The organism is Arthrobacter sp. TJ-263 (genome assembly GCF_058269155.1).
In genome coordinates, this window is sequence record NZ_JBZCNE010000002.1 from 722,862 (window position 1) to 778,154 (window position 55,293).

Sequence of the window (55,293 nt, forward strand, 5' to 3'; positions counted from 1 at the left end):
CGCGTGCTGCGCAGCGCCTGGTCCATGGACTCCTTCGTACCCACGCACTCGAGGACGGAGTCGGCGAGGACACCCCCGAGGAGCTCGCGCACCTTCTCGACACCCTCGTCGCCGCGCTCGGCGACGATGTCCGTGGCGCCGAACTCGCGGGCGAGCTCCTGCCGGTCGGCGTGGCGGGACATGGCGATGATGCGCTCGGCCCCCAGCCGCTTCGCGGCGAGCACCCCGCACAGTCCCACGGCGCCGTCACCCACGACGACGACGGTGCTGCCCGGGCCGACGTTCGCGGACACGGCGGCGTGGTGGCCGGTGGACATCACATCGGAGAGGGTCAGCAGGCTCGCCGTCAGGGCGGCGTCGGGTTCGGTCACGCCGTCCACCTTCCGCAGGGTGCCGTCGGCCTGCGGGACGCGCACGGCTTCGCCCTGCGCGCCCTGCACGAAGTCTCCGTGCTCGTCCGTACTGCCCCAGCCCACGAGGTGGTCGCATGCCACGGTCACGCCGTTGAGGCACTGCGGGCACGCGCCGCAGCTGTCCACGAACGGCGCGATCACGAAGTCACCCACCGCGATGTCGCGGACGTCGTCGCCCACGGACTCCACGACGCCGACGAACTCGTGGCCGATCGCCTTGGGTTCCTTGGTGGGCCGGACGCCCCGGTACGGCCAGAGGTCGGAGCCGCAGACGCAGGCCGCCGTCACCCGCACGACGGCGTCCGTCGGACGGATGATGCTCGGGTAGTCCCGGTCCTCGACCCTGATGTCGCCGGGCCCGTGGATGATGGTCGCACGCATGGTGATCTCCTAGAAGCTTGCTTGACGCAATCGATTGTCCCCTTCCGTCACCTTACAAGCCGCGCGCCGGAGGCTCTACCGCCGCCGGCCGTCCACCGTCTCCTTGAACTGGTGCTCCAGTTCCTCCAGGGTCTTCCCGCGGGTCTCGGGGACGTGGCGGCGGGCGAAGACGATCGCGGCGACGCCGAGGACCACGAACACCAAGAAGGTGTTCGAGATCCCGACGGCGTCCATGAGGATCGGGAAGCTGAGGCTGACCGCGAAGTTGACCATCCACAGGACGAAGACCGCCGCACCCATGCCGAGGCCCCGTAGCCGCATCGGGAAGATCTCGGCCAGCATCAGCCAGGTCACCGGGGAGATCGCGCCCTGCTGGAAGGCCAGGAAGGTGACGGTGAGGGCCAGGACCAGGAAGCCCCGGGCCGTACCCTCGGGCACGAGGAGGGAGACGAGGCCGATGGCGAGGAGGGCCGACGTCGTCCCGATCTGCCCGACGAGCAGCATGGGGCGGCGCCCCACCCGGCCGAGCAGCCAGATGCCGATGAAGGTCGCGGCGACCGAGATGACCCCGTTCGCGATGTTCGCGGTGAGCGCGGCCTGCGTGCCGAACCCGGCGACGTCGAGGATCCGCGTCCCGTAGTACATGATCGAGTTCACGCCGGTGATCTGCTGGATGACGGCGAGACCGAGGCCGACGACGACGATGCGGCGGAGCCAGGGCTCGCGCAGGTCGCCGACGCTCGCGCGGTCCTGCCTACGGTCCTCGATGGCCAGCGCCTTCAGTGCGGCGAACTCGCCCTGCGCGGCGGCCGGCGGGCGAAGGGTCTCGAGGACCCGCAGGGCGGACCCGAACGCGCCCCGGGCCGCTAGCCAGCGGGGGCTCTCCGGGACGAAGTGCAGGCCGATCCAGAGGCCGATGGCGGGGAGCGTCCCCAGGACGAGCATCCACCGCCAGATGCCGTGGCTGTCACCGAAGACGCCTCCCAGGAACGCGCTGCTGCTGAACGCCAGGAGCTGGCCCGTCACGATCATGAGTTCGTTGCGGGTCACCACCTGCCCGCGCCGGGCGGCCGGGGAGAGTTCGGCGAGGAAGATCGGGACGAGTACCGAGGCCCCGCCGACCGCCAGCCCGAGGATGAGCCGTGAGGTGACCATGACTGTGACATCGGGGGCGAGGGCGGAGCCCAGCGTCCCCCCGAGGAAGACGGCCGCGAGCACCATGAGCATCCGGCGGCGTCCGTAGGCGTCGGCGAGCCGGCCTCCGAGGAGGGCGCCGAACGCGGCCCCGAAGACGAGCGAGCTCGCGACGAGGCCTTCGGCGAAGGCGCCGAGACGGAGATCGTCGACCATGAACGGCAGCGCACCGTTGATGACGCCGGTGTCGAACCCGAACAGCAGCCCGCCGAGGGTCGCCACCCACGTGGCGCGCCGGACGTGTGCGCGCTGCCGACGCCCGTCGGCCGCAGTGGCGGCCGTGCTGTTGCTGGCCAGCTCGCTCATGCCGTCACCTCCTGCTGGTGATCGTCTTCCGGTTCCCGCTCCGGAGTCTCCGGTCCCTCCGACGCAAAAGCCTCCCCCGCTCGGGTGCGGGGGAGGCTTCTGGGATCACGGGGATCAGAGTGTCGCGTAGACCTCGCGGAGGAGCTTGGCGGTCTCGGACGGCGTCTTGCCGACCTTGACGCCGGCGGCCTCGAGGGCTTCCTTCTTGGCCTGCGCGGTCCCGGCCGACCCGGAGACGATCGCGCCGGCGTGGCCCATGGTCTTGCCTTCGGGGGCGGTGAAGCCCGCGACGTAGCCGACGACGGGCTTGGTGACGTTCGCCTTGATGAAGTCGGCGGCACGCTCTTCGGCGTCTCCGCCGATCTCACCGATCATCACGATGGCCTTGGTCTCAGGATCCGCTTCGAAGGCCGCGAGGGCGTCGATGTGCGTGGTCCCGATGACGGGGTCGCCACCGATGCCGATGGCCGTCGAGAAGCCGAGGTCGCGGAGCTCGAACATCATCTGGTAGGTCAGCGTGCCGGACTTCGAGACGAGGCCCACGCCACCCTTGCCCGTGATGTTCGCGGGCGTGATGCCCACGAGGGACTCTCCGGGCGTGATGATGCCCGGGCAGTTGGGGCCGATGATGCGGGTGATCTGCTGACCGTCCGCGTCGACCTTCGACTGGGCGAGCGCCCAGAACTCGGCGGAGTCCTGCACCGGGACACCCTCGGTGATGACCACGACGAGCCCGATGCCGGCCTCGATGGCCTCGACGACTGCATCCTTCGTGAAGGCCGGCGGGACGAAGACGATCGACACGTCGGCGCCGGTCTCCTTCTTCGCCTCCTCGACCGTGCCGTACACCGGGAGGGTGACGTCGCCGTGGGTCACCGTGGTGCCGGCCTTGCGGGCGTTGACGCCACCGACGACCTGCGTCCCGGCCTTCAGCATGAGGGCGGTGTGCTTGGTGCCCTCGCCGCCGGTGATGCCCTGGACGATGACCTTGGAGTCCTTGTTGAGGTAGATAGACATACGGGTGTTCCCTTACTTTCCGTTGGCCAGCGCGGCAGCCTTGTCGGCGCCTTCGTCCATGGTGTCGGCGAGCGTGACCAGCGGGTGGTTGGCATCGGCGAGGATGCGTCGGCCCTCCTCGACGTTGTTGCCGTCCAGGCGCACCACGAGGGGCTTGTTGGCCTCGTCGCCGAGCATCTCGAGGGCCTTGACGATGCCGTTCGCGACGGCGTCGCACGAGGTGATGCCGCCGAAGACGTTCACGAAGACGCTCTTGACCTGGGCATCGTTGAGGATGACGTCGAGACCGGCGGCCATGACCTCGGCCGAGGCTCCGCCGCCGATGTCGAGGAAGTTGGCGGGCTGCACGCCGCCGTGGGCCTCGCCGGCGTAGGCGACGACGTCGAGGGTCGACATGACGAGCCCGGCGCCGTTGCCGATGATGCCGACCTCGCCGTCGAGCTTGACGTAGTTGAGGTCGTGTTCCTTGGCCTTCGCCTCGAGCGGATCGGTGGAGTCCGTGTCCTCGAGCGCGGCGTGGTCCGCGTGGCGGAACCCTGCGTTCTCGTCGATCGTGACCTTGCCGTCGAGCGCGAGGATGTCACCGTTGCCGGTCTTCACGAGCGGGTTGACCTCGACGAGCGTGGCGTCCTCCTTCACGAAGACGTCCCACAGCTTGAGGATGGTGTGGACGACGCCGTCGCGCAGCTCGGGGGCGAAGCCCGCGGCGTCCACGATCTCCTCGGCCTTGGCCTGGTCGATGCCGGTCCCGGCGTCGACGGCGATGCGCGCGAGGGCATCGGGGCGCTCGACGGCGAGCTGCTCGATCTCCACGCCGCCCTCCACCGAGCACATGGCCAGGTAGTTCCGGTTGGAGCGGTCGAGCAGCACGGAGAAGTAGTACTCCTCGGCGATGTCCGCGCCCTGGGCGATCATCACCCTGTGGACCGTGTGTCCCTTGATGTCCATCCCGAGGATGTCCGAAGCGTAGGTGAAGGCTTCATCGGGGGTCTTGGCGACCTTGACGCCGCCGGCTTTGCCGCGACCGCCCACCTTGACCTGGGCCTTGACGACCACGACACCGCCGATCTTCTCGGCTGCTGCCTTTGCTTCTTCCGGGGTCTGCGCCACGATGCCGGCAAGCACGGGAACCCCGTGTGCCTCGAAGAGATCGCGCGCCTGATATTCAAACAGGTCCACTTAGCTAGTGTCCTTCTACGTCGAAGTAGGTTTACAAGAGGGAACTTTAGCCCCTCGGGCCCGAGGCCTTCCCCAGACTATCGGTTTAGTGAGGAAGGGCACACTTCTATCTCCTGTAGAAATTTGCGCCGGCGCCTCGGGAACTGCTAACGGGTCCCGACGGCGGTCGGAGAAGGTCAGGCCACCTTGGTGAGCGGCGCGTAGCGCAGGAGCAGCCGCTTCTCGCCGACGTCGAACCGGACCTTGGCCACGGTCTTGTCGCCCGCTCCCTCGACGGACAGCACCGTGCCGTTGCCGAAACTCGTGTGGTTGACGTGGTCGCCGACCGCGACGGACACGACCTCCTTCTGGGGCTGCACGCGCCCGACGCTCCTGGACGGCGCCGGGGTGCCGCCGGAGAACCCGCCGCCGCTCGCGCCCCAGTAGGACCCGCTGAACCGCGGGCCGCCTGCACTGCCGCCGCCGGAGGTCCAGGCCGGCTTCGCCGCGCCCTCGCGCTTCCAGTGGATGAGCTCCTCGGGGATCTCGCTGACGAACTGGCTCGCCGGGTTGTACTGGCTCTGGCCCCACATGCTGCGCACCTCGGAGCGCGTGATGTACAGCCGCTGCCGGGCGCGGGTCAGGCCCACGTAGGCGAGGCGCCGCTCCTCGGCGAGTTCCTTCGGATCGGTCGCGGAGCGCTGGTGCGGGAAGATGCCCTGCTCCATGCCGGTGAGGAACACCACGGGGAACTCGAGACCCTTGGCGGTGTGCAGTGTCATGAGGGTGACCACGCCCTGGCGTCGGGCCTCCTCCACGGCGCGCTGCACGTCCGCGGCCGAGCCCTCCGGGGCATCGGGGATCTGGTCGGCGTCGGCCACGAGGGCCACCTGCTCGAGGAAATCGCCCAGCGTGCCCTCGGGGTTGTCCCGTTCGAACTCGCGGACGACGGCGACGAGCTCGGCCAGGTTCTCCACCCGGGACTCGTCCTGGGGGTCGTTGCTGGTGCGCAGCTGCTCCAGGTAGCCGGTCTGCTCCAGGACGGCCTCGAGGGCCGCCGAGGCGCCCGAACCGCTCGCGACCTCGGCGAGGTCGTCGATGAGCTTCACGAAACCGGTCACCGCGTTGACGGAGCGCGTCGCCATGCCCGGCGCGTGGTCGGCCCGCCGCAGGGCCTCCATGAAGCTGATCCGCTCGCGTTCGCCCAGGGACGCGACGGCGTATTCGGCGCGGTCGCCGATGCCGCGCTTGGGTTCGTTGAGGATGCGGCGCAGGTTGACGACGTCGTCCTGGTTCACGAGGACACGCAGGTACGCCAGTGCGTCCTTGATCTCCTTGCGCTCGTAGAAGCGGGTTCCGCCGACCACCTTGTAGGGCAGGCCGACGCGCAGCAGGATCTCCTCGACGGACCGTGACTGGGCGTTGGTGCGGTAGAAGATCGCGACGTCACCGGGCCGGATGCCGTCCTCGTCCTGGAGGCGGTCGATCTCCTCGGCGATGAAGCGGGCCTCCTCGTGCTCGTTCTCGCCCACGTAGCCGACGATCTTCTCGCCGCTGCCCTCGGCCGTCCACAGCCGCTTCTCCGGCCGGTCGGGGTTCCGGGAGATGACCGCGTTCGCGGCGGTGAGGATGTTCTGGGTGGAGCGGTAGTTCTGCTCGAGCAGGATGGTGCGGGCGCTCGGGTAGTCGTTCTCGAACTCGACGATGTTCCGCACGTCGGCGCCGCGGAACGCGTAGATGGACTGGTCGGAATCTCCCACGACGGTCAGCTCCGCCGGGTCCTCGGTGGATTCGCCCGGCACGCCGACGATCTCCCGGACCAGGGCGTACTGGGCGTGGTTGGTGTCCTGGTACTCGTCAACGAGGACGTGGCGGAAGCGCCGACGGTAGTAGTCGGCCACGCCGGGGAAGGCCCGGAACATGTAGACGGTCTGGGCGATCAGGTCGTCGAAGTCCATGGCGTTGGCCTGGCGCATGCGCTGGGCGTAGCCCGTGTAGACCTCGGCGACGGCCTGCTCGAAGGGATCCGACAGGCCGGCGGTCGAGGCGAACGTCTCCTCGTCGATGAGCTCGTTCTTGAGCGCGCTGATCTTGTGCTGGATGGCCTTCGGCGCGAACTTCTTGGGGTCGAGGTCCAGCCCCTTGGCCACGAGCGTGATGAGGCGCAGCGTGTCCGCGGAGTCGTAGATGGAGAAGTTCGAGTTGAGGCCGACGGAGGCGGCCTCGCGGCGGAGGATCCGCACGCAGGAGGAGTGGAACGTGGAGATCCACATCCGCTTCGCGACGTCGCCGATCAGGCCCTCGATGCGTTCCCGCATCTCGGCGGCCGCCTTGTTCGTGAAGGTGATGGCGAGGACCTGCCCAGGGTGCGAGCGGCCGGTGGCCAGCAGGTAGGCGATCCGGTGGCTGAGCACGCGGGTCTTGCCCGAACCGGCGCCGGCGACGATCAGCAGCGGCGCTCCCCCGTGCTTCACGGCTTCCTCCTGCTGGGGGTTCAGCCCGAGCAGGAGCTCCCGGGCACGGTGCTCGTCCACGCCGGCGCGGGAGGGGACGTGCTCCGTGGCCGGGTCGGCCGCCTCGGCGGACGCTGCTGTCGCCGCGTCCCGGGCACGCTTCTTCTCGGCGGGCGTGGGCGGGGAGACGTAGGGATCGAAGAGCATGTCCATGGTGCCTCAAGTCTAGGCCGTGCCCCCGACACCCACGGAGTACCGTCCCGGGCACAGGACTGCCCCCGCCGGAGGACCGGCGGGGGCAGGGTCGTAGGGGTGGAGTACTACTTCTCGGCCTGCAGTTCGTCCGTCTCGATCCCGAGGATCGCCAGCTTGCCGCTCTTGCGGTCCGCGAGGTACGCACGCATCTCCCGCTTGATGACGGGGAGCAGGAAGTACACGCCGAGCAGGTTGACGAAACCGCAGACGAACAGCGCCGCGTCGGCGAAGCCGATGACCTGGCTGAAGGTCAGCACGGTCCCGGCGACGGTGAAGAACAGGAAGATGACCTTGTAGATGATCTCCGTGGTCTTGCCGCGCCCGAACAGGTACTGCCATGACTTGAGCCCGTAGTAGGACCACGTGATGAGCGTGGAGTAGGCGAAGAGCGACACCGCGATGGCGAGGACCACGGGGAACCAGGGGAACACGGTGGCGAAGGCGTCCGACGTGAGGATGACGCCGTCCGGCGTTCCTTCGCCCGCCTGCACCTGATCGATTCCGGCCTGGAGGCTCGGTGCGCCCGCGATGATGATCGCCAGCGCCGTCATCGTGCAGATGAGCACCGTGTCGACGAGCGGTTCGAAGAGTGCGACGAAGCCCTCGCTGACCGGGCGGCGGGTCTTCACTGCCGAGTGCGCGATCGCGGCGGAGCCGAGCCCTGCCTCGTTGGAGAACGCTGCACGGGTGAACCCGACGATCATGACGCCGAGGATACCGCCGGCGATTCCCTGGGGATTGAACGCGCCCGCGAAGATCGACGCGATGGCAGCGGGAACCTGTCCGAGGTTGACGAGGATGACGAGGAGGCAGGACACCACGTAGACGAGCCCCATCGCCGGCACGAGCCGGCTGGTGGTGGCTCCGATGGACTTGATGCCGCCGAGGATCACCACGGCGACGAGGCCTGCGAGCACGAGGCCGAAGATGAGCGCGGCTCCGGGGCTGCCGAGGAGTCCGTCGGCGCCGCCCGTGACGTTCTGGACCTGGGCGAAGGTCTGGTTCGCCTGGAACATGTTGCCGCCGGCCACGCCGAAGATCAGGATGGCCACCGCGAAGATACCGGTCAGGATCTTCGCCGGGATACTTCCGAACTTGCTGAACGCTATGGGCAGATACCGGAAGGGCCCACCACTGACGCTCCCGTCCTCGTGGACCTCGCGGTACTTGACGCCGAGCGTGCACTCGGCGAATTTCGTCGCCATGCCCAGGAGTCCGGCAAGAACCATCCAGAAGGTCGCACCGGGGCCACCGAGTGCCATGGCCGCGCCGACGCCGGCAATGTTTCCCAGCCCGACCGTCCCCGACAACGCCGACGTCAGCGCCTGGAAGTGCGGCACCTCCCCGGGGTCGTCCTTCGACGAGTATCGGCCGCGGACCACTTCGTACCCGACCTTCAGCCCCCGGAACTGGATGAAGCCGAAGTACACCGTGAAGATCACGCCCGCCGCGATGAGCCACAGCACGACGAACGGGAAGCTCACGTCACCGATGGTGATGGGGAAGAACACGATCGTCGAGAAAACCTCGGTGACGGGTTCGAACACCGCGTTGATGGCGGCGTCGATGCTCGCGAGCCAGCCCACCTCCTCGGTCACAGTGGTCATGGGTAGCGCTGTTGTGAAGGACATCCTTATAGGAAAGCGTTCTTCGCGCGTGAGCGCAATCACAGGCTCGGTCCGGCGGGAAAAAGCCACGGGTTGGCAACGCCCTTCACGTGGTGTTCCGGGGATGATCTGCGGAGGCGGATCGTCGCCCATACTTCAGTCATGGCAAGAACCAGGGCTCAGATCGCACGCAAGCATTCCACCGGCGCCTCTGCCGCGCCCGAGGTGCCACGGGCGGACCGGCAACGCTCCAACGGCAGCCTGGTCCTCATCGCCGCCGCCGTGGCCTCCCTCTTCCTCTTCTGGTACTTCCACCTGCTCACGCTCGGGCAGATGACGCAGCTCTCGGGAGGGCTGGCGATGCCCGACATGATGATCGGCGGCTACGACGCCGGGTACGTGGAACGGCTGCGGGGGTCCATGGACGACGACGCCCGCGGCCAGCTGAGCTACCTCCACCGGACGGCCGGCACCCTGTTCCCGCTGATCTTCGCGTTCGCCTGGCTCCTGCTGGTCCAGCTCAACGTCGGACGCCGCTGGCTGCGCTGGCTGCTGTGGTCCCCCGTGATCCTGTTCGTCGTCGTCGACCTGTGGGAGAACATCGCGATCGACGCGGTGCTCGCGGAGGCGAGTCCCGGCGCCGTGGCGCCGGCCTCGACGCTGACGGTGATGCGATGGGTGCTGCTGGGGCTGAGCCTCGTGGCGGGTGCCGCCTCCGTGTTCCTGCCGCGGACACTCCGCGCGGCGGGCGGCAGGGGCGCAGAACCCGGAACGAAGAGCAGGTAAGCTGGGACCGCCGGATCGGGTACACCAGCCGATCCGCGCCTCTGTAGCTCAGTAGGATAGAGCGTCCCTCTCCTAAAGGGAAGGTCGTCGGTTCGATTCCGGCCAGGGGCACCACAGCGGGACGCACGACGGGGAAGGGCCGTGGAGTCCGCCCGCCGCGCTCCGAGCAGGGAAGGTGGACGTCATGCTTCGTGGCTGAGGCCCCCACGATCACCGTCACCGCCCTGTGCCTGCTCGATGACGACGGCCGCCTGCTGCTCGTCCGGAAGCGCGGGACCACCCTGTTCATGCAGCCCGGCGGCAAACCGGAACCTGGCGAGACGCCGGAGGAGACCGGCGCACGCGAACTGTCCGAGGAATTGGGCCTGAGCGTCAGGCCCCGGGACCTCCGCCTGTTCGGCACCTGGCAAGGGCCGGCCGCGAACGAGGCGGACACCCGGCTGGTCGCCACCGTCTTCCTCTGCCCCCTGACGGCCGAACCGCTCCCGGCGGCCGAGATCGAGGAGATCTCCTGGCTCGACCTCCGCGACGCGGCCGGACGCCCCGACCTCGCTCCCCTGCTGACCGACTACGTCGTCCCCCGACTCCTCGGGGATCGCGGGCCGCGTCGGCGTCAGGGCGTGTGCTGACCCGGCGCCCCTCCCCGGGACGGCACCTGCTGTCGGAGGAGCGTCAACGGAGTCCTGCCCCGCACACCCCGAGCTCCTGCAGGATGTCCTCGACGAGCTGCTCGGGCGTGCGGCTCGCGTCGAGGACGAGGAAGGTCGGGAAGACGCTCAACTGCCGGTACGCGGCATCGAGACCGGTCAGATGCTCGAGGGTCTCGATGTCCAGGGCACGGCGGGCGATCCGGGCATGCGCGAGGTCCGCGGGGACGTCGAGATAGACGACCAGCCCCGGGGTGGGCAGGACCGCGAGGAGGAAGGGGAGCAGCCTGCCAGCCGGCAGTCCCCGGAGGTGCCGGAGCGCGAGCTGGCAGTACAGGTATCGGTCCATGACGACGACCCCGGAACGGGAACCGGCCCGAGCGTGGGCGAGCAGGACGTTGACGCAGCGGATCGACGTCTCCACGGCATCCAGCACGGCCACCGGCGGGCTGATGTTCCGGCGGCTGCACCAGCCGGTGATGCTGCGTCGGCCGGACCGGTTCATGGTGAAGATCGCAGGGCGGTCGGATGCCCTCAGCCGCTCCGCGAGCAGCAGGCCCGCGGTGCTCTTGCCTGCCCCGTCGATGCCGGCGAGAACGATGATCATCGCTCAGTCTAGGCACCCCCGGGGCGGGCAGATGCGTCGGAGCCAGGGGGATCACCCCCAACGGCTGAGGCAGGCTCCTCGCGGCCCCCACCCGACGCCTAGACGCCGCTCAGGGCCTCGGGTTCCTCGTCCACGGCCACGTTCTTCTGGACGGCGAACTGCGTCCGGTGCAGTTCCTCGTACCGACCACCGACCGCCAGCAGCTCGCCGTGCGTCCCGCGCTCCACGATCGCCCCGTCCTCCACCACGAGGATCAGGTCCGCACTGCGGATCGTCGAGAGCCGGTGCGCGATGACCATGGCGGTCCGCCCCTCGAGCGCCTCGCTCAGGGCCGCCTGGACGGCGGCCTCCGACGTCGAGTCCAGCGCGGCCGTCGCCTCGTCGAGGATCACGACGCGGGGCTGTGCGAGCAGGAGGCGCGCGATGGTCATGCGCTGGCGCTCACCGCCGGACAGCCGGTATCCGCGCTCGCCCACCATGGTGTCGAGCTGGTCGGGCAGGGAGCGGATCAGCGGCTCCAGCCGGGCCCGGCGCACGGCGTCCCACACCTCGTGTTCCGTGGCCTCCGGGCGCGCGAGGCGGAGGTTCGAGAGGATGGTCTCGTGGAACAGGTGGCCGTCCTGGGTCACCATGCCGAGCGTGTGGCGCATCGAGGCGAAAGTGACGTTCCGGACGTCGGCACCGGCCAGGCGCACCGCGCCGCTGTCGACGTCGTACAGCCGCGCCAGGAGCTGCGCGATGGTCGACTTGCCGGCGCCGGAGGTCCCGACGAGCGCGACGGTCTGGCCGGGTTCGATGCGGAAGGACACCCCGTGCAGCACCTCCTCGCCGCCCCGGGTGTCGAGTGTCGAGACCTCCTCGAGGGAGGCGAGGGAGACCTTGTCGGCCGAGGGGTAGGCGAAGCGGACGTCGTCGAACTCGACGGACACGGGGCCGGCGGGGACGGCGGCGGCGTCGGGCACCTCCTGGATCAGCGGTTCGAGGTCCAGCACCTCGAAGACCCGCTCGAAGCTGACGATCGCGCTCATGATCTCGACGCGCGCGTTCGCGAGGCTCGTCAGCGGCGCGTACAGGCGGGTGAGGAGGAGTGCGAGGGTGACGACCTCGCCCGTGTCGAGCTGGCCCGCGAGCGCGAGGGTTCCGCCGAGTCCGTACACCAGGGCGAGCGCCAGCGCGGAGACGAGCATCAGGGCGGTGAAGAAGACGAACTGCAGCATCGCCGTGCGCACCCCGATGTCCCGGACGCGGGCGGCGCGGACGCGGAACTCCTCGGCCTCCTCGTCGGGCCGGCCGAAGAGCTTGACCAGGGTGGCCCCGGGCGCCGAGAAGCGCTCGGTCATCTGCGTGCTCATGGCCGAGTTGTGGTCCGCGGCCTCGCGGCGGAGCGCGGCGAGGCGGCTGCCCATGCGACGGGCCGGCACCAGGAAGACGGGCAGCATGACGACGGCGAGCACGGTCACGAGCCAGGAGGTGCTGAGCATGACGGCGAGGGTGAGGACCAGCGCCACGAGGTTCGTGACCACACCGGACAGCGTGCCGCTGAACGCCTGCTGCGCGCCGATCACGTCATTGTTGAGGCGGCTGACCAGGGCCCCGGTCCGCGTCCGGGTGAAGAAGGCGATGGGCATCTTCTGCACGTGGTTGAACACGGCGGTGCGCAGGTCCAGGATGACTCCCTCGCCGATGCGCGACGAGTACCAGCGGGTGAGCAGGGACACCCCGGCGTCCACGACGGCGACCAGCGCGATGATGGACGCGAGCCATACGATCGTCCGGACCTCGCCGCCGGCGACGATGACGTCGACCACCTGACCGGCCAGGACCGGCGTCGCGACGGCCAGGAACGCCCCGGCCACGGACAGCAGGATGAAGAGCATCAGCTTCCGGCGGTACGGCACCGCGAAGGTCAGGATCCGGCGCACCGTCTCCCGGGAGAAGCCGTGCCTGTTGTCCCTCGCCGTCGAGATCTTGTACAGCGAGCTCCACGCCGCGCCCTCCATGCTCATGGCCGTTCCTTCCGTGGATGCCGGTTCCGGCTCGGGTTCGCGGGTGTTCTCCGGATCCCGCCGTCATGCTGCGGAACAATTAGTGGATGTCCCGGTGTTGATACCAGTAGTGTTTCGACTCCGGCCGCCATCGGGCGAAGCGGATGCACCTAGGGTTCAAGCCGTTCGGGAGCCCTTCTATTTCCGGCGCCCGCCGCCCCCCACCTCAAGGAAGCATCCCATGAATCACCGCCTGTCCCTGCTCGGTACCGCTGCTGCCCTCACGCTGGCGCTTGCCGGCTGCTCGTCGTCGACCCCCGCCGGCGAATCCTCGGAGTCCGCCGGGGCGACCTCCCTGCAGGAGATCCAGGACGCGGGGGTCCTGACCGTGGGCACCGAGGGCACGTACAAGCCCTTCAGCTACCACGAGGACGGTAGCGGGGAACTCACCGGTTACGACGTCGAGGTCATCACGGCCGTCGCCGAGAAGATGGGCGTGGAGGCGGAGTTCGAGGAGACGCAGTGGGACGCGATCTTCGCGGGTCTCGAGGCGGGCCGGTTCGACGTCATCGCGAATCAGGTCTCCATCACGGACGAGCGCAAGGAGACCTACGACTTCTCCGTGCCGTACACGGTCAGTTCCGGCGTGATCGTCACGCGCGCCGACAACGACGAGATCTCCTCCTTCGAGGACCTCCAGGGCAAGACGACGGCGCAGTCCCTGACGAGCAACTGGAACGAGCTCGCGACCGAGAGCGGCGCGAACGTCGAGCCCGTCGAGGGCTGGGCGCAGTCCGTGACCCTCCTCGAGCAGGGCCGCGTGGACGCCACGATCAACGACGAGCTGACCTACCTGGACTACCAGAACACCACCGGGAACGAGGGCATCAAGATCGCGGCCACCACCGACGAGTCCTCCCAGAGCGCCGTCGCCGTCCGCAAGGGCAGCCCCGAGCTGGTGGATGCCATCGACACCGCGCTCGAGGAGCTGCGCGCCGACGGGACCCTCGCGGAGATCTCCGGGAAGTACTTCGGCTCCGACGTCAGCCAGTGATTCCGGCACCACGGTCTCCGCGGCGGGCCGCACCGGCCCGGGGCGCTGACTGATGGACTGGGAGCTGCTACGCACGTCCTTCTGGCCCTTGCTCTCCGGGGGCCTGACGGGGACCATCCCGCTCTCGCTGGCGTCCTTCGCGATCGGACTCGCCCTCGCCCTCGTCGTCGCGCTCATGCGCATCAGCGGCCAGCCCGTCCTGTCCGGGATCGCCCGCTTCTACGTGTCGGTCATCCGGGGCACCCCGCTGCTGGTGCAGCTGTTCGTGATCTTCTACGGGCTGCCGTCCATCGGCCTGACCATCGATCCGTGGCCGAGCGCGGTCATCGCGTTCTCCCTCAACGTCGCGGGGTATGCCGCCGAGATCCTGCGCGCCGCCATCCTGTCCGTACCCAAGGGCCAGTGGGAGGCGGGCCACACCATCGGGATGTCCCGCACGCTCACCCTGCGGCGGGTCATCCTGCCGCAGGCGGCGCGCGTCTCCGTTCCACCGCTGTCCAACACGTTCATCAGCCTCGTCAAGGACACTTCCCTGGCGTCGCTGATACTCGTGACGGAGCTCTTCCGCGAGGCCGAGCAGATCGCCGCCTTCTCCCAGCAGTTCATGCTGGTCTACCTCGAGGCCGCCGCGATCTACTGGGTGTTCTGCCTCGTCCTGTCCAGCGGCCAGTCCGTGCTCGAGAAGCGATTGGATCGATATGTTGCCCGCTGATCCCCTGCGTCCGCCCGCCGCGGAGGGCCCCCTGCTGCAGGTCACGGACCTGCAGAAGTCCTTCGGGACCAACCGGGTGCTCTCCTCGATCGACCTGCAGATCGACAGCGGGCAGGTCGTGGCCCTCGTGGGCCCGTCCGGATCGGGCAAGACCACCGTGCTGCGCTGCCTGAACGGGCTCGAGACGCCCGACGCCGGCGTGGTCGCCTTCCGCGGAGGTCCGTCGGTTGATTTCGGGGCGAAGGTCCCGAAGAAGGAGGCCCTGTCGCTGCGCGACCGCAGCGCCATGGTCTTCCAGAACTACAACCTGTTCCCGCACATGACCGTGCTGGAGAACATCATCGAGGGCCCCGTGCAGGTGCAGGAACGGCCTCGGAAGGAGGCGGTCGCGGACGCGGAGCGGCTGCTCGCGCGCGTGGGCCTCACGGAGAAGCGGGACGACCACCCCTTCAACCTGTCCGGCGGGCAGCAGCAGCGTGTCGGGATCGTGCGGGCGCTGGCGCTGCAGCCGGACCTGCTCCTGTTCGACGAGCCGACGTCGGCCCTGGACCCCGAACTGGTCGGCGAGGTGCTCGCCGTCATCAAGGAACTCGCCGAGGAGAAGTGGACCATGGTGATCGTGACCCATGAGCTGGCCTTCGCCCGCGAGGTCGCGGACGAGGTCGTCTTCATGGACGGCGGGGTCGTCGTCGAGCACGGGCATCCCGACCAGGTGCTGCGCCGTCCCCGCGAGGAGCGCACGCGCCGCTTCGTGCAGCGCCTGCTCAACCCCTTCTAGGCGACTTGCAGGGCAGCCGGCTGCCCGAGCGCCGGTTGCCCGGTCAGGCCGCCCGGCCGGCTGCCCGAGCAGGCCGGTCAGGCCGCGATGCGCTCCGGGTGCGAGTAGCAGTTCAGCGTGGTGCCGCGGCTGAAGCCCACGAGCGTCAGCCCGGCGTCTTCCGCGAGGTCCGCCGCCAGCGACGACGGCGCGCTCACGGCCGCGAGGACCGGGATGCCCGCGAGCTGCGCCTTCTGCACGAGTTCGAAGGACGCCCGTCCGGAGACCTGCAGGATCATCCCCCGCAGCGGCAGCATGCCCTCGCGCAGGGCCCAGCCCACCACCTTGTCGACGGCGTTGTGCCGCCCCACGTCCTCCCGGAGGCACAAGAGCTCCCCTTCGGCGGAGAAGAGCCCCGCAGCGTGCACACCGCCCGTGCGGTCGAACAGCTTCTGGCTCTCGCGCAGGCGGTCCGGCAGGGAGGCCAGGATCCCGAGGTCCACGGGCGACGCGTCGGTGTGCAGGTCGAACCGCGAGGACTTCCGGACCGCGTCGATGGACGCCGTGCCGCAGATCCCGCACGAGCTCGAGGTGTAGACGTGGCGCTCCATGGCCGTGTCCGGCAGTTCGACACCGGGCCGGAGCTGGGCCTCCACCACGTTGAAGGTCTGCTGCCCGTTGTCGTCCACGCCCGCGCAGTACCGCAGGCTCGGCAGCTGGCCCGGCTCCCAGACCACACCCTCCGAGACGAGGAAGCCCGCCACGAGGTCGAAGTCATCGCCCGGCGTGCGCATCGTCACGGTGAAGGCCCTCCCGTCGAGGCGGATCTCCAGCGGCTCCTCCCCCGCGAGCACGTCCTCGCGACGGCCCGTCTGCGCTCCCACCCGGAACTTGGTGATGCGGCGGCGCTGCGTGACCCGGTTCATTCGGACTCCTTACCTCGGCCCCGGACGAGGTCAGTCGACCCCGGGCACTATCTGGTGTGTCGGCTTCGACACAGAAACGTGGACGCCGTTGGGCTACGTCCGTGGACCCGCGGGTGGTGACCACGGCAGCGACAGGGCCTGCACCGCATCGCCGGCCCCGCAGCCCTCCGCGGGGACCACCATCACGCCGTCGGCTGCGGCGAGCCCACGGAGCATCCCGGAACGCTGGTGCGTACTCGGCACGGCCTGCCCGGACTCCATCCGGTAGGGCACCAGGCGGCTCCTCCCCGGCAGGGGTTCGAAGGCGTCGGCCGTCACCACCGGTGACGGCTCGTCCAGGGACGAACCGCGCAGGCCCGCGAGCAGGGGCCCGGCAACCGTGATCATCGCCATCATCGCGGCCAGCGGGTTGCCGGGGAGCCCCACGAGGAAGCGCCCGTCGGGTAGCCGTGCGAGCAGCGTCGGGTGCCCGGGCCGCATGGCGATGCCGTCGATGATCATCTCCGCCCCGACCTCCATGAGTGCCCGGCGGATGTGGTCGGCCATGGAGCTGCCGGTCCCGCCCGTCGTGATGAGTACGTCGCCGGACGCCCGGGCGAGGGAGAACTCGTCGGTGGGTTCGGCGCTGATGGCCGCCACGACGTCGTCGAGGTCGTCCTTCGCACGGCCCGACACGTCGACGTGCCCGCCCAGCATCGCGACGAAGCCGGGCAGCTGGGGACCGAAGGTGTCACGCACCTGGCCCGCGTGCGGCAGCCCGTGCTCGATCACCTCGTCACCGGTCATCAGCAGCGACACGCGCGGTGCCCGCAGGACGGCGAGCGTGTCATGGCCACAGACCGCCGCGAGGGCGATCTGGGCGGGGTTGAGGACGACGCCGGCGGGGATTGCCAGGGAGCCCTCCTCCGCCTCCTCACCGGCGGGCCTGACATGCTCGCCGGGCGACGGCTCGTCGGGGCGCGCGGACCCGTTGCGGTTCAGCGTGCCCCCGCGGACCGCGCCGTGCTCGGTGCGGAGGATGCCGACGGCGTTCTGGGGCACCACACCGCCCGTGAGGATGAAGGTCGCCTCGCCAGGCGCGAGCGAGACCTCCCCGGAATCGCTGTGCGGGGTCGCCCTGCCCCGCGGGTGGTCCTCCGGTTCGGGGCGGCTCACGAGCGTCCACGGCGGTTCGCCGTTGACCGCCCAGCCGTCCATCGCGGACGACGCATAGTGGGGGATGGACTGCAGGGCGTGTACCGGCTCCGCGAGGGTCTGCCCGAGCGCGTCGGCGAGGGGCACGGTCTGGAACGGCAGGGGGCGCCCGGCACCGTAGGCCAGGGTACGGGCCGTCGCCCAGTCGACATTCGTTGCTGCGCCGCCCTCGATCATGCGGTGCCGCCTTCCGCCGCGGCCTCCGCGCACAGGGCGTCGGCGACCCCCAGGGCCGAGCGCATGGCCACGTCCTCGTCGGCCTGCCCGCTGCCGACGGCGAGACCGGCGGCGTAGCCCACCACGAACGTCGTCAGGGGCGCGGCAGGGCGCACCACGCCGTGGGCCGCCTTGCCGGCCAGGCCGAGGACGGCGTCGATGTCCACATCCGTCCCGTCGATCTCGAAGGCGGCGAGCAGCCGTTCGGTCCATTCGTGCAGCAGCTTCTGGCGATCGTCCATGAGCCCTCCGGGAGGTTCTAGGGGACGTCGACTCCCAGTACCCTCGCATCAGCCCAGGTGTCGACGTCGTGCGTTGTGCCCGGCGGAACCGGGACAGGTCTGGTCCTCACACTAGCAAGGAGGCTGCGCATCGACAGGTTGTCGGCTGTCCCGGTAGCGAGGATCGCGTCCACGGCGGCCGCCAGATCGTCGCTCCGGTAGAGCGCCGCGAGCGGCTGGGCGCGGCCCCCGTCCACGGCCACGAGCGATGCGTCCTCGTCGGCGGCGGCCTCGGCGAGCAGCACGTCGACGAGCTCGGCGACGCGCGGCATGTCACAGGCGACGACGGCGCACCAGGGCGCCCGTCGGCGGCCCGCCCCCGTCCGGAACCCGGCCACGAGGGCGGCTGCGGGTCCGGTGAAGGCCGGCTCCTCACGCACGAACGACGGCGCACCCGGCATCGCGCGCCCGCCGTCGGCCCGGGGGTCGGGCCCCACGACCACCATCTGCCCGGCGTCGGCGAGCGCGGCGCACGTCCGCTCCAGCAGGGTCACTCCCTCCACGACCAGCCCGGCTTTCGGGACACCGCCGAGGCGGGAGGACCGCCCCCCGGCGAGGATCACGGCGTCGAACCGAGGGCGGTCCCCTCCGGTCCTCACGCGGCGGTCTCCGTGAGGAACTCGCTCCACTGCGGCGCGGGCCTCTCCAGTTCGCGGATCTGCCACTGGGGTCCGCGGGGCGGGCGCGGGACGACCCTCAGGGTCCAGCCGAGGCTGGCGAGGGTCTTGTTCCCCTTGGCGTTGTTGCATCTCAGGCAGCAGGCCACGAGGTTCTCCCAGGTGTCGCCGCCGCCCCTCGACCTCGGCATCACGTGGTCGATGGTGGACGCCGCCTTCCCGCAGTAGGCGCACAGGTGGTTGTCACGGCGCAGTACTCCTCGCCTCGTCGCCGCGAAGTCCTGGCGATAGGGGACCTTCACGTATCTGTTGAGCAGGATCACCGAGGGCCTTCCGAAGACGTCCGCAGGACCGACCACCGGGTCGTCGTCCTCTGCCACGACGCTCGCCTTCCCCGTCAGGACAAGGACCAGCGCCCGGCGGAAGGTGACGACCGCCAGCGGTTCATATCCTGCATTCAGAACGAGAGTGCGCATGCGCCTTGCCCCATTGCTGACCTGGTCCCGCAACCGGTTGCTGTCCCGGGCATCGGGAGAAGTGCTTCGGATGGACACTGCAAGGGTAAGCCGCACCCGGCCGTCCGCGGAACGCCGGGTCGGCGATGTGCGGGCTCCTGCTTCTGCTACCTCCGGTGGGAGCCGAACGGCAGGAGGACCGGCACGTGTGCCGGTCCTCCTGCATCCACAGCCGTTCGGGTCAGCCGCCCACGCGGATGTACACGCCGCCGGAGCCGAGCTCGGCCGGAGCGATGACCGTGGTGTTGCCGTTGAATCCGCCGTGGACGGCCTGGCCGCCGCCGATGTACACCGCGATGTGGGCCTTGCCCATGCCGCCGTCGGCGTAGTAGATCAGGTCACCGGGGATGGCCTCGCCGGCACTCACCGTGCGGCCGAGGGACAGGTACCCGGCCGGCCAGCCGTGGAAGTTGATCCCGGCCGCGGCGAGGGAGTTGCTTGCGAGGCGCGTGCAGTCCTGCATGACGCCGAGCTGGCCCTTGGCCGCGGCGGCGATGGTCGCTGCCACACCGGAGGAGGGTGCGGGCGCCGGAGCCGGTGCCGGTGCCGGTGCCGGTGCGGGTGCGGGTGCGGGCGCCGGAGCACCCGCCGCCGCGCGTGTCTCCGCGACGGGCGCGGCCGGCGCTTCGATCGGGGCTGCCACAGCGGGAGCCATGACGGCAGCAGGTGCTGCGACAGCAGGCGCCACGGCCACGGGGGCTTCGACAACCGGCGCCTCAGCGACGGGTGCCTCGACGACGGGAGCCTCGACAGGAGCCTTCTCGACGACGGGGGCCTTCTCGACGACGACCGGCTTGGCCTTCACCTTGACCGGGGTCATGGCGAAGGACACGACGGTCTTGTCCGAGGCGACGACGGGCGCGCGGGAGGAGGTCAGGGCGACGGTGGACGCCCGGACCTCACGCTGGGGCTTGAGGTCCGCCGCGTTGGCAGCGACCCCGCTGGTCAGGACGAGCCCGGAGGCCGCCGCGAAGACGGCCGCCTGTCGGCCCATCCCGCCCGCCTGGGTGGACACGGTCCGTGCGAGGACGGCGAAGGCCGCAGCGTTGCCGGCGTCGTCGCGGTGGCGGGCGGGGGCAGGGCGGAAGGACATGAGTGATGACATGAGGGTGTTCTCCGAGTGTGGGGGGGCTAGCGGACGCGGACGAAGCCGGCGCCGGGAAGGTCTGAGAGGTTGTGCAGGCCGGTGTTCATGCCGTTGAGGCCGCCACTGACGACCTGGCCGTTCCCGACGTAGATCGCGACATGGCCGCCCGTGATCACGAGGTCACCGGGAGCGGGCGATCCGACGACGGCGCCGAACTGGAAGAACTGGCCGGGAGCGAGGTCGCCCACGGACTTGCCGACCGAGCGCAGGGCCTTCTCGACCATGGCGGTGCAGTCCTGCGCGACGCCGATCTGCGAGTACGCCGAACCGACCAGGCCGGCGGCGACGCCGGAGGACGGGGCGGGAGCCGGCCTCCGGGCGGCGGGCACCGCAGCGACGGGGGCCGGCGCGCCCACGGCAGCGGGAGCGACGGCAGCGGGGGCTGCGACGACGGGAGCGACGGCAGCCGGGGCAGCGGGGGCCGGTGCGACCACGGCAACGGGGGCGACGGCGGCGGTCGGTGCCACCACGGGAGCAGCCTCGACCGGGGCGACGGCGGCAGCGGGCGGGGCCGGGACGGCGACCGGCGGAACCTCCACGGGAGCCTCCTCGATGGCCGGGGCCTCGACGGGGGCTGCCTCGACGGGCTTCGGGGCGGCCTCCACCTCGACGGCGACGCGGTCGAAGGACACCGTCGCCGTGGCCGGCACGGTGACCGCGGCCGTCACCACACGATCGATGCCCAGGGTCGCGGAGGACTGCACCTCGCGCTCTGCCCCTGCGGTCCCGTGGGCCGGCAGACCGGCGGTGAGGACGAGGCCTGACGCTGCGACGATGACGGCGGCCTGGCGACCGACGGATCCGGCATTGGATGCGACGGCGGCGGACAGACCGGTCAGCGGACTGATGTTCCGGGGCGCGCGGTGGCGGCCCGGCGAAGAGCTGATGGACACGTTGGAGACCTCTCCCAACGCCTGCGAGGTGAGCTGTCGGATTCGGATGGGAGTCACCCGGCCGCTGCGTGAACAGCGACTTAACCCCAAGGATCTCTTCTCAGAGACCCAGAATTGGTTCCCCCGCCTCTGCCATGCGATGGTGCGGACGAACCTCCGGCAATGGCAGAGCTAGGCGATTTGCAGGAGGGTGCTGGATCCAGAGCGAGCCCGGCACATTTCGAACGCTACAACACACCACGAGATATGTCACATTCCGATCACGGAACGGTGTGTTTCTGGTGACGAAGGTCTCGGGAGGCGGTCAGTCCCCGACGGAGACGAAGACGTGCGAGGCGACCTCGGGCGGCAGTTCGAGGGCACCTTCGACACCGGGGACGCGCACGGAGACGTACCCTCCCACCGATTCGAGACTGAGCCGTGCGCCCGGGCGCAGCCCGCCCTCGTCGAGCTGGGTGAGGAGTTCGGGGTCCACCTGGATGGGTTCGGCGAGGCGCGCGAGCGTGACCAGGCTGCCGGGCGTGTAAGTGGCCATCGCGGACAGCAGCGTGACCACGCCGTCCGTGAACAGCTCCGATTCCACGCCGCCGATGGCCGCCAGGCCGGGGATAGGGTTGCCGTAGGGAGAGTCCGAGGGCTTGCCGAGGAGCTCGTACAGTCGGCGCTCCACGCGCTCGCTCATGACGTGCTCCCAGCGGCACGCCTCGTCGTGCACGTATGCCCAGTCGAGTCCGATCACGTCGCTCAGGAGGCGCTCCGCGAGACGGTGCTTCCTCATCACGCCGGTGGCGCGGCGCCGGCCGGTCTCGGTGAGCTCGAGGTGCCTGTCACCGGAGACGACCACGAGGCCGTCGCGTTCCATCCGGCCGATGGTCTGGGACACGGTGGGGCCGGAGTGGCGCAGCCGCTCGGCGATGCGCGCACGGAGCGCGACGATGTTCTCTTCCTCGAGCTCAAGGATGGTCCGCAGGTACATCTCGGTGGTGTCGATGAGGTCCGTCATGCGGTTCAGCTCCTTGGTGCGGTGCGGGTGCGCGGCTGGACTGCCTCACGCCGGTGAGGGGTGCGGCCATCGGCCCGGTTCCGCCCCACGCCTCCCAAGGTTAACGCATGGCATCACGGGCCCGGCAATCCTGGGGCCGGCCGTGCCCGGGCTGCCGAAGCGTCCTCCCCGGGGGCGTTAACAAATGGAGGGCCATCGGCCGCTGGGGCAGAATTGAGGTCTGCACCCCCGTCCCAGAGTTGGAGCCCCCTTGAGCGAATCATCCCGCATCCCCGCACACCTCCTCCCCTCGGACGGCCGCTTCGGTGCAGGTCCGTCGAAGGTCCGGAGCGGTCAGGTCGACGCCCTCGTCGCGGCCGGCACCTCCCTCCTGGGGACCTCCCACCGCCAGGCCCCGGTCCGCGACCTCGTGGGGCGCGTCCGCGAAGGGCTCCGCGCCTTCTTCGCCGCCCCCGACGGGTACGAGGTGGTCCTCGGTGTGGGCGGCTCGACGGCCTTCTGGGACGTCGCCACGTTCGGGCTCGTCGACCGGAAGGCCCAGCACCTCTCCTTCGGGGAGTTCGGTTCCAAGTTCGCGTCCGCCACGAACAAGGCACCGTTCCTCGACGCCTCCAGCGTCCTCACGAGTGAGCCGGGCACCCGGCCGGAGGCGGCGGCGGAGGCCGGCGTCGATGTCTATGCCTGGCCGCAGAACGAGACCTCCACCGGCGTTGCAGCACCCGTCCGGCGGGTCGAGGGCGCCGACGACGGAGCCCTCGTCGTCGTCGATGCCACCTCCGCAGCGGGCGGGCTCGACGTCGACGTCTCCCAGGCGGACGTCTACTACTTCGCGCCGCAGAAGAACTTCGCCTCGGACGGCGGCCTGTGGCTCGGCCTGTTCTCCCCCGCCGCGCTGGAGCGCGCGGCGCGCATCGCCGCCGGCGACCGCTGGATCCCGGATTTCCTCGACCTGCAGACGGCCATCGACAACTCGCGCCTCAACCAGACCTACAACACGCCGTCGCTCTCGACGCTCGTGACGCTGGAGGCCCAGGTGCAGTGGCTCAATGCGCAGGGTGGCCTGCCCTTCGCGGCGGCCCGGACGGCGGACTCGGCGGGGCGGCTGTACCGCTGGGCGGAGGCCTCCCCCGTGGCGCGCCCCTACGTGACCCGTCCCGAGGACCGCTCGAACGTGATCGTCACGGTGGACTTCGACGAGGCGGTGGACGCGGCCCGGATCGCCGCCATCCTGCGCGCCAACGGGGTCGTCGACGTCGAGCCGTACCGGAAGCTGGGGCGCAACCAGCTCCGCGTGGCCACCTTCGTGGCCATCGAGCCCGACGACGTCTCGGCCCTCATCGGCTGCATCGACCACGTGGTCGAGAACCTCCTGTAGGTCCGTACATCCGGGGATCCGGTCCGCCGCGCCGACCCCCGCAGTCGGGCCTGCTCCGCGGTGACCCCCCTACGGCGTGGGGTCGGACGCTCCGGCCTCGTGGTCGATGCGCAGGCGCCTCGGCGCCGAGCGGTCGTAGCGCAGCCGCACGTCGTGGTAACGCCATGCCCAGAAGATTCCCACCCCGGCGGCGATCAGCCCGGACGCCGCCGCGACCCCGAGGCTCCACCGCGGGCCGAACATGTCCGAGACCCACCCCACCACCGGCGCTCCGAGCGGCGTCCCCCCGAGGAAGATGGCGAAGTACAGGGCCATGACGCGCCCGCGCATGGCCGGCTCCGTGGTGGTCTGGACGTAGGCGTTGGCGCTGGTCATGAGCGTGAGTGCGAACAGGCCCACGGGCACGAGCGCCAGCCCGAAGAGCCACAGGGTGGGGGCCAGGGCGGCCAGCGCGCACGCGATCCCGAAGGCCGCCGAGGCGCCGAAGATGAATCGCAGGCGCGGCCTGTCGCGCCGCGCGGAGAGCAGCGCGCCCGCGACGGAGCCCACCGCCATCACCGAGGACAGCACGCCGAAGACCCCTGCGCCCTGGCCGAACTCGGTGCGCGCCATCGCGGCGATGAACACCGCGAAGTTCAGTCCGAAAGTGCCGACGATGAAGATCGCGAGCATCACGATCATGAGGTCCGGCCGGTGCCGCACGTAGCGGAAGCCCGCCCTGATGCGCCCCTTGCCCGGCACCGGCCGCGGTTGCGCGTTCAGTTCCGAGCTGCGCATCGCCAGCAGCACGTAGACCATCGCACCGAACGTCAGCGCGTTGATCATGAACACCCAGCCGGGCCCTACGCCCGCGGTCAGCAGTCCCGCGATGGCGGGACCGACGAGGCGTGCCCCGTTGAAGGAGGCGCTGTTGAGCGCCACGGCGTTGGGGAGGTAGTCGTCGCGCACGAGGTCGGACACGAACGCCTGCCGGGCGGGGGCGTCGAAGGCCGAGACGACGCCGAGCGCGAGGGCGAAGGCGTAGACGTGCCAGAGGGCGGCGACGTCCAGGAGGACCATCAGTCCGAGGCCGACGCCCAGCAGCGCCATGGCCACCTGCGTGGTGACGAGGAGCTTCCGCCGGTCGACGGTGTCCGCGATGAGGCCCGCCCACGGGGCGATGACGAGTTGGGGCCCCAGCTGCAGGGCCATGACGATGCCGAGCGCCGACGCGTTCTGCTCGGTCAGGATGTCGTAGACCAGCCAGTCCTGCGCGGTCCGCTGCATCCACGTGCCGATGTTGGAGACCAGCGCCCCGATGAACCAGAGCCTGTAGTTGTGGATACCGAGGGACCGGAAGGTGCTCACGCCCCTCCCCTTCCGCTCCGGCACCACACGTGGATCACTCGGCGTCGGGCCGTCCCGCGGCGGAGGCCTCCGGATCGTCCTCGCCGGCCACCGGGGTCCCGCCCGTATCGGCGGTGACGGCAGTGCCGGCAGTGACGGCCGCATCGGCGGTGCCGGACCCGTCGGCAGCACCTGTTCCGTCGGTCGCCCCGGAGCCTGCAGCAGCATCCGACGGCGACGCCTCGTCCTGCGGCGAGTCCTCGGGACGCACACGCTGGGACCAGGGCAGCCACTCGGGTGCCAGCAGGGAGGCCGGGGAGGGCAGCAGCCCCACCTCGCAGACCGTCACGTCCTTGCTCCGCGCCACGCGGGCCACGCTCGCGTACCACTGCCATCCGCCGTATCCGGGCACGAAGGCCTCGAACCGGTGGGTGACCAGGCGCTCTCCCTCGATCACGGCCGACACATGGCGTCCCACCTGCGCCTCGGGGGCGATCTCCAGCACTCCCTGACGCGCCCGCTCCACGGCGGCTTCGAGTACGGAGTCGGTCTTCGGGATGCGGCGGGTCACCCGGGGCTTGCGCGCGGCCTCGGCGACGGCGGGTACGTCGGTGCCCTCGGCGGTCGCTTCGATGTCGGTCGACGGCGCGCCGTCGACGGCGTCCAGGTTGCTCGGGGTCATGATCGAAGCCTACGCGTCGAGGTCGTCGGCAACCGCGCGCAGGACCGCCGCGACCTTCGCCGCGTGCGCCTTCTCCGGGTAGCGCCCCTTGCGGAGACCGTTGGAGACGCCGTCGAGCAGCTTGATGAGATCCTCCGTGATGACGGCCATGTCGTCGGCGCTCTTCCGGGTTGCCCTGGCGACGGAGGGAGGCTGCTCGAGGATACGCGCGGAGAGGGCCTGGGGGCCGCGACGCCCGTCGGCGACGCCGAACTCCAGCTTCGTGCCCACTTTGACCTCGGTCACGCCCGCCGGCAGGGCCGAGGCGTGCAGGAACACTTCCTTGCCGTCGTCCGTGGCCAGGAATCCGAATCCCTTGTCCGCGTCGAACCACTTCACTTTGCCGATGGGCACGTCGTCTACCTCTTCTTGGCTGTACCGGGCGGTGTCACCGGCGGCCCTGGCCCGGTCCACGCAGGCCGCCTGGCACCCAGGCGGACTGCTGCCGCCGGGAAGTCTGTGTCTCCTAGGGTATAGCGTCGTGAGCGGCCCGCCGCGGTTCTTGTAGTCTGGGACGGCTATGACCCCTGACGAACCGGCCACGAACCCCACTTCCGACCATCCCGGCGACGCAGCGGTGCCGGGCGGTGCACCCGGACGGTCGTCGCGGAGCCGGTTCCTGGTGATGGTCCTCGCGGTGGCCTTCGCCGGCGTCGGCCTGGTGTCCCTGGCGGCCATCCTGATGACGGCCTTCCTGCAGGGCAACGTATGGCCCGGCTTCGTGCTGGCCAGCTACTTCTGCCTCCCGATCGCGTTCCTCCTGATGGTCTCGCTGCTCGTCCGGTCCGTCATCTCCCGCCGGAACTCCTGAGACCACGACCGATCCGAGCGCTGCACGCCGTACGACGGGCGTCACAAGGCGCGCACCTGACCACGCGCCGTGTCAGCGGCGCCGGGTAATCTTGGGGTGATGTCCGCAATCCGAGCACTGGCCGATCAGCTGGCCCTCCGGAGCGATGACGACCTGCGCCGCCTCCTCACCGTCCGGCCCGACCTCATCCTTCCCCCGGTGCCGGACTTCGCCGCGCTCGCCGCCCGGGCGTCCTCGCGCACGAGCCTGCAGCGGGCACTGGACAACATCACGCGGCCCCAGCTCCAGGTCCTCGAGGCCCTCGTGGTCCTCACCGAGGACGACGGCGCCGCGGTGCCGTCCGCCCGTCTCGCCGCCGCCCTGTCGCAGGGAAGCACCGACGCCGTCGAGGCGTTCCTCGACGACCTCGCCCGGCGCGCCCTCGTCGTCGGGTCCGCGGCGGAGGGCTTCCTGCCCGTCGGAGCGATGGCCGACGCCGTGGCGCCCTACCCGGCGGGCCTCGGCCGCTCCTTCCGGACCCTCGCCCGCTCCATCCCGCGGTTCGGTCCCGCGCTCGTCCGCGCCGCCGCGGTCCTCGCCCCGGACTCCGGGCACGAGGCGGGAACGTCGGCCGCCGCCGCGCGGGTGCTGGATGGGGTGACTGCGGACCCGGAGGCCTGGGACCGGCTCATGGCCGGTGCCCCCGAAGGCGTGGAGGCCCTGCTCGCCCGCCTCCGTGACACCCCGGTCGGTTCGACGGCGACCGGAGGTGCCGGCGGTGCCCCGCCTGCCGTGCAGTGGCTCCTGGACCGCTGCCTGCTGGCACCGCTGGACGCCCTCCACGTCGAGCTCCCCCGCGGCGTCGGCAGGGCCGTCCGCGGCCACGCCGTCTTCGCGTCCCTCGATCGGGACCCGCCGTCCACCGATGCGCGGACCACCCGGGCGACGCTGCGTGACAACGCGGCATTCGGCGCGATCGCGGAAACCCTGCGACAGGTGGGATCCCTGCTCGCGGTCGTCGCCGGCTCCCCCGTCTCCACCCTCCGCTCCGGCGGCGTGGGCGTGCGCGAGCTCCGGCGCGTCCGCGAGGCAGTGCACTGCAGCGACGGCGAGGCCGCCTGGCTGCTCGAACTCGCGGCCGCCGTCGGACTCCTCGTCCTCGATCCGGACGACTCCCGCTGGAAGACCGCCCAGCCCGATGCCTGGGAGACGCTGGACCGGGACGCCCAGTGGCAGCTGCTCGTCGAGGGATGGCTCGCCGTGGACCGCGCCCCGGCGCTCGTCGGATCGAAGCTGCCGGACGGCACGTCCGTCAACGCCCTCGCCGCGGAGGCGTCCCGGCCCGACGCCCCGATGGTGCGCCGGCGGCTCCTGTCCGTCGCCCTCGAACTGTCGGACACCCCCGCGGACGCGCCCGGCACGGTCGGGTCCGGAGCGGCCGGCACCGTCCGCGTCCTGACCGAGCAGGCCGTCGTCGGGCTCGCCACCTGGCACCAGCCGCGCCTGCACCGGCGCTTCTCCCGGCTCGTCCCCGGCATGCTGACGGAGGCCGCCGCGCTCGGGCTGACGGGCGGCGGCGCGCTCTCCGGGCCCGGCAGGCTCGTCGCCGAGGGCCGCTTCGGGGACGCCGCCCTCGGTGTGCGGGACGCCCTGCCGGCCCCTGTCTCCCATGTGGTGCTGCAGGCCGATCTCACCGCCGTCGCCCCCGGGTACCTGCAGCCCGCGGTCGCGCGCGGCCTCCTGCGCATGTCCACCCCCGAGGGTCAGGGACCGGCCACGACCTACCGTTTCTCCGCCGACTCCCTCCGTACCGCGCTCGACGCCGGGGAGGACGCCCCCTCCATCCTCGACTTCCTCCGCACGCACTCCGCCACGGAGATCCCGCAGGCCCTGACGTATCTCGTCGAGGACACCGCGTCCCGGTACGGCGGTCTCCGGGTGGGCCGGGCCGGCAGCTACCTGCGCACGGAGGACGACGCCGTCGCCGCCGCAGTCCTGGCGGACCCGCGCGCCGCGGTGCTCGGCATCGTGCAGATCGCACCGACCGTGCTGGTGTCCCCCGCCTCCGCCCAGGAGCTGACCGGTCTCCTGCGCGACCTCGGTTTCGCCCCGGCGTCGGACCCCGTGACCGCCGTCGGACCCACGCCCGCCGGGCCGGTCGAACCGTCCTCACCCGGCAGGGCGCCGGACCAGCTCCGGTCGCGGCTCAACCCGTGGTCCGTCGCCGAGGAGGAGATCACGGCGCAGCTGGCCGCCCTCCGCACCCCGGGCCCCGCGACCGCCGATCCGGCGGGGGCCGCCGACAGCGAGACGCTGCTCGGGCTGGAGACGCTCCGCGCGGCCATCCGGTCACGCAGCAGGATCCGCCTCGGCACCGCGGACAGCGAGGGGAATCACGTGCGCCAGGTCCTTGTTCCCCTCTCGGTGTCGGGAGGCCGCCTGCGGGTGTTCGATCCCGAGAACCAGGTGGAGAAAGTCGTGTCCGTACACCGCGTCATGGACGTGGAGATCCTCGAAGGGAGCGCCGCCGATGGTTGACGGGCCGCTGATCGTCCAGAGCGACAAGACCATCCTGCTCGAGGTGGACCACGAGCAGGCCACCGAGGCGCGCCACGCGATCGCCGCGTTCGCCGAACTCGAGCGTGCGCCCGAGCACGTGCACAGCTACCGGCTCACGCCCCTCGGGCTGTGGAACGCCCGCGCCGCCGGACTCGACGCCGAGCACGTCCTCGACACCCTCCTGACGTACTCCCGCTTCCCGGTGCCGCATGCCCTCCTGATCGACATCGAGGACACGATGTCCCGCTACGGGCGCCTCCGGCTCGAGAAGGACCCGCAGCACGGCCTCGTGCTGCGCACCACGGACTATCCCGTCCTCGAGGAGGTCCTGCACGCGAAGAAGATCCAGCCCCTCCTCGGGCCCAGGATCGACGGCGAGACCGTCGTCGTGCACTCCTCCCAGCGCGGGCAGCTGAAGCAGCTGCTGCTGAAGCTCGGGTGGCCGGCGGAGGACTTCGCGGGCTATGTGGACGGGACACCGCACCCGATCGTGCTCGACGAGGAGGGCTGGACGCTGCGCCCGTACCAGAAGCTCGCGGTCGAGAACTTCTGGTCGGGCGGCTCGGGTGTCGTCGTCCTGCCGTGCGGCGCGGGGAAGACCCTCGTGGGCGCCGCCGCCATGGCCACGAGCCAGACCACCACACTGATCCTCGTCACCAACACGGTGTCCGCGCGGCAGTGGAAGGACGAGCTGCTCAAGCGGACATCCCTGACGGAGGACGAGATCGGGGAGTACTCCGGGGCGGTGAAGCAGGTCCGCCCGGTGACGATCGCGACGTACCAGGTCCTCACGATGAAGCGCGGCGGCCTGTACCCGCACCTCGAGCTGCTCGACGCCAACGACTGGGGCCTGATCGTGTACGACGAGGTGCATCTCCTCCCGGCGCCGATCTTCAAGATGACCGCGGACCTGCAGGCCCGCCGGCGGCTCGGCCTCACCGCGACGCTCGTCCGGGAGGACGGCCGCGAGGGCGAGGTCTTCTCACTCATCGGGCCGAAGCGCTACGACGCGCCCTGGAAGGACATCGAGGCGCAGGGGTACATCGCCCCCGCGGACTGCGTGGAGGTGCGCGTCGACCTGCCGCGGGACGAGCGGGTCGCCTACGCGATGGCCGACGACGGCGACAAGTACCGCCTGTGCGCGACGTCGGACACCAAGTCCGACGTGGTGGAGAAGCTCGTCGCGGCGCACCGGGGCGAGCAGCTGCTCGTCATCGGCCAGTACATCGACCAGCTCGACGACCTCGCGGCGCGCCTCGACGCCCCCGTGATCAAGGGCGAGACCCCCGTGAAGGAGCGGCAGCGGCTTTTCGACGCCTTCCGGGCCGGGGAGATCACCGTGCTCGTGGTGTCGAAGGTGGCGAACTTCTCCATCGACCTCCCGGAGGCGTCCGTCGCGGTCCAGGTGTCCGGCTCGTTCGGGTCACGCCAGGAGGAGGCCCAGCGCCTCGGACGGCTGCTGCGCCCGAAGGCGGACGGGCGGGCGGCCCGGTTCTACACCGTCGTGGCCCGTGACACCCTCGATCAGGACTTCGCGGCGAAGCGCCAGCGCTTCCTGGCCGAACAGGGCTATGCGTACCGTATCCTCGATGCGGCGGCCATCGGGGACAAGGGACCCAGGGACTGACCAGCAGGCGTACAGGAGCAGTCCAGCCAACTCACAGGCGGAGTGCGGATACTGGGAGGGTGAAAAAAACGGTCCCCGAAGCGAAACTCCTGGTCGTCGACGACGAACCGAACATCCGTGAACTCCTCTCGACGTCGTTGCGCTTCGCCGGTTTCGACGTCGTCGCCGCCGCGAACGGCCGGGAAGCCCTTGCCGCCGCCGAGACGCACAATCCCGATCTCGCCGTGCTCGACGTCATGCTCCCCGACATGGACGGCTTCACCGTCACGCGGCGGCTCCGCGCCGCGGGACGCCACTTCCCCGTGGTCTTCCTGACGGCCCGGGACGACACCGACGACAAGGTCACGGGCCTCACGGTCGGCGGGGACGACTACGTGACGAAGCCGTTCAGCCTCGACGAGGTCGTCGCGCGCATCCGCGCCGTCCTGCGCCGCACGCACCCGCTCGAGGACGACGACGCCGTGATCCGCGTCGCCGACCTGGAACTCGACGACGACGCCCACGAGGTCCGGCGCAACGGGGAGACCATCGAGCTCTCCCCCACCGAGTTCAAGCTCCTGCGGTACCTCATGATGAACCCGAACCGCGTCCTGTCCAAGGCCCAGATCCTCGACCACGTCTGGGAGTACGACTTCAACGGCGACGCGTCGATCGTCGAGTCCTACATCTCCTACCTGCGGCGCAAGATCGACAGGAACCCCGACGCCGTCGCCCTGATCCAGACCAAGCGGGGCGTGGGCTATCTGCTGCGCACCGCTGACAAGCGGTAGCACCGGCGACTTGGTCAAGCGTTGGAACGCGGCGTCGCTCCGCTCGCAGCTCGTGGCGATCATCATGCTCCTGATGATCGTCACGGTGGGCATCACGGGCCTCGCCACCGTCTCCCTCCTGCGGGACGGCCTGGTGGACCGCGTCGACCAGGACCTGTGGAACAACGCCAGGACCGTCGCGAACGACATCTACTCCACCGAGCCCCAGGCAGACGGCGCCGTGCTGAGGTACTACGCCGCGCTGCTCGACAGCGACGGCGGCGTGGTGGTGGCCAACCAGTCCGACGACGCCCTCGACGTACCGGACCTCGGGGGCATGACGCAGGAACGCATCATCGACCTCGACGGCGCCGGCTTCGACGTGCCCAGCACCGACGCCGACAGCCAGGGGTGGCGCGTGCGGATCTTCAGGTTCGCGAACACCGACGGGTACCTCGCGATCGCCTCCCGCCTGAACACGGTGAACGAATCGGTGCAGGAGGCGAAGGAGATCATCTTCACCTCCGGCCTCGTCACGACGGCCCTCGCCTCGCTCATCGCCTTCGTGACGGTGACGCGGCAGTTCGCACCACTCGCCCGGGTGGAGCGGACGGCGGCGGCGATCGCCACCGGCGACCTCTCCCGCCGCGTCGCCGTCGAACGCCCCGCGTCGGAGATCGGGCGGCTCTCCCGGTCCCTCAACGCGATGCTCGCGCACATCGAGCGGGCCTTCGCCGCCCGCACCGCGTCGGAGACCAAGATGCGGCGGTTCGTCGCCGACGCGTCCCACGAGTTGAGGACACCGCTCGTCACCATCCGCGGCTACTCGGAGCTGTACCGGCACGGCGCCCTGCAGAAGGACGAGGACGTCGCGGCCGCGATGGGCCGGATCGAGAGCGAGGCGATCCGCATGGGCCAGCTGGTCGAGGACCTGCTGACGCTCGCGCGGATCGACGAGCAGCGCCGGCCCGACGTGAAGCCCGTGGACCTCACGGTACTCGGACATGACGCCGCCTTCGACGCGCGGGCCACCGCCCCGGATCGCACCGTCACCGTCATCGGGCTCGACGGCGGCAGCCCCCGGTCCGCCCCCACCCGCGGGGACGAGGCCCGGCTCCGCCAGGTGGTCGCGAACCTCATGACCAATGCGCTGCGGTACACGCCCGCCGGTTCGCCGATCGAGATCGCGGTCGGCGTCGCTCCCGTCCTGCACGGCCACAGCGATTCCGTCCTCGAGGTGCGCGACCACGGTCCCGGCATCTCGGAGGACGACGCCGCCAAGGTCTTCGAGCGCTTCTACCGCGCGGACACCTCCCGGCACCGCGAGACCGGGGGCACGGGCCTCGGCCTCGCGATCGTCGCCGCGCTGGTGGCCCAGCACGACGGCACGGTCAGGCTCGAGGAGACCCCCGGCGGGGGCGCTACCCTGTCGATCCGGCTTCCGCACGTCCCCCTCGACGGGGACCTCACCGATGAGGGAGCGCCGGAGCAGGACGCCGCGACCGGTGAGGCGGTGACGGACGCGCCCCGGGACCCGGGCTCGGACCAGCACCCGGCCGTCCCGGACGGCCTCACCCCGCCCCAGGCCCCGCCGACGAAGCCCGTTGTCCACAAACGCCGCGACGCCCGCTGATCGTCCCGGTGCGTGCCCTAGCGTCGAGCGCGTCAAGGAAGCGCGAGCACAGGAGGACGGAATGGCATTCTTCAACGTGGACACTGATAGCCTGGCGGCCAAGAGCAGCCAGGTACAGGGCACCATCGGGAGGCTGCAGGCGGAGGTGGACTCCATGCAGGCCGGGCTCCGCGAACTGGAGGGGCTCTGGACGGGGCAGGCGGCCACCAATTTCCAGCAACTCATCCTGCAGTGGCGGGCCACGCAGCAGCAGGTCGAGGAGTCGCTGACCGGCATCAATGCAGCCCTGAACGTCGCCACCCAGCAGTACGCCGATGCCGAGCAGAGCAACGCGCGGATGTTCATGAGCTGAGCCGGGCACCGCCGGGGCGCATGCGAAGGGCGGCACCCCTGTCCGGGAGTGCCGCCCTCCGTGCGTGCTGTGCGCGGGAGCCGCGCAGGCGGTGGGGCTAGAAGCCGCCCATGCCGCCCATGCCGCCCATGTCGTCGCCGCCGCCGGCAGGAGCTGCCTTCTCCGGCTTGTCGGCCACGACGGCCTCGGTGGTGAGGAACAGGCCTGCGATCGACGCTGCGTTCTGCAGGGCCGAGCGGGTGACCTTCACGGGATCGTTCACCCCGGCGGCGAGGAGGTCCTCGTACACGCCGGTGGCAGCGTTCAGGCCGTGGCCTGCAGGCAGGCCACGGACCTTGTCGACGACGACGCCGGGCTCGAGGCCGGCGTTGAAGGCGATCTGCTTGAGCGGTGCGTCGATGGCGACGCGGACGATGTTCGCGCCCGTCGCCTCGTCGCCCGTGAGCTTGAGGTTGGCGAACGCCTTGGCGCCGGCCTGGATGAGGGCCACGCCACCACCGGCGACGATGCCTTCCTCGACGGCAGCCTTCGCGTTGCGGACGGCGTCCTCGATGCGGTGCTTGCGCTCCTTGAGCTCGACCTCCGTTGCGGCGCCGGCCTTGATGACTGCAACGCCGCCGGCCAGCTTGGCCAGGCGTTCCTGCAGCTTCTCGCGGTCGTAGTCGGAGTCGGAGTTGTCGATCTCGGCGCGGATCTGCGCCACGCGTCCGGCGATGGCGTCGGCGTCGCCGGCACCCTCGACGATGGTGGTCTCGTCCTTGGTCACGACGACCTTGCGGGCGGTACCGAGCAGGTCGAGGGTAGCGGTCTCGAGCTTGAGGCCGACCTCCTCGGCGATGACCTGGCCACCGGTGAGGATGGCGATGTCGGCGAGCTGCGCCTTGCGACGGTCACCGAAGCCCGGAGCCTTGACGGCGACGGACTTGAAGGTGCCGCGGATCTTGTTGACCACGAGGGTCGCGAGGGCTTCGCCTTCGATGTCCTCGGCGATGATGAGCAGGGGCTTGCCCGACTGCATGACCTTCTCGAGGACTGCGACGAGATCCTTCACGTTGCTGATCTTCGAGTTCACGATCAGGACGTAGGGGTCCTCGAGGACCGTCTCCTGGCGCTCTGCGTCGGTGACGAAGTAGCCCGAGATGTAGCCCTTGTCGAAGCGCATGCCCTCGGTGAGTTCGAGCTCCAACCCGAAGGTGTTGGACTCCTCGACCGTGATGACGCCTTCCTTGCCCACCTTGTCCAGGGCTTCGGCGATGAGGGCGCCGATCTCGTCGTCACCGGCGGAGATGGAGGCCGTGGCAGCGATCTCCTCCTTGGTCTCGATCTCCTTGGCGGAGGCGAGCAGTTCCTCGGTGACGGCCTGGACGGCCTTCTCGATGCCGCGCTTGAGGCTCAGGGGGTCGGCGCCGGCTGCGACGTTGCGCAGGCCTTCCTTGACCAGGGCCTGGGCGAGCACGGTGGCGGTGGTGGTTCCGTCGCCTGCGACGTCGTCCGTCTTCTTGGCGACCTCCTTGACGAGCTCGGCGCCGATCTTCTCGAACGGGTCGTCGAGTTCGATCTCCTTGGCGATGGACACGCCGTCGTTCGTGATGGTGGGGGCACCCCACTTCTTCTCGAGCACGACGTTGCGGCCACGAGGGCCGAGGGTCACCTTGACGGCGTCAGCGAGGATGTTGAGGCCCCGCTCGAGGCCGCGGCGGGCCTCTTCATCAAAAGAAATGATCTTGGCCATACGGCTTAGGTCCTTTCGGGACGGTTGCATTTCAGCATGTGAATGCTTGCCTGCGTGTGGTGCCCGCGACGGCCGGATGAAGCCGGAACGATCTCTTTCACGTTCCTGCTCCACCCCCACCACAGAGGTTTGCCTGCTTCACGCGCCACGCACAGTCTTAGCAGTCTGCGCGCGCGAGTGCTAACTCAATAATTAGCACTCCCACCCTATGAGTGCAACCCGCCTGGGCCACCCGGTGGGGATCGTCAGGGCGTCCGGCCGGTGATGTCCTGATGCCGTGGTGCGGACATCCGCAAGGGCACAGGTCGAGCGGACCACGTGTCCGGGGAGGCACAGTGTCGTCGTCAGCAGGCGGTCCGGACCCTGAGGAGTCCGCCGCGCAGGAGGGACCGACGCGCCGGCAGGTCGGGCGCCGAACGGCCCCGGCCGCTGTGCCCCGACCCGACGGTGTCGTCGGCGGGCCGGCCTCCGGCGCTGCCCGGCGGACGCTGCCCCGGACGCCCTGCAGGGTCCGCCGGCTACTGGAACTCGGGGCCGAGGACCACCGAGATGGCCGGCGAGATACCGACGCTCTCGACGAGATTCGCGATGTCGAGGTCCGCGGCCACGGCTTCCGCGTCGGTCCGCTGCTCCTCGCCGTTGTAGAAGACCACGGAAGCGTCCACGGGGACACCGGCCCAGTTCCCGGGGAGGGCGGACGTCCATCCGGCCGAAGCAAGCCGACCGGCCGCCACGGCCGCCAGGCCCGGCGTCCCCGTGCCGTTGAGGACGTTGACGGTCTGGGCCCGGTCCGCGGCGTCCGCGCCCTCGGAGGCGTCCGCGGACGCGCCGTCGGTCGCGGTCCCGCCCGGCCCGCTCGTGGCTCCGGCGGATGCGGTGCCCGAGGGTTCCGACGTCGCGGAGGCTCCGGGGCTCGACGTCGGCGTCACGCCGGCGTCGGCCGCTCCCGTGAAGCCGAGGCGGGGCAGAAGGAAGAACGACCCCAGACCGACCAGGAGCGCCAGGACCCCCGCGGCGATCTTGAGGGCGAGGCCGTTGGACCGTGCCGTGATGAGCCGCTCGCGGTGGACTCCCTGGCGCGCGGACGATGCCGGGACGCGGTCGAACTCGTCCCGTGGGTGATCAGTCATGGATGGGGGTGGTCCTTCGCTCGTCGAGAATGGCGGGACGTGCTAGATGTCCGCGCCGAGCCGGCGGGCCGAGCGTGCCTTCTGCCGGGTGGACCGGAGGCGCCTCAGCCTCTTGACGAGCATCGGATCGTGGGCGAGGGCCGCTTCGGTGTCGATGAGGGCGTTGAGCGCCTGGTAGTAGTGCGTGGCGGACAGGCCGAAGAGATCCCGGATGGCCTGCTCCTTGGCGCCGGAGTACTTCCACCATTCGCGTTCGAGGGCGAGCATCCGCTGCTCGCGGTCGCCCAGGGCCAGCCGGTCGTCCGTCCCGGACGTCGCGTCATCCGAATGCCGCTGTGGCTCGGCCATCTCTTTTGTGCCTTCCGTCAGCGGTCATAACTGTCATCCCATGATAATCGGGAATGACAACACTGTCATTCGGACGATATGATCCGGCTGCCCGGGCGAGAATGGGGTCATGACCTCCGCCGACCCCACTCTGTTCGACCTGCCGGACACGCCTGCGGGCGGCCGCGGGACCGGCACCGCGGAACCCCGGACCGACGGGCACCCGGCCCCGAACCCCTCGGTCTTCCCCTTCGCCGCCCCGGCCCGGATCGAGGACCTCGTTCCCGCCGACTGGGCGGCCGCGCTCAAGCCGGTGGAGCCCGTCCTCCACCGCCTCGCGGTGTCCCTGGCGGAGGACCTCGACGGCGGACGCCGGGTCCTGCCCGATGCCACCCGGATCCTCCGGGCCTTCACCACGCCGCTGGACGGCGTCCGGGTGGTTCTCGTGGGGCAGGACCCGTACCCCACGGTCGGGCACGCCGTCGGGCTCAGCTTCGCCGTCGATCCGCGGACCCGGCCGATCCCCCGCAGCCTGGCGAACATCTACCGTGAACTCGCCTCCGACGTGGGCGCGCAGCCGCCCGCATCGGGCGATCTGTCCGGCTGGGCCGAGCAGGGTGTCCTCCTGCTCAACCGTGTGCTGACGGTCCGCGCCGGCGAGGCGGCGTCGCACCGGGGGTTGGGGTGGGAGGAGGTCACCGACGCCGCCATCCGCGCCCTCGTGGCGCGGGGCGGGCCGCTCGTGGCCATCCTGTGGGGCAAGGACGCACTCCGCCTCAAGCCGCTGCTCGGCCCGACGCCGACGGTCGAGTCGGTGCACCCCAGCCCGCTCTCTGCCTCCCGCGGGTTCTTCGGCTCCCGGCCCTTCACCCGCGCCAACGAACTCCTGACCCGGCAGGGCGCCGACCCCATCGACTGGACGCACACGGCGGGCCGGACCGGCTGACGCGGCCCCGCGGGGCGACGGCGTCGCCGCGCGGCATCCCGAGGTGTGCGGCTATCGCCGCCGGTTCCGCTGCCGCTCGTCGGAGCTGAGCTTCCGCGTGAACGGCCGCGCCAGGTTGTCGCCGAGGACCACGCCCGCCGCGATCGCCAGTACGACCGTCAGGGCGTTGAAGAGGCCGAGCGCGCCGTCGGAGACGATCTCCGACTCGATGGTGAGCATGTACATCGAGCGGAAGATGGACAGCCCGGGGTAGAGGAACAGCACCGCGGGAACCGCGACCACGAGCTGGGGGGCACCCAGGCGGAGGGCGACGACGCGCGAGAGTCCACCGATCAGGACGGCGGCGAGGGCCGGCGCCAACCGGTACCCGACGCCCGCCGCGACGGCACTGATCATCAGGAGATACCCGGCGACGGCGACGAGCGACGTGGGGAGCACGAGCTTCACGTCGGTCTGCTCGGCGATGCAGATCATGGCCACGGCGATGAGGACGAGCACCGCGACCAGCGGCCACGGGTACTGGCTGCCGGACGATTCGAACACCTCGAGTTCGGGGATCCCGATCGCTGATCCGGCCACGAGCGCGACGGCGATCCCGGCCACGAGCGCCGCGAAGACGAGGATCGCGGAGAGGTACCTGCCTGCGGCCGTGACCGGGAACCCGTTGATGGCGTCCTGTGTGGCCGAGACGAGCCGACCCGTCGGCAGGAGCAGCAGGATGCCGCCCACCACCACCAGCGCCGGCGTGATGGGCACCTCGAGCCACCAGAACAGCATCGCGATCAGGGTGATCAGCGCGGCAGAGGTGGCGACGGAGAAGAACTCCGGGACGCGCCACTCCCCCAGCTTGCGGCTGACGAGGTCGACGAGGATGCAACTGATGAAGCCGACCAGCGAGCCGAGCAGGGTCCCGCCGACGAAGGCCACGATGGCGGCGGAGAAGATGCCGAAGGCGGCGGTCACCATCCAGCGGGGGAAGGGCTTGGGCCGGTGGGTGATCTCGTCGAGTCGCTGGGCGGCCTCGGTCCGGGAGACCCCGCCGTCGGCGATGTCCGAGACGAGCCGATGGATGGCCGTGAGGCCTGCGTAGTTGTTCGTCCACGAACGGACCACCCGCAGCACCGTCGTCGGCGTCTGGTCCTTCGCGGAGTAGTTGATGATCACGGACTGGTTGGTGATGTCCACCTCGATGTGGTCGAGGCCGAACGCAGCGGTGACGGCGATGATGCTCGTCTCCACCTCCAGGGCGCCCGCGCCGTACCGGAACATGGTCTCGGCGAGGTTCAGGGCGAAATCGAGGGCCTTGCGGGCACCGGCGTCGGGGCCCCCGACCTGGATCATCGGGTTCGCGTAGGGGCTGCCGGCGAGCCGCTCCACGATGCTCATCGCCTGGGTGGGTGGAGCTTCGCCCTGCACGAGGCGGCGGAGCACGTTCCGAGCCGCCGCGTTGGACCGGCTCGACGACGGCACGCTCCGCGGTGTCGTCGGAAGCGCGTCCGTGGGGCTCGCGGCGGGCTGCCGCTGGCGGGACGACCGGGGGACCCTCGGTTCCGACGCCGGGCGCTTCGGTGGAGCCCCGGCCCTGGCGCCCTTCCTGACGGCACCTCCCTTGCCCGCCGCCAGCTGACGCTTCTCGTCGTCGGACGGGTCGAACGGGCGTTGGATCACCGGGAGTGCCTCCGCCACGGGCGACGGATCAGGGGGCAGGAGCCCGTCCGCCGGGGTCGAACCGTCTGTCACAGCGGCCTTTCATGCGTCGATCACAGCGCCCTCTGCGGGCCCTTGCTCAGTAGAACGGCTGATGCGTGCGTCGCCAGTGGATCTGGCGCGCCACACGCTCCGCGATCGTGTTCCACACACGATATTTCCAGCCGCTGACCACGAGGTCGTAACAACCGGCGAAATCCGTCACCGTCTTGGTGAAACTCGTCTTGAACAGCCCGAGGCCGTGGAACGGGTGGTCCTTGTCCTTCAACCGGTCGCCCGGCGGGGTGCCGCAGAAGTCGTACTCGACGATCCCGAACTCGTCCTTGAGATCGGTGATGGCCCGCCACTGCACGAGATGCGAGTCCCCGTACTGGGTCCTCCCCGGTCGGGACCCGCCGTCCTTGTAGGTGCCCTTGGTGCCGTAGTTGACCACGAAGGCACCGACCGAGGGCTGCCCGTCCTCGTACACGAAGTAGAAGCGGCCCTGCCCTGCGTCGACGAAGTTCTGCCAGAAGCGGCTGTAGTACTCGAACGAGCGCATCCGGGCGGTCGAGCGATCCTCGATGTGCGCCATGAGCGAGTACATGGCCTCGAAGGTCTCCTGCGTCGGCTCCATGCGCCGGACCTCGACGCCCTCCCGGATGGCCCTGCGGATCGCATTGCGACCGCGTGAGTGGAGGTTCCGCAGCAGCTGGTTCGCGTCCGGGGTGGTGTCCAGCAGCGCCGTGCTGTCGTTGGGCTGCAGGTTGAAGGTCTTGACGAGCCCCGCCGACTGCAAGGCCTCCCGCACCTCCGGACCGTCCACGAGGTCCGGTTCCACCTTGATCGCGAAGACGTTGTGCCCCTCCCTGCGGGCGAGGTCGGCGACGGCGCGCGCCGCAGCGGGCACGTGGGCGGCGTCGGTGACCGCGGGGCCCTTGATCAGGTACCACAGCGCCCCGATGACGGGGACCTTCTTCTCCAGGACGAGATTGTGCGTGGTGTATCCGGGGCCTTCGAGGACCACGAATCGCGGCCGCCAGCCGTGGTGGGACTTCACCTCCGCGAACGCGAAGGAGGAGAGGATGTTGCCCCCGCCCGGGTTCGTCATCACGAGGGAGTCCCAGTCCCGCTGCTCCGTTCCGGTGGCGAAACGAGCGCTGAAGTCGGCCAAGATTCCTCATTCACTGGTGGTGGCAACCGAAGGACGGGCTCAAGTCTAGCGGCTGCGCATCACCCCTCCGCGTCGTGTGACGCATTGGTTGCCTGAGGAACCGGACTTCCTGTACTCGCAGGGTCCGGGTGGTTAGCATCGGCGATATGGACTTCAGATACCTCGGCAACAGCGGCTTCAAGATCTCGGAAATCACCTACGGCAACTGGCTCACCCACGGATCGCAGGTGGAGAACGACGTCGCCACCCGGTGCGTGCGCGCAGCGCTCGACGTCGGCATCACCACCTTCGACACCGCGGACGTGTACGCGAACACCGCGGCGGAGACGGTCCTCGGCGAAGCACTCAAGGGCGAGCGGCGCCAGTCGCTCGAGATCTTCACGAAGGTCTGGGGCCCCACCGGCCCCAAGGGACACAACGACGTCGGGCTGTCCCGCAAGCACATCATGGAATCGATCGACGGATCGCTGCAGCGCCTGCAGACCGACTACGTGGACCTCTACCAGGCACACAGGTACGACTACGAGACGCCCCTCGAGGAGACGATGCAGGCGTTCGCGGACATCGTGCGCCAGGGCAAGGCCCTGTACATCGGCGTCAGTGAGTGGACGGCCCAGCAGATCCGTGACGGCCACGCCCTCGCGAAGGACCTCGGCTTCCAGCTCATCTCCAACCAGCCCCAGTACTCGATGCTGTGGCGTGTCATCGAGGGCGACGTCGTCCCCACCTCCGAGGAGCTCGGGCTGTCGCAGATCGTCTGGTCACCCGTCGCGCAGGGCGTGCTGACCGGCAAGTACACGCCGGGTGCTCAGCCCGAGCAGGGTACGCGGGCCTCGGACGACAAGGGCGGCGCCGACATGATCAAGCGCTGGATGAGCGACGAGGTGCTCACGGGCGTGCAGAAGCTCGCACCGATCGCCGACGGCGTGGGCCTGACCATGGCCCAGCTGGCCATCGCCTGGGTGCTGCAGAACAGGAACGTCGCCTCGGCGATCATCGGCGCCTCCCGGCCCGAGCAGGTGGAGTCGAACGCCGCCGCTGCCGGCGTGAAGCTCGAGGACGACGTCCTGAGGGCGATCGACGATGCGATCGGCGACCTGGCCGAGACGGACGTCGCCAAGACCGTCTCCCCCGAGACGCGACCGGTCTGATGGCGACTGCGACCAGCCCGCTGAACGTCGCGGTCACGGGCTCCAACGGGAAGCTGGGGCGGAGCGTCGTCCGCGGCCTGCGCGAGGCCGGGCACACCGTCCTCGAGCTCGACCAGTACGGCGAGCGCACCCCGACGTTCCTCCGTATCGACCTGAGGGACTACGGGCAGGTCGTCGACGCGCTCCTCGGCGTGGACGACCGCCACTCCGGCCTCGACGCCGTCGTGCATCTCGGAGCCATCCCGGCTCCGGGCCTCCAGGCGGACGCCGCGACGTTCCACAACAACATGGCCGCCACCTACAACGTCTTCCAGGCCTGCCGGCGGGCCGGCATCAAGCGGGTCGTGTACGCGTCCAGCGAGACCGTCCTCGGACTCCCGTTCGACACCCCGCCCCCGTACATCCCGGTGGACGAGGAATACCCGGCCCGGCCCGAGAGCACCTACTCCCTCGTCAAGCACCTCGAGGAGCAGCTGGCGATCGAGCTGACGCGCTGGGATCCGCAGCTGAGCATCACGGCGCTGCGCTTCTCGAACGTCATGGACCCGGAGGACTACGCCGAGTTCCCGTCCTTCGACGCGGACGCGACCGCCCGGAAGTGGAACCTGTGGGGGTACATCGACGGGCGCGACGGCGCCCAGGCGGTGGCGAAGGCCCTCGAGAACGCGGCGCCGGGCTTCGACCGCTTCATCATCGCGGCCGCCGACACCGTCATGAGCCGCGCCAGCGCGGACCTGGCGGCCGAGGTGTTCCCGGGCGTCGCGCTGACGCGCGAGGTGGGCGAGCACGAGACACTCCTCTCCATCGACAGGGCCCGCAGGGTGCTGGGGTACGAGCCCCGGCACAGCTGGCGTGACCACGTCTAGCGCACTCCATCCGGCCAGGTCCGCGACGGTCCGGGCGGCGGCACGAGCTGTCGCCCGGAGCGGTTCATCAGTAGGCTGATGATCGACGACGCGCAGCACCGACGAAAGGCAGACAAGATGACCGAGAACCTTCCCGATGAGGAACTGACCATCGTGGGCGAAGAGCCCGACGTGCCGAACGACGCGCTCGCTCCGGAGGCCTTCGACCCGGTCCTCGAGGGCCGGCCGGACAGCTACGACGGCGCAGCGGAAGACAACCCGGACCGCTGGCAGGAGGATCCCCTCCTGCAGGACGAGCCCGGGGTGGCCGGGACCGTCGCCGACGAGAACGGTGTCGCCGTGGTCGGCGAGGAAGGCGTCCTCAGCGACCAGACCCTCCGGACGGAGACGGCCGAGGCCCGGTACGAGCACGGCGACGAGCAGTACCCGCCGGAGGAGCCGATGCTGGGCGAGGCCGCGGCCGACGTCGACTTCGGCATGATGGAGGACGACGAGGTCGACGCGAGCGACGATCCCGCCAACCGCGGCGGGTCGCCGCTGAGCGCGATCGACGAGCAGGGCATCGAATAGCGCTCACCGCGCGATGCAGCACGAAGCCCCGGGGGTCCGCCCTCGGGGCTTCGCCGTTCCCGTGAGGCAGCACACATCCGGAATACGCTCCGAGGCGCGCCGGTTGCCGCCACTAGACATCGACCGGAAAGTAGGACCTCGTGAAACTGTTCTCCCCCCTCACGCTCGGCACGCTCGAACTCCCCAACCGCGTGGTGATGGCGCCACTCACCCGGGTCCGCTCCGGTGACGCCGGCATCCCGGGCGACCTCGTCGTCGAGCACTACCGGCAGCGCGCCTCCCTCGGCCTGATCGTCAGCGAAGGCACGTACCCCAGCCACGCCGGCCAGGGCTTCCCGGGCCAGCCCGGCCTGGTCGAGGACGAGCAGCTCGCAGGCTGGAAGCGCGTCACCGACGCGGTCCACGCGGACGGCGGGCGCATCGTCGCGCAGGTCATGCACGCAGGCCGGGTGACCCATCCCGACACGAACGGCGGGTACGAGGTCGTGGCTCCCAGTGCCGTCGCGATCGACGGCGTCACGCGCACCAGCACCGGCAAGCAGCCCTACCCGGTGCCGCACGCCCTCAGCACCGGGGAACTCCCGGGCATCATCGAGGAGTTCGTCACCGCCTCGCGGAAGGCCATCGACGTCGCCGGGTTCGACGGCGTCGAACTGCACGGTGCCAACGGCTACCTGCTGCACGAGTTCCTCTCCCCCGAGTCGAACCAGCGCGAAGATGCCTACGGCGGCTCGCCGGAGAAGCGGGCACAGTTCCTGATCGAGCTCGTCACGGCCGTCGTGGCCGAGGTCGGTGCGGAGAGGGTCGGCCTGCGCATCTCCCCGGCGCACAACATCCAGGACGCGCTCGAGACGGAGGCCGCGGACGTCCACGCGACCTACGGCACGCTGGTCGACGCCCTCGCCCCGCTGAAACTCGCCTACCTGAGCGTCCTCCACGCCGACCCCACGGGGGATCTGGTCCAGGACCTGCGCGCGCGCTTCGGCGGACCGGTCCTGATCAACAGCGGATTCGGTGTGATCACCAATCGCGACGAAGCCATCGCCATCCTCGAGGACGGGGTGGGTGACGCCGTCGTCGTCGGCCGTCCCGCCATCGCGAACCCCGACCTCGCCCGCCGCTGGCGGGAGAACCTGCCGGAGAACCAGCCGAATCCGGCCACGTTCTACTCGACGGGTGCCGAGGGATACACGGACTACCCGTTCTACGACGGTTCGGCGGACGCCAACTAGACCACGGGCGGGCATCGGCCGGCGCCCGCACCAGCGCACCCGTTGGGCGCCCCCGTCACTCGACGGGGGCGCCCTTCGCGTGTCGTGGCCGGCGCTCGGGTAGCAGGCGACGATCCAGCCATGCGCGGAGCCCCGACCAGCGGAGGGCCGCCCACCCGAGAAGGAGGGCCACGGCCAGGTGGGTGTGGAGCATGAGCATGACCTCCGGGGAGTGGCCCTGCCCGGCCGCCGACCCGACGGGCACGTCGTCGCCATGATGGCCCACGGCCGCGCCGGGAGCGGACGCCACGGCCCCGTCCGCCAGCCCGCCGAGGAGCCAGTGGAGCACCTGCTGTCCGGCGCCGAGCAGCAGCAGCACCCCCCACGCGGGCATCCGCGACCGGCGGGCGACCGTGGCCGCCAGGACGGCAAGGGCCGCGAGGGCACCCAGGATCGGCAGGCCCGGGAGCGCACCCCCTGACAGGGCGTGGACGCCGGCACCGAACCCGACCACCAGGAGGCCCACGGCGGCGGACCCCGCGACCGCCCGCGGGCGTTCGACGGACGGCTGGGCGGCGTCCAGGGCTTCCACCCCCTGATCGTAAGCATGCTGATGACCGCGCGTCACGCGGAACCTCACCGGGACCCTGCCGGCCCCGGATCCGTAGACTGACGCCATGGGAGCTTCTGTTCCCCCGAACCGAGAGGATGAGCGCATGTCAGAGACTCCAGGCGACGACGACCGTATCCACAACGAGGCCCCGGCCGAGGGTGACACCGCCGCCGACCCCGCGGACATCCGGGTGCATGCGGAAGACCCTGCCGAGGGCGCGGATTCCGAGGACAGCGACGGCACCTGATCCGATCCGCATCCCTACGGTGAGTGGCCACTGACGGCCTCCGGGCGCATACCGCACGTGTGCGAGCTCCCGCTTCGTGGACGTGTACTCCTGCGTGTCCGGATCCGCTCGGCCCGGACAGCGTCGGCGGACCGGCGTCAGCGGAGTCGACAGAGGTAGCGGACCGGCGTCAGCGGACGCCCTCGACGACCTCGCCGAAAGGGACCTCCTGCGACAGTTCGGCCTGCCGGTCCACGGCCTGATCGCTGACGAGGATGCCGTACTTGCCTTCGGCGACGGACTGCTTCATCACCATCAGCACGGTCTCGGCGAAACCTTCGTCCTGGCCTTCGAGGAAGGTGATGTAGGCGGGCGGGAAGTTCTCGGGAACGGTGAGCATGACCTCACGCTACCTCCCGCCACCTGCGCCTGCCGAGCGTTTTCTCATCCCCGCCATCGACGGTCGGGTCTGTTGCACCCTCCGCCGGGCCGGTCGGCCGACGCGCTCCCGGAGATCGAAGAGGCACAGCCTCCCGGGTCGATTGCTCAGCGTCGGCGCCGCTGCGCCGCCTGGTGACCGAGCTCCGCGACAGCGGCCGCGGCGATGACGAGCGAGAGTGCCACAACGGCCAGCATCACGTACAGCAGCACGAGGGTGGTCATCGGCGACGACGCGCTGTGCAGGATCCGCAGACCGCCGAACAGCCCGACGGCCCAGAAGACGCCCACGCCGGCGAGCGCGTAGGCCGCACGCCGGTGCCCACGATCGAAACCCATACTCCGGGCACACTGCATGAGGAGGCCCTGCCATTGATCCATAGCTCCACTATGGGGTGGTGGGCGGGGAGTGGCGCCAGCGGCCGCTATCGTGTTCCTCACACTGGCGGGCCCGTGGTCCATGGTCTATGGTCCCCATCACGGAGCAGGCTCAGCGCCGGGGCGTGCGGCGGAGCCAGGGCATGATCCGCCAGCCGCCCGTGACTCCCGTCGTGACCCGGTCCGCCTCGAAGAGATTGCCCGCCGAGGAGGGGATGGATCCCTTCTTCAGCGCCATCGCGGGGTAGGCGGCCGCCATCAGTGCTTCGTAGGCGGCGGGCGCCAGAACCCGCGCCAGGACCGCCGTCGACTGCACGCGTCCCACCTGCGTCAGCCGTCGGGGCTTCCGCGAGACCCGGACGATCGCGCGCGCGACGCGCACCGGGTCGGTGACCGGCGGCAGCGGGCGGACGGGCCGTCCGGTGTAGTTCGCCGCGTGCTGGTGGATCGGGGTGTCGATGGTCGCCGGCAGGACGGCGCAGACGTGGATGCCCGGCTCCCGCCGCAGTTCCATCCGGAGCACCTCGAGGAAGCCGAGAAGCCCGAACTTGCTGGTGACGTACGGGCCGACGAGCGGTGAGGTGACCCGGGAGTAGACCGACGCGACGGACACCAGGACGCCTCGGCCCTGGCGGCGGAACACGCCCAGTGCCGCCCGCGCGCCGTATACCTGGCCCAGCAGGTTGACGTCGATGATCCGGTCGAACACCTCGGAGGGTGTCTGCTCGAACGTGCCGAAGCTGTACAGCGAGGCATTGCCAACCCATACGTCGATGCCTCCGAAGCGGTCGACGGCAGCCTCCGCGAGCCGCTGGACATCGACCTCCGAGGAGACATCGGTGGGTACGGCGAAGGCGGCCGCTCCCCTGTCCCGGCACTCCCGGGCGACGGCCTCCAGGGTGTCGCCGTCCCGCCCGGCGAGGACCAGCTGGGCGCCGTCCTCCGCGAACAGGCACGCCGTCGCCCGGCCGATACCGCTCGAAGCCCCCGTGATCACCACGGTCACCGCTTTCCTCATCCTGTGCCTCCCGCTCGTCCGCCCCGCACATCGGCGCGGCGCCTCCTCCGAGTCTTCGGGGCAGCGACAGTCTTGTCACGCACTTCCTGTGCCGCTACCGAGAAGCAGCAGACACAGGAAGGGAGCCCGTCCGATGGCGGACTCCCTTCCTGGTGGGCGTTGCCGGTCAGCGCCCTGTGCGCGGATCCCCGTCCTGCGGGAGGTCGGGGTCGATGGTGTCGGCTTCCTGATGGTGATGCGTCACTTTCTCACGCAGGCCCTGCGCGTCGGTCTGGCGCTCCTGGGCCTGCTGGCGGAGCCTCTCGGCCTCGACCTCGGCCCGCTGGGCTTCGGCCTCGGCCATCGAGGCCTTCGCTTCGCGCTCGCGGGCTTCGAGCTCGGTGGCCTTCGCCTCCTCGCGCATCTCGGCGGCGCGGTGCCGATCCTGTTCCTCCTGGTGCTGGCGTCGGGCTGCTCCGCGCTTGCGGGCGAGGATCGCCACGAGGGCGACGACGGCCAGGACGACGATGATCCCGACGACGATCCACACCACTTGACTCGTATCCACTGCTCACTCCTTCGATCGTTGATGGCCCGCCGGGCGTTCCTAACCTCCGAAGCCGCCCAGTCCGGGAATCTTGCCCAGCAGGTCCTTCGGGTTGATGCCGAACTTCGCCAGGAGGTCGGAATGCTGCTCCGGATCCACCTGGTCGGGGAGCTGGGACTGTGCCTGCTCGGCGTCGTCGTTCTTGCCCTGGCTCTTCAACAGATCGATGATCTGCGCCTTGTCGATCTTCATTGCTGCCTCCTGATGGGTCGGACACCGATTAGTAAGCGTGCTTAGGGGATCATGGCACAACGCCTCCCACTTGTCACGAGCCCCGGAACACACCGCAGAATGGCTGGATGCCCCTCCACCTGACGATCCTCGCCGACACCCACCTGCCGAAGCGTGCCCGACAGCTGCCCGGCGAGGTGTGGGACGCGATCGAGGCGTCCGACGTCGTCGTCCACGCCGGGGACTGGACCGAGGCGCCGCTCCTGGACGAGCTCCAGGCCCGGGCCCGCCGCCTCATTGCCTGCTACGGGAACAACGACGGCGCGGACCTCCGGGCGCGCCTTCCGCTGGTCGCCCGTGCCGAGCTCGACGGCGTCCGCCTCGCCGTCGTGCACGAGACGGGCCAGAAGCAGGGACGGGAGGCCCGCATGGCCGCGCTCTACCCCGACATCCACGTCCTGGTGTTCGGGCACAGCCATATCCCGTGGGACACGCACGCCGCCACCGGCCTGCGCCTGCTCAACCCCGGCTCCCCCACGGACCGCCGCCGCCAGCCGCACTGCACCTTCATGACCGCGACCATCGATGCGGGCCACCTGGATGTCGACCTGCGCAGCCTGCCGCCGCGCTGATCCGGGCGCGATCCGGGAGCCGTTCGATCACCCGGCAGTCCGTGGAGGGCCCCGACTGGTGCCATCGACCACCCTGGGAGCGCCGGATTGGTAGGGTGACCTGCAGAAGTAAGCAGCCTGTCGATATTCTGGGAGCCCCTTGAGCAAGCACCTGTACCCGCTCGCGTCCGTCGGCGCGGCTCTGCTGTGCGGCCTCACCCTCGGGGCGCTGCCCGCAGCGGCCGCCGAGGTATGCCCCACCATCGGCGCCCCAGGCTGCGAGGCCCCGCAGACGCAGGTCCCCGGCAGCCCGAGCACGGTCACGCCCGCCACCGTGCGGACCGGTCCGGCACCCGAGCCGGAGCGGACGGACCCCACCCCCGTCACCCGCAGGGAGACGACGCCCCCTCCACCGGCGACGACGCCCGCAACACCCCCTGCCACACCCCCTGCCACACCGGCGACGATGCAACCGCCAGCGCCGTCCGTGGTCACGAACCCGCCGCCCGCGGATCCGACAACTCCTCCAACCGAGTCCGCAGAGCCGACGACGTCGCCACCGACCGTGACGCCCGAGCCCACGCCGTCACCATCGCCGACCGTGCCAGCCCCCGCACCTGCCCCCGCACCTGCCCCTGCCCCTGCCCCGCAGCCTGTACAGCCGCTGCAACCGGTGGTGCCCGTCGTCCCCTTGCCGCCGGCGCCCCAGGTCCTGCCGGAGCCTGCGATCGTCGAGGAGGTGCCGGCAGAGGAGACGCCGACGCCCAAGCCGTCCAGGAGCCCGGCCACACCGTCCCCTACCCCGTCCGCACCCACCTCCACGCCCGCTCCCTCCACCTCGGCGAGCGCCGACGAGGCCGTGGCGCTCGATCGGACGGACGCGCGGAGGCAGCCGAACATGCCCTTCCTCGCGGTGCTCTCGGTCATCATCATGGGCTGCCTCGTGGGGCTCGTGAAGGTCGTGGGACCACTCGTCGTGCGGCGGTCGCACTAGGCCCGAGGTGCCTGTTCCCTTCCCCGGCGGGCCCCGCTAGGCTGTAGGCCCGAAGGCTCGTGGAGCCGCCAGGGAGTACGAGGAGGTGGAGTCATGAAGAAGGTCCTTGTCGTTGCGCCGTGCGCAGACAACAACCCCATGAACCCCGCCTCCCGGGCATCCGCGCCGTAGTCGCGCCCCGCGGGAGGCCTCCTTCGGAGGAACCACCGTGAACACTCTCCTGCAGTACGGCTTCACCGACCGCATCAACGCTCTCTTCTCCTTCCACTATCCGTCCGGCGTCCATCCGGCCAGGGTCATCCGAGCGGACCGTGCGCGGGTCCTCGTCGGCACACGGCACGGCACCCTGCACGTCGACAGCCCGGACTCCTTCGTCACCGGGGACTGGGTGGGGCTGGAGGGCGACGGCGACGTCCGCGTCATCACCGGGCACCTGCCCCGCTGGTCCCTGCTCCAGCGCAAGCGGGCGCACGATCCGCTGTCCGAGCCGCAGATCCTGGCCGCGAACATCGATCTCCTGGGCGTCGTGGTACCTCTGGACCGGCCGCTCTCGACCAACAGGCTCGAGCGCACCCTCGTCGCCGCCTGGGATTCCGGGGCCGTGCCCCTCGTCATCCTGACCAAGGCCGATCTCAGCTCTCGCTTCGACAGCGTGGTCGCCGAGACGGTCGAACGTGCCCGGGGGGTCGAGGTACTGACGACGTCGGCGGAGGCCGGTGACGGCCTCGAGCACCTGCGCGGACGCATCGGTGCCGGACAGACCCTGGCACTGGTGGGACCCTCGGGGGCCGGCAAGTCGAGCCTGATCAACGCCCTCATCGGTAACGCCGCACAGGACACCGGCGAGGTCCGTGCCACCGACGGACGCGGGCGGCACACGACGACGGCGCGGGAGCTGGTCCCGCTCGGGGACGGTGCCGTCCTGATGGACACACCGGGGTTGCGCGGCTTCGCACTCTGGGACGCGGAGGACGGGCTGTCCCAGGTGTTCGGCGACGTCGAGGAGCTGTTCGCCGGGTGCAGGTTCCACGATTGCGCCCACGAGAGCGAACCCGGGTGCGCCGTGCAGGCAGCCATCGCGTCCGGGGACCTCGAGGAACGCCGCTGGCTGAGCTACCGGAAGATGGACCGCGAGCTCGCGAGCCTCCACCGTCGGCAGAACGTCGCGGAGCAGCGGCGTCAGGGGAAGGCGTTCCGTCGGACTGTCCGGGACGCCGTCCTGGCGAAGGACTACCGGAACCGCTTCCGGGAGGGGTGAGGGGCCGTCCTCGCGCTGCACGCCGTCATGCGGCAGTAGTGCGGGGCGGGAGTGGTGGAGCCCCCTGTCGGATTCGAACCGACGACCCCCGCTTTACAAGAGCGGTGCTCTGGCCAACTGAGCTAAGGAGGCGTACTGATCGTGCCAGCGCGGCGCCGCCGTCGTCGTCCCTGACCTGGGATCCACGGGACAGCACGACGCCGAGCGCTCAATAAGGGTAGCCCAGCGCCGGCACCGCGTGAAATCAGCCACGCCTCCGGCTGCGCGTGACCGGATAGAGTCAGTTGCGAGACCAACTACCTTATGGAGCCCGTTTTGAGCGCTGCACAACCCTCGACCACACCCGGCGTCCAGGCGTCGTTCTCGGCGGACGGCCAGCACGGTGATTTCGACTTCATCGTCGTCTCCAACCGGCTGGCGGTGGACCGCATCGTCGACGAGAACGGCGACAGTTCCTGGCGTCGTTCCCCGGGCGGGCTCGTGACCGCACTGGCGCCGGTGATGGCGAAGGCCGACGGCGCCTGGGTGGGCTGGCACGGAGCCCCCGATGAGACGCTCGAGCCCTTCGACGAGTCGAACATGCGCCTCGTGCCCGTGCCGCTCAGCGCCGAGGAGGTGGAGCTGTACTACGAGGGCTTCTCGAACGCCACCCTCTGGCCGCTCTACCACGACGTCATCGCCTCCCCCGAGTTCCACCGCACCTGGTGGGACTCCTACCGGCGGGTCAACGAGCGCTTCGCGCAGGCGGCGGCGTCCGTCGCGGCGGAGGGGGCGACCGTGTGGGTGCAGGACTACCAGCTGCAGCTGGTCCCCAAGATGCTGCGCGAGGCCCGCCCGGACCTGAAGATCGGCTTCTTCAACCACATCCCGTTCCCGCCGCTGGAGATCTATGCGCAGCTGCCGTGGCGCCGTCAGGTCATCGAAGGACTGCTCGGCGCGGATCTCATCGGCTTCCAGCGGCCGAGCGACGCCAGCAACTTCCTGCGGTGTGTGCGCCGCTTCAAGGGCTACACCATCAAGGCACAGCAGGTGCAGGTCCCGGCAGGCGCCGACGGCACACCGGGCTACGTGTCGCGGGCCGAGGCGTTCCCCATCTCCATCGACACCGCGTCGATCACGGAACTGGCGCAGCGGCCGGACGTCATCGAACGCTCGAAGGAGATCCGACGCGAGCTCGGCGACCCGGAGCACGTCCTGCTCGGCGTCGACCGGCTCGACTACACCAAGGGCATCGGCCACCGCCTCAAGGCCTACGGGGAGTTGCTGGAGGACGGCGCCATCACGGTGGAGGGTGCCGCCCTCATCCAGGTCGCCAGCCCCAGCCGCGAGCGCGTGGAACAGTACCGCCTCCTGCGTGAGGACATCGAGGGTGCGGTGGGCCGCATCAACGGGACGCACGACACCATGAAGAACACGGCGATCCGCTACCTGCACCACAGTTACCCGGTCGAGGAGATGGTGGCGCTGTACCTGGCTGCCGACGTCATGCTCGTCACGGCCCTGCGGGACGGCATGAACCTCGTGGCCAAGGAGTACGTCGCCGCCCGCACCGGGAACACGGGCATGCTCGTGCTCAGTGAGTTCGCCGGCGCGGCGGACACCCTCCGTCAGGCGATCCTCGTCAACCCGCACGACATCGACGGGCTGAAGAGTGCCATCGTCACGGCGATCTCGATGCCGAAGACGGAGGCCATGCGGCGCATGCGGCTCATGCGGCGCCAGGTGATCCACAACGACGTCGAGCGCTGGTCGCAGGCCTTCCTCAGCGCCCTCCAGGCGGAAGGCCCCGGCAGTGGCGATTGAGGCGGAGCTCCACGCCGCCCTCCGCCGCCTGGCCGCCACACCGCGCCTGCTCGTGGCCCTCGACTTCGACGGCACGCTCGCCCCGCTCGTGGAACGGGCGGAGGACGCCCGAGCCCTCCCGGCATCGGCCGAGGCCGTCCGGGCGCTGGCTGCCCTTCCCCATACGACGACGGCACTCATCTCCGGCCGGGCCCTCGACAGCCTGCGGGCCGTCGCTGATCCGCCGGCGGACACGATGCTGATCGGCAGTCATGGCGCCGAGACGTGGACCGGGCCGGACCGCGCACCCCTGGCACTGACCCCGGAGCAGGCCGACCTCCTGGCGCGCGCCGTCGCCGTCGTCGAACAGGTCGTCGCCGACCACGCCGGGACGCGCATCGAGTTCAAGCCCGCCGGCGTCGTGCTCCATACCCGGACGGCGGCGGACGACATCGCCGGTGCCGCCGTGGCAGCAGCCCGGGCAGGGCTCGTCCCGCTGGACGGCGTGAGTATCACGGACGGCAAGCGCGTCCTCGAGATCTCGGTGGTCGAGGCCGACAAGGGCCAGGGACTGGCCCTGCTGCGGCAGGCGGCGGGCGCAACCGCGGTCTTCTTCGCGGGCGACGACGTCACGGACGAGCATGCGCAGAAGACCCTCGGCGCGGGCGACATCGGTGTCAGGATCGGCCCCGGGGAGACCGCGGCCCCCTTCTCCGTCGCCAGTCCCGAGGCCTTCACCGAGGTGCTCGAGGAACTCGCGGCGCTGCGTGCAGCAGGTGCACGCGCGTAGGGAACGTGTCATACTCAGGAGGCGTGACCAACGTCACCGGTACTGCTGGCGGACCACGCGCAACAATTGAATATCTTTCCATTCACTACGGATCGTCGGGCACGTACCTGCCCGTGAAAAGGAATCAACTCCATGGCAACGGTAACGTTTGACCAGGCCACGCGCCTGTACCCGGGCACCGAGAAGCCCGCCGTCGACAAGCTCAACATCGACATCGCCGACGGCGAATTCCTCGTCCTCGTCGGACCCTCCGGTTGCGGAAAGTCCACCTCACTGCGCATGCTCGCGGGCCTGGAGGACGTCAACTCCGGACGCATCCTCATCGGTGACCGCGACGTCACGGACGTCCCGCCGAAGGATCGCGATATCGCGATGGTCTTCCAGAACTACGCCCTCTACCCGCATATGTCGGTGGCCGACAACATGGGCTTCGCGCTCAAGATCGCCGGCGTCTCGAAGGAAGAGCGTGCCGAGCGCGTCCGCGAAGCGGCGAAGCTCCTGGACCTCGAGGACTACCTCGACCGCAAGCCGAAGGCCCTCTCGGGCGGCCAGCGCCAGCGTGTCGCCATGGGTCGCGCGATCGTGCGTAACCCGCAGGTCTTCCTCATGGACGAGCCCCTGTCCAACCTGGATGCGAAGCTGCGTGTGCAGACGCGTACGCAGATCGCCTCGCTGACCCGCCGTCTCGGCGTCACCACCGTGTACGTCACCCACGACCAGGTCGAGGCCATGACCATGGGTGACCGCGTCGCCGTGCTCAAGGACGGCATCCTCCAGCAGGTCGACACCCCGCGCAACCTGTACGAGCGGCCGAAGAACGTCTTCGTCGCCGGCTTCATCGGCTCGCCGGCCATGAACCTCCTGGAACTGCCCGTCGCCGACGGCGGTGTCCTCTTCGGCGGCATCGTCTACCCCGTTCCGGGCAATGTCCTCGAGGCCGCGGCCGGCAACACCGTCACGCTGGGTGTCCGTCCCGAGGACCTCGTCCTCGCGGCCCCGGGTGAGGGACTGCAGGTCGAGGTCGACGTCGTCGAGGAGCTCGGCGCCGACGCCTACATCTACGGCCACACCACACTGGACGGCAAGGACCACGACATGGTGGTCCGTGTCGACGGCCGTCGCCCACCGATGAAGGGCGACAGCGTCTACGTACGCCCCGAGCAGGGCCACGTGCACCTGTTCGACACGACGAACGGACTCCGCCTGGCCGAGACGGTCTAGGTTCTCGCGGATCACGCACGACGACGGCGGTGGTTTCGCCGGGCATCCTCTGGAGGCCCCGGGGAAACCACCGCCGTCGTTTAACGGCCACTACGCTTGATGCAGGCCCACTTCCCGCCCAGACACGAAGGCAGCACCCATGACGGAGACCTCGAACGCCCAATGGCATGACGAGCCGACGGATTACCACCAGACCGGGAAGCTCCCGCGGGTGCGTCCGGCATCCTCCGAGGTCCCCAATCTGGGCTCCCTCAACATCACGGCGGCGGCCACCGATCCCGAGCTTCTCGACTTGCCCTGGCACATCGCCCTCGAGGAGTGGCCGGCCAGTGCCCTCGCCGCCCTCCCCCGCGGCATCTCGCGGCACATCGTGCGGTTCGCGCACCTCGGTGGGTCCGTGATCGCCGTCAAGGAGACCGGGGAGCACATCGCGCGCCACGAGTACCACATGCTCCGAAAGCTCCAGCGGCTCGACGTCCCCTGCGTCGAGCCCGTCGCCGTCATCTCCGGGCGCGCCACGCCGGAGGGCGAGGAACTCGATCCCGTCCTCGTCACGCGCCACCTCAAGTTCTCACTCCCGTACCGGGCGCTGTTCTCCCAGACCCTCCGCCGCGACACGCTGACCCGCCTCATCGACGCACAGGCGCTGCTCCTCGTCCGCCTGCATCTCATCGGCTTCTACTGGGGAGACGTCTCCCTCTCCAACACCCTGTTCCGACGCGATGCCGGGTCCTTCGCCGCGTACCTCGTCGACGCCGAGACGGGCGAGCTCTATCCCGAGCTGTCCACCGGCCAGCGCGAGTACGACCTCGAGATTGCCCGCGTGAACATCGCCGGCGAGCTGATGGACCTCGCCGAGGGCGGTCTCATCGAGGAGAAGGTGGATCCGCTCGCCACCAGTGAACTCATCATGGACAGCTACCGTCGCCTGTGGAGTGAGCTGACGGAGCAGGAATCCTTCGAACTCGGGGATCGCTGGCGTGTGGGGGCCCGCATCCGCCGCCTCAACGAGCTCGGCTTCGACGTGGAGGAATACGCGATCAAGACAGCCGCCAACGGTACGCAGATCCAGCTGCAGCCCAAGGTGGTCGACGCGGGGCACCACAGCCGCCGCCTGCTCCGTCTGACGGGTCTCGATGCACAGGAGAACCAGGCCCG

The 55,293-nt window shown here is 70.2% G+C and carries 55 protein-coding genes, 2 tRNA genes and 1 riboswitch (2 of these 58 running past the window's edge); of the genes, 26 read left to right on the top strand and 31 right to left on the bottom strand.

The window, feature by feature from the left end:
* From AC4D2F_RS13870 to AC4D2F_RS13895, 6 genes are all read right to left on the bottom strand, one after another.
* Positions 1 to 794, bottom strand: partial view of a zinc-dependent alcohol dehydrogenase family protein gene (locus tag AC4D2F_RS13870; protein ID WP_490911049.1) — the 5' portion only. 262 nt of this gene lie to the left of the window's left edge; 794 of the gene's 1,056 nt are visible here — the first part of the coding sequence; its start codon is at positions 792 to 794; its stop codon lies off the left edge, out of view.
* A gap of 75 nt (positions 795 to 869) precedes the next feature.
* Positions 870 to 2,294: a sugar porter family MFS transporter gene (locus tag AC4D2F_RS13875; protein WP_490911050.1), complete on the bottom strand. Its 1,425-nt coding sequence runs from the start codon at positions 2,292 to 2,294 to the stop codon at positions 870 to 872.
* 114 nt (positions 2,295 to 2,408) lie between these two features.
* Entirely contained in the window at positions 2,409 to 3,311 is a 903-nt protein-coding gene (gene sucD / locus AC4D2F_RS13880; RefSeq protein ID WP_104168730.1) for a succinate--CoA ligase subunit alpha, read from the bottom strand.
* A gap of 12 nt (positions 3,312 to 3,323) precedes the next feature.
* Complete coding sequence (sucC, locus tag AC4D2F_RS13885; RefSeq protein ID WP_490911051.1) at positions 3,324 to 4,490, bottom strand: ADP-forming succinate--CoA ligase subunit beta; 1,167 nt, start codon at positions 4,488 to 4,490, stop codon at positions 3,324 to 3,326.
* 176 nt (positions 4,491 to 4,666) lie between these two features.
* Positions 4,667 to 7,129, bottom strand: coding sequence for a DNA helicase PcrA (gene pcrA / locus AC4D2F_RS13890; RefSeq protein ID WP_490911108.1), 2,463 nt, complete (start codon positions 7,127 to 7,129; stop codon positions 4,667 to 4,669).
* Between the two features lie 113 nt (positions 7,130 to 7,242).
* Positions 7,243 to 8,784: an alanine/glycine:cation symporter family protein gene (locus AC4D2F_RS13895; RefSeq protein ID WP_258069999.1), complete on the bottom strand. Its 1,542-nt coding sequence runs from the start codon at positions 8,782 to 8,784 to the stop codon at positions 7,243 to 7,245.
* 162 nt (positions 8,785 to 8,946) lie between these two features.
* Between AC4D2F_RS13895 and AC4D2F_RS13900 the strand changes: the two genes are divergently transcribed.
* The 3 genes from AC4D2F_RS13900 to AC4D2F_RS13910 all read left to right on the top strand — a co-directional run bounded on the left by AC4D2F_RS13900 (position 8,947) and on the right by AC4D2F_RS13910 (position 10,199).
* A complete protein-coding gene (locus tag AC4D2F_RS13900; RefSeq protein WP_490911052.1) occupies positions 8,947 to 9,570 on the top strand; it encodes a hypothetical protein in 624 nt (207 codons plus the stop codon).
* Positions 9,571 to 9,607: 37 nt separating this feature from the next.
* Positions 9,608 to 9,684, top strand: a tRNA-Arg gene (locus tag AC4D2F_RS13905).
* Between the two features lie 77 nt (positions 9,685 to 9,761).
* Positions 9,762 to 10,199 carry an NUDIX hydrolase gene (locus AC4D2F_RS13910; RefSeq protein ID WP_490911053.1) on the top strand — a complete coding sequence of 146 codons (438 nt, stop codon included), beginning with the start codon at positions 9,762 to 9,764 and terminating at the stop codon, positions 10,197 to 10,199.
* Positions 10,200 to 10,242: 43 nt separating this feature from the next.
* Here AC4D2F_RS13910 and AC4D2F_RS13915 read toward each other — a convergent pair whose 3' ends face one another.
* Both AC4D2F_RS13915 and AC4D2F_RS13920 read right to left on the bottom strand, forming a co-directional pair.
* Positions 10,243 to 10,824, bottom strand: a complete 582-nt coding sequence (locus tag AC4D2F_RS13915) for a dTMP kinase (RefSeq protein ID WP_104168735.1) — start codon at positions 10,822 to 10,824, stop codon at positions 10,243 to 10,245.
* Positions 10,825 to 10,922: 98 nt separating this feature from the next.
* Positions 10,923 to 12,830, bottom strand: coding sequence for an ABC transporter ATP-binding protein (locus AC4D2F_RS13920; RefSeq protein WP_490911054.1), 1,908 nt, complete (start codon positions 12,828 to 12,830; stop codon positions 10,923 to 10,925).
* A 220-nt stretch (positions 12,831 to 13,050) separates the two neighbouring features.
* On the opposite strand from AC4D2F_RS13920, the gene AC4D2F_RS13925 reads away from it, so the two are divergent.
* Genes AC4D2F_RS13925 through AC4D2F_RS13935 form a run of 3 tightly spaced genes read left to right on the top strand, consistent with a single transcriptional unit; the run spans position 13,051 to position 15,353 of the window.
* Positions 13,051 to 13,863, top strand: a complete 813-nt coding sequence (locus tag AC4D2F_RS13925) for an amino acid ABC transporter substrate-binding protein (protein WP_104168737.1) — start codon at positions 13,051 to 13,053, stop codon at positions 13,861 to 13,863.
* Positions 13,864 to 13,915: 52 nt separating this feature from the next.
* Positions 13,916 to 14,575, top strand: coding sequence for an amino acid ABC transporter permease (locus AC4D2F_RS13930; RefSeq protein WP_104168738.1), 660 nt, complete (start codon positions 13,916 to 13,918; stop codon positions 14,573 to 14,575).
* Positions 14,562 to 15,353, top strand: a complete 792-nt coding sequence (locus tag AC4D2F_RS13935) for an amino acid ABC transporter ATP-binding protein (protein WP_490911055.1) — start codon at positions 14,562 to 14,564, stop codon at positions 15,351 to 15,353. Before AC4D2F_RS13930 ends, AC4D2F_RS13935 begins: the two co-directional genes overlap by 14 nt.
* Positions 15,354 to 15,430: 77 nt before the next feature.
* Here the strand turns inward: AC4D2F_RS13935 and fdhD are convergent, their stop codons facing one another.
* From fdhD to AC4D2F_RS13975, 8 genes are all read right to left on the bottom strand, one after another.
* Complete coding sequence (gene fdhD, locus AC4D2F_RS13940; RefSeq protein WP_490911056.1) at positions 15,431 to 16,258, bottom strand: formate dehydrogenase accessory sulfurtransferase FdhD; 828 nt, start codon at positions 16,256 to 16,258, stop codon at positions 15,431 to 15,433.
* A 93-nt stretch (positions 16,259 to 16,351) separates the two neighbouring features.
* Complete coding sequence (locus AC4D2F_RS13945) at positions 16,352 to 17,629, bottom strand: molybdopterin molybdotransferase MoeA (RefSeq protein ID WP_104168741.1); 1,278 nt, start codon at positions 17,627 to 17,629, stop codon at positions 16,352 to 16,354.
* Entirely contained in the window at positions 17,626 to 17,910 is a 285-nt protein-coding gene (locus tag AC4D2F_RS13950; protein ID WP_104168742.1) for a DUF6457 domain-containing protein, read from the bottom strand. The genes AC4D2F_RS13945 and AC4D2F_RS13950 overlap by 4 nt, the downstream gene beginning before the upstream one ends.
* 17 nt (positions 17,911 to 17,927) lie before the next feature.
* Entirely contained in the window at positions 17,928 to 18,548 is a 621-nt protein-coding gene (gene mobA / locus AC4D2F_RS13955; protein WP_104168743.1) for a molybdenum cofactor guanylyltransferase, read from the bottom strand.
* Positions 18,545 to 19,042 (bottom strand): HNH endonuclease, encoded by a 498-nt coding sequence (locus AC4D2F_RS13960; RefSeq protein ID WP_490911057.1) that lies wholly within the window; start codon positions 19,040 to 19,042, stop codon positions 18,545 to 18,547. The genes mobA and AC4D2F_RS13960 overlap by 4 nt, the downstream gene beginning before the upstream one ends.
* A gap of 220 nt (positions 19,043 to 19,262) precedes the next feature.
* Positions 19,263 to 20,186 carry an NlpC/P60 family protein gene (locus AC4D2F_RS13965; RefSeq protein WP_490911058.1) on the bottom strand — a complete coding sequence of 308 codons (924 nt, stop codon included), beginning with the start codon at positions 20,184 to 20,186 and terminating at the stop codon, positions 19,263 to 19,265.
* 26 nt (positions 20,187 to 20,212) lie between these two features.
* Entirely contained in the window at positions 20,213 to 21,121 is a 909-nt protein-coding gene (locus AC4D2F_RS13970) for an NlpC/P60 family protein (protein ID WP_490911059.1), read from the bottom strand.
* A 4-nt stretch (positions 21,122 to 21,125) separates the two neighbouring features.
* Positions 21,126 to 21,293: riboswitch (cyclic di-AMP (ydaO/yuaA leader) on the bottom strand.
* Between the two features lie 132 nt (positions 21,294 to 21,425).
* The gene (locus AC4D2F_RS13975; RefSeq protein ID WP_490911060.1) at positions 21,426 to 22,124 is read right to left on the bottom strand and encodes an iron-dependent transcriptional repressor DtxR; all 699 of its coding nucleotides are present in this window, start codon (positions 22,122 to 22,124) and stop codon (positions 21,426 to 21,428) included.
* Positions 22,125 to 22,374: 250 nt separating this feature from the next.
* Between AC4D2F_RS13975 and serC the strand changes: the two genes are divergently transcribed.
* A complete protein-coding gene (serC, locus tag AC4D2F_RS13980) occupies positions 22,375 to 23,499 on the top strand; it encodes a phosphoserine transaminase (RefSeq protein ID WP_490911061.1) in 1,125 nt (374 codons plus the stop codon).
* Positions 23,500 to 23,568: 69 nt separating this feature from the next.
* On the opposite strand, the gene AC4D2F_RS13985 is transcribed toward serC, so the two are convergent.
* Genes AC4D2F_RS13985 through AC4D2F_RS13995 form a run of 3 tightly spaced genes read right to left on the bottom strand, consistent with a single transcriptional unit; the run spans position 23,569 to position 25,900 of the window.
* Entirely contained in the window at positions 23,569 to 24,846 is a 1,278-nt protein-coding gene (locus AC4D2F_RS13985) for an MFS transporter (protein WP_490911062.1), read from the bottom strand.
* A gap of 34 nt (positions 24,847 to 24,880) precedes the next feature.
* Positions 24,881 to 25,507 (bottom strand): DUF3027 domain-containing protein, encoded by a 627-nt coding sequence (locus AC4D2F_RS13990; protein ID WP_490911063.1) that lies wholly within the window; start codon positions 25,505 to 25,507, stop codon positions 24,881 to 24,883.
* Positions 25,508 to 25,516: 9 nt separating this feature from the next.
* Positions 25,517 to 25,900 carry a cold-shock protein gene (locus AC4D2F_RS13995; protein WP_104168751.1) on the bottom strand — a complete coding sequence of 128 codons (384 nt, stop codon included), beginning with the start codon at positions 25,898 to 25,900 and terminating at the stop codon, positions 25,517 to 25,519.
* Between the two features lie 166 nt (positions 25,901 to 26,066).
* On the opposite strand from AC4D2F_RS13995, the gene AC4D2F_RS14000 reads away from it, so the two are divergent.
* From AC4D2F_RS14000 to AC4D2F_RS14025, 6 genes are all read left to right on the top strand, one after another.
* Positions 26,067 to 26,357 (top strand): hypothetical protein, encoded by a 291-nt coding sequence (locus AC4D2F_RS14000; RefSeq protein ID WP_490911064.1) that lies wholly within the window; start codon positions 26,067 to 26,069, stop codon positions 26,355 to 26,357.
* A 99-nt stretch (positions 26,358 to 26,456) separates the two neighbouring features.
* Positions 26,457 to 28,874 (top strand): helicase-associated domain-containing protein, encoded by a 2,418-nt coding sequence (locus AC4D2F_RS14005; protein WP_490911065.1) that lies wholly within the window; start codon positions 26,457 to 26,459, stop codon positions 28,872 to 28,874.
* Positions 28,867 to 30,522, top strand: a complete 1,656-nt coding sequence (locus AC4D2F_RS14010) for a DNA repair helicase XPB (RefSeq protein WP_490911066.1) — start codon at positions 28,867 to 28,869, stop codon at positions 30,520 to 30,522. The genes AC4D2F_RS14005 and AC4D2F_RS14010 overlap by 8 nt, the downstream gene beginning before the upstream one ends.
* 59 nt (positions 30,523 to 30,581) lie before the next feature.
* Positions 30,582 to 31,292: a response regulator transcription factor gene (locus AC4D2F_RS14015; RefSeq protein ID WP_104168755.1), complete on the top strand. Its 711-nt coding sequence runs from the start codon at positions 30,582 to 30,584 to the stop codon at positions 31,290 to 31,292.
* Positions 31,293 to 31,302: 10 nt separating this feature from the next.
* A complete protein-coding gene (locus tag AC4D2F_RS14020; RefSeq protein ID WP_490911067.1) occupies positions 31,303 to 32,904 on the top strand; it encodes a sensor histidine kinase in 1,602 nt (533 codons plus the stop codon).
* A 61-nt stretch (positions 32,905 to 32,965) separates the two neighbouring features.
* Positions 32,966 to 33,256: a WXG100 family type VII secretion target gene (locus AC4D2F_RS14025; RefSeq protein WP_490911068.1), complete on the top strand. Its 291-nt coding sequence runs from the start codon at positions 32,966 to 32,968 to the stop codon at positions 33,254 to 33,256.
* A gap of 97 nt (positions 33,257 to 33,353) precedes the next feature.
* Here the strand turns inward: AC4D2F_RS14025 and groL are convergent, their stop codons facing one another.
* The 3 genes from groL to AC4D2F_RS14040 all read right to left on the bottom strand — a co-directional run bounded on the left by groL (position 33,354) and on the right by AC4D2F_RS14040 (position 36,466).
* On the bottom strand, positions 33,354 to 34,988 hold the full coding sequence (gene groL / locus AC4D2F_RS14030) for a chaperonin GroEL (RefSeq protein ID WP_104168757.1): 1,635 nt from the start codon (positions 34,986 to 34,988) through the stop codon (positions 33,354 to 33,356).
* A 518-nt stretch (positions 34,989 to 35,506) separates the two neighbouring features.
* Positions 35,507 to 36,118, bottom strand: a complete 612-nt coding sequence (locus AC4D2F_RS14035) for a LytR C-terminal domain-containing protein (RefSeq protein WP_490911069.1) — start codon at positions 36,116 to 36,118, stop codon at positions 35,507 to 35,509.
* 42 nt (positions 36,119 to 36,160) lie between these two features.
* The gene (locus AC4D2F_RS14040) at positions 36,161 to 36,466 is read right to left on the bottom strand and encodes a DUF3263 domain-containing protein (protein WP_104168759.1); all 306 of its coding nucleotides are present in this window, start codon (positions 36,464 to 36,466) and stop codon (positions 36,161 to 36,163) included.
* 109 nt (positions 36,467 to 36,575) lie between these two features.
* Between AC4D2F_RS14040 and AC4D2F_RS14045 the strand changes: the two genes are divergently transcribed.
* A complete protein-coding gene (locus tag AC4D2F_RS14045) occupies positions 36,576 to 37,391 on the top strand; it encodes a uracil-DNA glycosylase (protein WP_490911070.1) in 816 nt (271 codons plus the stop codon).
* A 51-nt stretch (positions 37,392 to 37,442) separates the two neighbouring features.
* Here the strand turns inward: AC4D2F_RS14045 and AC4D2F_RS14050 are convergent, their stop codons facing one another.
* Positions 37,443 to 39,131 (bottom strand): threonine/serine exporter family protein, encoded by a 1,689-nt coding sequence (locus tag AC4D2F_RS14050; protein WP_490911071.1) that lies wholly within the window; start codon positions 39,129 to 39,131, stop codon positions 37,443 to 37,445.
* Between the two features lie 46 nt (positions 39,132 to 39,177).
* On the bottom strand, positions 39,178 to 40,251 hold the full coding sequence (locus AC4D2F_RS14055) for a lipid II:glycine glycyltransferase FemX (RefSeq protein WP_104168761.1): 1,074 nt from the start codon (positions 40,249 to 40,251) through the stop codon (positions 39,178 to 39,180).
* Between the two features lie 146 nt (positions 40,252 to 40,397).
* Here AC4D2F_RS14055 and AC4D2F_RS14060 point away from each other — a divergent pair, with 146 nt between their 5' ends.
* The 4 genes from AC4D2F_RS14060 to AC4D2F_RS14075 all read left to right on the top strand — a co-directional run bounded on the left by AC4D2F_RS14060 (position 40,398) and on the right by AC4D2F_RS14075 (position 44,070).
* Positions 40,398 to 41,402 (top strand): aldo/keto reductase family protein, encoded by a 1,005-nt coding sequence (locus tag AC4D2F_RS14060; protein ID WP_490911072.1) that lies wholly within the window; start codon positions 40,398 to 40,400, stop codon positions 41,400 to 41,402.
* Between the two features lie 20 nt (positions 41,403 to 41,422).
* Complete coding sequence (locus tag AC4D2F_RS14065; protein ID WP_104168848.1) at positions 41,423 to 42,268, top strand: NAD-dependent epimerase/dehydratase family protein; 846 nt, start codon at positions 41,423 to 41,425, stop codon at positions 42,266 to 42,268.
* Positions 42,269 to 42,385: 117 nt separating this feature from the next.
* Positions 42,386 to 42,838: a hypothetical protein gene (locus AC4D2F_RS14070; protein ID WP_104168849.1), complete on the top strand. Its 453-nt coding sequence runs from the start codon at positions 42,386 to 42,388 to the stop codon at positions 42,836 to 42,838.
* Between the two features lie 140 nt (positions 42,839 to 42,978).
* Positions 42,979 to 44,070 (top strand): alkene reductase, encoded by a 1,092-nt coding sequence (locus AC4D2F_RS14075; RefSeq protein WP_490911073.1) that lies wholly within the window; start codon positions 42,979 to 42,981, stop codon positions 44,068 to 44,070.
* A 55-nt stretch (positions 44,071 to 44,125) separates the two neighbouring features.
* Here the strand turns inward: AC4D2F_RS14075 and AC4D2F_RS14080 are convergent, their stop codons facing one another.
* Complete coding sequence (locus AC4D2F_RS14080) at positions 44,126 to 44,641, bottom strand: hypothetical protein (RefSeq protein ID WP_490911074.1); 516 nt, start codon at positions 44,639 to 44,641, stop codon at positions 44,126 to 44,128.
* A 124-nt stretch (positions 44,642 to 44,765) separates the two neighbouring features.
* On the opposite strand from AC4D2F_RS14080, the gene AC4D2F_RS14085 reads away from it, so the two are divergent.
* The gene (locus tag AC4D2F_RS14085; RefSeq protein WP_490911075.1) at positions 44,766 to 44,909 is read left to right on the top strand and encodes a hypothetical protein; all 144 of its coding nucleotides are present in this window, start codon (positions 44,766 to 44,768) and stop codon (positions 44,907 to 44,909) included.
* Positions 44,910 to 45,078: 169 nt separating this feature from the next.
* On the opposite strand, the gene AC4D2F_RS14090 is transcribed toward AC4D2F_RS14085, so the two are convergent.
* The 5 genes from AC4D2F_RS14090 to AC4D2F_RS14110 form a co-directional block, all read right to left on the bottom strand.
* Complete coding sequence (locus AC4D2F_RS14090) at positions 45,079 to 45,288, bottom strand: hypothetical protein (protein ID WP_104168765.1); 210 nt, start codon at positions 45,286 to 45,288, stop codon at positions 45,079 to 45,081.
* Positions 45,289 to 45,434: 146 nt separating this feature from the next.
* Positions 45,435 to 45,707 carry a hypothetical protein gene (locus tag AC4D2F_RS14095; protein WP_146067490.1) on the bottom strand — a complete coding sequence of 91 codons (273 nt, stop codon included), beginning with the start codon at positions 45,705 to 45,707 and terminating at the stop codon, positions 45,435 to 45,437.
* A gap of 109 nt (positions 45,708 to 45,816) precedes the next feature.
* Positions 45,817 to 46,722, bottom strand: a complete 906-nt coding sequence (locus AC4D2F_RS14100; RefSeq protein WP_490911076.1) for an SDR family NAD(P)-dependent oxidoreductase — start codon at positions 46,720 to 46,722, stop codon at positions 45,817 to 45,819.
* A 166-nt stretch (positions 46,723 to 46,888) separates the two neighbouring features.
* A complete protein-coding gene (locus AC4D2F_RS14105) occupies positions 46,889 to 47,269 on the bottom strand; it encodes a hypothetical protein (protein WP_490911077.1) in 381 nt (126 codons plus the stop codon).
* A gap of 39 nt (positions 47,270 to 47,308) precedes the next feature.
* Complete coding sequence (locus AC4D2F_RS14110; protein ID WP_490911078.1) at positions 47,309 to 47,500, bottom strand: hypothetical protein; 192 nt, start codon at positions 47,498 to 47,500, stop codon at positions 47,309 to 47,311.
* 107 nt (positions 47,501 to 47,607) lie between these two features.
* Between AC4D2F_RS14110 and AC4D2F_RS14115 the strand changes: the two genes are divergently transcribed.
* The 3 genes from AC4D2F_RS14115 to rsgA all read left to right on the top strand — a co-directional run bounded on the left by AC4D2F_RS14115 (position 47,608) and on the right by rsgA (position 50,342).
* Positions 47,608 to 48,111, top strand: a complete 504-nt coding sequence (locus tag AC4D2F_RS14115) for a metallophosphoesterase family protein (protein ID WP_490911079.1) — start codon at positions 47,608 to 47,610, stop codon at positions 48,109 to 48,111.
* 139 nt (positions 48,112 to 48,250) lie between these two features.
* Positions 48,251 to 49,084: a hypothetical protein gene (locus tag AC4D2F_RS14120; RefSeq protein ID WP_490911080.1), complete on the top strand. Its 834-nt coding sequence runs from the start codon at positions 48,251 to 48,253 to the stop codon at positions 49,082 to 49,084.
* Between the two features lie 208 nt (positions 49,085 to 49,292).
* Complete coding sequence (gene rsgA, locus AC4D2F_RS14125) at positions 49,293 to 50,342, top strand: ribosome small subunit-dependent GTPase A (protein ID WP_490911081.1); 1,050 nt, start codon at positions 49,293 to 49,295, stop codon at positions 50,340 to 50,342.
* A gap of 55 nt (positions 50,343 to 50,397) precedes the next feature.
* On the opposite strand, the gene AC4D2F_RS14130 is transcribed toward rsgA, so the two are convergent.
* Positions 50,398 to 50,474, bottom strand: a tRNA-Thr gene (locus AC4D2F_RS14130).
* Positions 50,475 to 50,645: 171 nt separating this feature from the next.
* Between AC4D2F_RS14130 and AC4D2F_RS14135 the strand changes: the two genes are divergently transcribed.
* From AC4D2F_RS14135 to AC4D2F_RS14150, 4 genes are all read left to right on the top strand, one after another.
* Positions 50,646 to 52,145: an alpha,alpha-trehalose-phosphate synthase (UDP-forming) gene (locus AC4D2F_RS14135; RefSeq protein WP_490911082.1), complete on the top strand. Its 1,500-nt coding sequence runs from the start codon at positions 50,646 to 50,648 to the stop codon at positions 52,143 to 52,145.
* A complete protein-coding gene (gene otsB, locus AC4D2F_RS14140; RefSeq protein ID WP_490911083.1) occupies positions 52,135 to 52,914 on the top strand; it encodes a trehalose-phosphatase in 780 nt (259 codons plus the stop codon). Before AC4D2F_RS14135 ends, otsB begins: the two co-directional genes overlap by 11 nt.
* 132 nt (positions 52,915 to 53,046) lie before the next feature.
* Entirely contained in the window at positions 53,047 to 54,135 is a 1,089-nt protein-coding gene (locus AC4D2F_RS14145) for an ABC transporter ATP-binding protein (protein ID WP_104168775.1), read from the top strand.
* Positions 54,136 to 54,274: 139 nt separating this feature from the next.
* Positions 54,275 to 55,293: the 5' portion of a DUF4032 domain-containing protein gene (locus AC4D2F_RS14150; protein WP_104168776.1), read on the top strand. 343 nt of this gene lie beyond the right edge of the window; only the first 1,019 of its 1,362 coding nucleotides appear in the window; it begins with the start codon at positions 54,275 to 54,277; its stop codon lies beyond the right edge, outside the window.

What these genes read in the sequence shown, in the direction of transcription:
- AC4D2F_RS13875 (WP_490911050.1), bottom strand. Translation starts at nt 2,294, where the DNA reads ATGAGCGAGCTGGCCAGCAACAGCACGGCCGCCACTGCGGCCGACGGG.
- sucD (WP_104168730.1), bottom strand. Translation starts at nt 3,311, where the DNA reads ATGTCTATCTACCTCAACAAGGACTCCAAGGTCATCGTCCAGGGCATC.
- pcrA (WP_490911108.1), bottom strand. Translation starts at nt 7,129, where the DNA reads ATGCTCTTCGATCCCTACGTCTCCCCGCCCACGCCCGCCGAGAAGAAG.
- AC4D2F_RS13895 (WP_258069999.1), bottom strand. Translation starts at nt 8,784, where the DNA reads ATGACCACTGTGACCGAGGAGGTGGGCTGGCTCGCGAGCATCGACGCC.
- AC4D2F_RS13900 (WP_490911052.1), top strand. Translation starts at nt 8,947, where the DNA reads ATGGCAAGAACCAGGGCTCAGATCGCACGCAAGCATTCCACCGGCGCC.
- AC4D2F_RS13915 (WP_104168735.1), bottom strand. Translation starts at nt 10,824, where the DNA reads ATGATCATCGTTCTCGCCGGCATCGACGGGGCAGGCAAGAGCACCGCG.
- AC4D2F_RS13920 (WP_490911054.1), bottom strand. Translation starts at nt 12,830, where the DNA reads ATGAGCATGGAGGGCGCGGCGTGGAGCTCGCTGTACAAGATCTCGACG.
- AC4D2F_RS13925 (WP_104168737.1), top strand. Translation starts at nt 13,051, where the DNA reads ATGAATCACCGCCTGTCCCTGCTCGGTACCGCTGCTGCCCTCACGCTG.
- AC4D2F_RS13930 (WP_104168738.1), top strand. Translation starts at nt 13,916, where the DNA reads ATGGACTGGGAGCTGCTACGCACGTCCTTCTGGCCCTTGCTCTCCGGG.
- AC4D2F_RS13935 (WP_490911055.1), top strand. Translation starts at nt 14,562, where the DNA reads ATGTTGCCCGCTGATCCCCTGCGTCCGCCCGCCGCGGAGGGCCCCCTG.
- fdhD (WP_490911056.1), bottom strand. Translation starts at nt 16,258, where the DNA reads ATGAACCGGGTCACGCAGCGCCGCCGCATCACCAAGTTCCGGGTGGGA.
- AC4D2F_RS13945 (WP_104168741.1), bottom strand. Translation starts at nt 17,629, where the DNA reads ATGATCGAGGGCGGCGCAGCAACGAATGTCGACTGGGCGACGGCCCGT.
- AC4D2F_RS13950 (WP_104168742.1), bottom strand. Translation starts at nt 17,910, where the DNA reads ATGGACGATCGCCAGAAGCTGCTGCACGAATGGACCGAACGGCTGCTC.
- AC4D2F_RS13960 (WP_490911057.1), bottom strand. Translation starts at nt 19,042, where the DNA reads ATGCGCACTCTCGTTCTGAATGCAGGATATGAACCGCTGGCGGTCGTC.
- AC4D2F_RS13965 (WP_490911058.1), bottom strand. Translation starts at nt 20,186, where the DNA reads ATGTCATCACTCATGTCCTTCCGCCCTGCCCCCGCCCGCCACCGCGAC.
- AC4D2F_RS13975 (WP_490911060.1), bottom strand. Translation starts at nt 22,124, where the DNA reads ATGACGGACCTCATCGACACCACCGAGATGTACCTGCGGACCATCCTT.
- AC4D2F_RS13990 (WP_490911063.1), bottom strand. Translation starts at nt 25,507, where the DNA reads ATGACCCCGAGCAACCTGGACGCCGTCGACGGCGCGCCGTCGACCGAC.
- AC4D2F_RS14000 (WP_490911064.1), top strand. Translation starts at nt 26,067, where the DNA reads ATGACCCCTGACGAACCGGCCACGAACCCCACTTCCGACCATCCCGGC.
- AC4D2F_RS14005 (WP_490911065.1), top strand. Translation starts at nt 26,457, where the DNA reads ATGTCCGCAATCCGAGCACTGGCCGATCAGCTGGCCCTCCGGAGCGAT.
- AC4D2F_RS14010 (WP_490911066.1), top strand. Translation starts at nt 28,867, where the DNA reads ATGGTTGACGGGCCGCTGATCGTCCAGAGCGACAAGACCATCCTGCTC.
- AC4D2F_RS14025 (WP_490911068.1), top strand. Translation starts at nt 32,966, where the DNA reads ATGGCATTCTTCAACGTGGACACTGATAGCCTGGCGGCCAAGAGCAGC.
- groL (WP_104168757.1), bottom strand. Translation starts at nt 34,988, where the DNA reads ATGGCCAAGATCATTTCTTTTGATGAAGAGGCCCGCCGCGGCCTCGAG.
- AC4D2F_RS14035 (WP_490911069.1), bottom strand. Translation starts at nt 36,118, where the DNA reads ATGACTGATCACCCACGGGACGAGTTCGACCGCGTCCCGGCATCGTCC.
- AC4D2F_RS14040 (WP_104168759.1), bottom strand. Translation starts at nt 36,466, where the DNA reads ATGGCCGAGCCACAGCGGCATTCGGATGACGCGACGTCCGGGACGGAC.
- AC4D2F_RS14045 (WP_490911070.1), top strand. Translation starts at nt 36,576, where the DNA reads ATGACCTCCGCCGACCCCACTCTGTTCGACCTGCCGGACACGCCTGCG.
- AC4D2F_RS14060 (WP_490911072.1), top strand. Translation starts at nt 40,398, where the DNA reads ATGGACTTCAGATACCTCGGCAACAGCGGCTTCAAGATCTCGGAAATC.
- AC4D2F_RS14070 (WP_104168849.1), top strand. Translation starts at nt 42,386, where the DNA reads ATGACCGAGAACCTTCCCGATGAGGAACTGACCATCGTGGGCGAAGAG.
- AC4D2F_RS14085 (WP_490911075.1), top strand. Translation starts at nt 44,766, where the DNA reads ATGTCAGAGACTCCAGGCGACGACGACCGTATCCACAACGAGGCCCCG.
- AC4D2F_RS14090 (WP_104168765.1), bottom strand. Translation starts at nt 45,288, where the DNA reads ATGCTCACCGTTCCCGAGAACTTCCCGCCCGCCTACATCACCTTCCTC.
- AC4D2F_RS14095 (WP_146067490.1), bottom strand. Translation starts at nt 45,707, where the DNA reads ATGGATCAATGGCAGGGCCTCCTCATGCAGTGTGCCCGGAGTATGGGT.
- AC4D2F_RS14100 (WP_490911076.1), bottom strand. Translation starts at nt 46,722, where the DNA reads ATGAGGAAAGCGGTGACCGTGGTGATCACGGGGGCTTCGAGCGGTATC.
- AC4D2F_RS14110 (WP_490911078.1), bottom strand. Translation starts at nt 47,500, where the DNA reads ATGAAGATCGACAAGGCGCAGATCATCGATCTGTTGAAGAGCCAGGGC.
- AC4D2F_RS14115 (WP_490911079.1), top strand. Translation starts at nt 47,608, where the DNA reads ATGCCCCTCCACCTGACGATCCTCGCCGACACCCACCTGCCGAAGCGT.
- AC4D2F_RS14135 (WP_490911082.1), top strand. Translation starts at nt 50,646, where the DNA reads ATGGAGCCCGTTTTGAGCGCTGCACAACCCTCGACCACACCCGGCGTC.
- AC4D2F_RS14145 (WP_104168775.1), top strand. Translation starts at nt 53,047, where the DNA reads ATGGCAACGGTAACGTTTGACCAGGCCACGCGCCTGTACCCGGGCACC.